This window comes from Chromobacterium sp. LK11, from assembly GCF_001043705.1.
Taxonomy (GTDB): Bacteria; Pseudomonadota; Gammaproteobacteria; order Burkholderiales; family Chromobacteriaceae; genus Chromobacterium; species Chromobacterium alkanivorans.
Genome location: NZ_LDUR01000001.1, coordinates 171,154 through 211,889, shown reverse-complemented (window position 1 = coordinate 211,889; position 40,736 = coordinate 171,154). Strand labels below are relative to the sequence as shown.

The 40,736-nt window shown below is 63.7% G+C and carries 27 protein-coding genes; 23 read left to right on the top strand and 4 right to left on the bottom strand.

All coding sequences use genetic code 11. The features are described 5' to 3' along the window. The 8 genes from VK98_RS00825 to VK98_RS23545 form a co-directional block, all read left to right on the top strand. Positions 1-679: MotA/TolQ/ExbB proton channel family protein (locus tag VK98_RS00825; protein WP_048412208.1), on the top strand; the 679-nt coding region annotated here is incomplete at its 5' end. 10 nt (positions 680-689) lie between these two features. Next, a complete protein-coding gene (locus tag VK98_RS00820; protein WP_048412207.1) occupies positions 690-1,133 on the top strand; it encodes a biopolymer transporter ExbD in 444 nt (147 codons plus the stop codon). A gap of 159 nt (positions 1,134-1,292) precedes the next feature. Further along, on the top strand, positions 1,293-1,712 hold the full coding sequence (locus VK98_RS00815) for a biopolymer transporter ExbD (protein WP_048412206.1): 420 nt from the start codon (positions 1,293-1,295) through the stop codon (positions 1,710-1,712). A gap of 208 nt (positions 1,713-1,920) precedes the next feature. Next, the gene (locus VK98_RS00810; protein WP_048412205.1) at positions 1,921-3,930 is read left to right on the top strand and encodes a M13 family metallopeptidase; all 2,010 of its coding nucleotides are present in this window, start codon (positions 1,921-1,923) and stop codon (positions 3,928-3,930) included. Between the two features lie 250 nt (positions 3,931-4,180). Beyond that, positions 4,181-5,446, top strand: a complete 1,266-nt coding sequence (locus VK98_RS00805) for a nitronate monooxygenase (RefSeq protein ID WP_048412204.1) — start codon at positions 4,181-4,183, stop codon at positions 5,444-5,446. Between the two features lie 155 nt (positions 5,447-5,601). Next, a complete protein-coding gene (locus VK98_RS00800) occupies positions 5,602-7,281 on the top strand; it encodes a ShlB/FhaC/HecB family hemolysin secretion/activation protein (RefSeq protein WP_156187714.1) in 1,680 nt (559 codons plus the stop codon). Between the two features lie 72 nt (positions 7,282-7,353). Beyond that, the gene (locus VK98_RS23550) at positions 7,354-19,587 is read left to right on the top strand and encodes a hemagglutinin repeat-containing protein (RefSeq protein ID WP_048412203.1); all 12,234 of its coding nucleotides are present in this window, start codon (positions 7,354-7,356) and stop codon (positions 19,585-19,587) included. Between the two features lie 9 nt (positions 19,588-19,596). Beyond that, positions 19,597-20,076, top strand: coding sequence for a hypothetical protein (locus VK98_RS23545; RefSeq protein ID WP_156187713.1), 480 nt, complete (start codon positions 19,597-19,599; stop codon positions 20,074-20,076). Positions 20,077-20,146: 70 nt separating this feature from the next. Here VK98_RS23545 and VK98_RS00785 read toward each other — a convergent pair whose 3' ends face one another. The 3 genes from VK98_RS00785 to VK98_RS00775 form a co-directional block, all read right to left on the bottom strand. Continuing rightward, entirely contained in the window at positions 20,147-20,581 is a 435-nt protein-coding gene (locus VK98_RS00785; protein WP_048412201.1) for a hypothetical protein, read from the bottom strand. Between the two features lie 383 nt (positions 20,582-20,964). Then, positions 20,965-21,870, bottom strand: a complete 906-nt coding sequence (locus tag VK98_RS00780; RefSeq protein ID WP_048412200.1) for a hypothetical protein — start codon at positions 21,868-21,870, stop codon at positions 20,965-20,967. Between the two features lie 117 nt (positions 21,871-21,987). Further along, positions 21,988-22,767 carry a helix-turn-helix transcriptional regulator gene (locus tag VK98_RS00775; protein WP_048412199.1) on the bottom strand — a complete coding sequence of 260 codons (780 nt, stop codon included), beginning with the start codon at positions 22,765-22,767 and terminating at the stop codon, positions 21,988-21,990. Between the two features lie 170 nt (positions 22,768-22,937). On the opposite strand from VK98_RS00775, the gene leuC reads away from it, so the two are divergent. The 15 genes from leuC (at position 22,938) to accD (ending at position 39,755) form a co-directional block, all read left to right on the top strand. Then, complete coding sequence (leuC, locus tag VK98_RS00770; RefSeq protein ID WP_048412198.1) at positions 22,938-24,344, top strand: 3-isopropylmalate dehydratase large subunit; 1,407 nt, start codon at positions 22,938-22,940, stop codon at positions 24,342-24,344. A 19-nt stretch (positions 24,345-24,363) separates the two neighbouring features. Further along, complete coding sequence (locus VK98_RS23045) at positions 24,364-24,501, top strand: entericidin A/B family lipoprotein (RefSeq protein WP_081544472.1); 138 nt, start codon at positions 24,364-24,366, stop codon at positions 24,499-24,501. A 95-nt stretch (positions 24,502-24,596) separates the two neighbouring features. Beyond that, complete coding sequence (gene leuD, locus VK98_RS00765) at positions 24,597-25,235, top strand: 3-isopropylmalate dehydratase small subunit (protein ID WP_048412197.1); 639 nt, start codon at positions 24,597-24,599, stop codon at positions 25,233-25,235. Between the two features lie 23 nt (positions 25,236-25,258). Then, positions 25,259-26,038, top strand: a complete 780-nt coding sequence (locus VK98_RS00760; RefSeq protein WP_048412196.1) for a class I SAM-dependent methyltransferase — start codon at positions 25,259-25,261, stop codon at positions 26,036-26,038. After that, on the top strand, positions 26,035-26,346 hold the full coding sequence (locus VK98_RS00755; protein ID WP_043592100.1) for a hypothetical protein: 312 nt from the start codon (positions 26,035-26,037) through the stop codon (positions 26,344-26,346). Before VK98_RS00760 ends, VK98_RS00755 begins: the two co-directional genes overlap by 4 nt. Before the next feature lie 13 nt (positions 26,347-26,359). Further along, positions 26,360-27,424 (top strand): 3-isopropylmalate dehydrogenase, encoded by a 1,065-nt coding sequence (leuB, locus tag VK98_RS00750; protein ID WP_048412195.1) that lies wholly within the window; start codon positions 26,360-26,362, stop codon positions 27,422-27,424. A 181-nt stretch (positions 27,425-27,605) separates the two neighbouring features. Then, the gene (gene asd / locus VK98_RS00745) at positions 27,606-28,718 is read left to right on the top strand and encodes an aspartate-semialdehyde dehydrogenase (protein WP_048412194.1); all 1,113 of its coding nucleotides are present in this window, start codon (positions 27,606-27,608) and stop codon (positions 28,716-28,718) included. A 155-nt stretch (positions 28,719-28,873) separates the two neighbouring features. Beyond that, positions 28,874-29,884: an aspartate-semialdehyde dehydrogenase gene (locus tag VK98_RS00740; protein WP_048412193.1), complete on the top strand. Its 1,011-nt coding sequence runs from the start codon at positions 28,874-28,876 to the stop codon at positions 29,882-29,884. A gap of 220 nt (positions 29,885-30,104) precedes the next feature. Then, a complete protein-coding gene (locus tag VK98_RS00735; protein WP_231589181.1) occupies positions 30,105-32,393 on the top strand; it encodes a FimV/HubP family polar landmark protein in 2,289 nt (762 codons plus the stop codon). Positions 32,394-32,699: 306 nt separating this feature from the next. Then, positions 32,700-35,171: a FimV family protein gene (locus VK98_RS00730; protein WP_053077155.1), complete on the top strand. Its 2,472-nt coding sequence runs from the start codon at positions 32,700-32,702 to the stop codon at positions 35,169-35,171. Between the two features lie 229 nt (positions 35,172-35,400). Beyond that, complete coding sequence (gene truA / locus VK98_RS00725; RefSeq protein ID WP_048412191.1) at positions 35,401-36,192, top strand: tRNA pseudouridine(38-40) synthase TruA; 792 nt, start codon at positions 35,401-35,403, stop codon at positions 36,190-36,192. After that, positions 36,189-36,824: a phosphoribosylanthranilate isomerase gene (locus VK98_RS00720; RefSeq protein WP_369700239.1), complete on the top strand. Its 636-nt coding sequence runs from the start codon at positions 36,189-36,191 to the stop codon at positions 36,822-36,824. The genes truA and VK98_RS00720 overlap by 4 nt, the downstream gene beginning before the upstream one ends. After that, the gene (trpB, locus tag VK98_RS00715; RefSeq protein WP_048412189.1) at positions 36,811-38,013 is read left to right on the top strand and encodes a tryptophan synthase subunit beta; all 1,203 of its coding nucleotides are present in this window, start codon (positions 36,811-36,813) and stop codon (positions 38,011-38,013) included. Before VK98_RS00720 ends, trpB begins: the two co-directional genes overlap by 14 nt. Before the next feature lie 9 nt (positions 38,014-38,022). After that, on the top strand, positions 38,023-38,811 hold the full coding sequence (trpA, locus tag VK98_RS00710) for a tryptophan synthase subunit alpha (protein ID WP_048412188.1): 789 nt from the start codon (positions 38,023-38,025) through the stop codon (positions 38,809-38,811). Between the two features lie 74 nt (positions 38,812-38,885). Continuing rightward, positions 38,886-39,755, top strand: a complete 870-nt coding sequence (gene accD / locus VK98_RS00705; RefSeq protein ID WP_048412187.1) for an acetyl-CoA carboxylase, carboxyltransferase subunit beta — start codon at positions 38,886-38,888, stop codon at positions 39,753-39,755. A gap of 48 nt (positions 39,756-39,803) precedes the next feature. On the opposite strand, the gene VK98_RS00700 is transcribed toward accD, so the two are convergent. Beyond that, the gene (locus VK98_RS00700; protein WP_048412186.1) at positions 39,804-40,562 is read right to left on the bottom strand and encodes an ABC transporter substrate-binding protein; all 759 of its coding nucleotides are present in this window, start codon (positions 40,560-40,562) and stop codon (positions 39,804-39,806) included. Positions 40,563-40,736 lie beyond the last annotated feature (174 nt).

Sequence of the window (40,736 nt, the reverse complement as noted above, 5' to 3'; positions counted from 1 at the left end):
GAACGCCCTGGCCGCCGAAACCGCGCACGTGACCAGCAACCCGTACGGCATCGACGCCCTGTGGGCGCAAGGCGACATCGTCGCGCGCGGCACCCTGATCATCCTGCTGATCATGTCCGCGGCCACCTGGTACGTGGGCATCGTCAAACTGCTGGAACAACGCCGCCTGCTCAAGCAAGGCCGCGAGCTGCTGGAATCGCACGGCGCGGAACTGCAAAAACGCGCCAGCGAACTGGCCGACGAAGGCATGTTCAGCGCGGTGGCGGCGGCCGGCATCGACGCGGCGGCCGAACACAAGGGCGAACTGGCCGGCCGGGTCGACCTCAACACCTGGGTGTCGATGGCGATCTCCGACGCGGTGGACTCCGCCAGTCACCATATGCAGAACGGCCTGTCGGTAGTGGCCACCGTCGGCTCCACCGCGCCGTTTGTCGGCCTGTTCGGCACGGTCTGGGGCATTTACCACGCGCTGACCGCGATCGGCATGTCCGGTCAGGCGTCCATTGACAAAGTGGCGGGCCCGGTGGGCGAAGCGCTGATCATGACCGCGATCGGTCTGGGCGTGGCGGTGCCGGCGGTGCTGGGTTACAACTGGCTGGTGCGCCGCAACAAGCTGGTGCTGGACATGGTGCGGGTGGTGGCCGGCCGCCTGCACGCCAGCCTGCTGAACGCGCGCTGAGGCGGCGACGATGAAAGGGCGCAACGCAAGATTCGGCCAAGGCCACGGCAAGGGCGACGAAGACGCGGTGATGTCCGCGATCAACACCACGCCGCTGGTGGACGTGATGCTGGTGCTGCTGATCATCTTCCTGATCACGGTGCCGGTGGTGACGCAGACGGTGAAGATGGCCTTGCCGAAGGAAAGCAACATCCCGACGCAAACCAAGCCGGAGAACATCGTGCTGGGGGTGGACACCGGCAACACCATCTACTGGAACACCACGCCGGTGAAGACGCAGGAAGAACTGCTGGCGCGGCTGGTGAAGGAGGCGAAGAAGGATCCGCAGCCGGAAGTGCACATCCGGGGGGACCTGGCGGCGAAGTACAGCCCGATAGGCCGGATCGTGCTGGCGGTGCAGCAGGCGGGGATTGTGAAGATCGCCTTTATTACCGAACCGCCGCCGCGCAATTGAACGGTGACCTCGAAAAACCGTAGCGAGCGGCACGAGAGCAAGGCGCACCGCGCACAGCGACCGAGATAGTACAAGTTGTACAGCGAGGGAGCGAGCACGGAGTAACGCAGCTATCGAGCCGCGCAGCAGGTTTGTCGAGGTCACCGAAGGAGAACGAAGATGGGAATGAATGTAGGCTCGTCCGACGACGACCTGATGGTGGAGATGAACACCACGCCGCTGATCGACGTGATGCTGGTGCTGCTGATCATGCTGATCATCACGATTCCGATCCAGACGCACGCGGTGAAGCTGGACATGCCGGTGAGCAGTCCGGCGAAGCCGATGGAGAAGCCGGTGGTGGTGCAGATCGACATTGCGCCGGACAACGGCATCTTGTGGAACGGGGAGCGCTTGGTGAACCGGGAGGCTTTGGAGAAGAAGCTGACGGAAGCGGCGGCGCGGGTGCCGCAGCCGGAGTTTCACATCAAGCCGAACAAGGACGCGGGGTATGAACCGGTGGCGATGGTACTGGCGGAATCGCAGCGTCTGGGGGTGACCAAGTTGGGCATCGTGGGCTCTGAGCAGTTTGTGCAGTGAGCCCGCCGGTCTGGCCAAAGCACTCCTTATATATAGCTTTTATTAATCTATATCTTGTCTTTGTCATGAAATTGACGTTTGACCCCTTGTGAGGAAAAGGCAGCCTTCGGGCTGCCTTTATCTTGCCATTGTGAGCCGGCCCGGCATTTTCACCGGAACCAAAACAAGGAAAACAGGGCCGCAGAGAAATGGAGTGAAAGGAACCCCGATGAAAATGAAGTTAGCCCTGATGGCCGCCAGCTTGCTGTTGGCTTGGCAAGCGCAAGCCAGCGCCGTGTCCGGCATCGACAAACGGCATTTCGACAACGCGGTGCGTCCGCAAGACGACATCTATCACGCGGTCAACGGCGCCTGGGTCAAGCACGCGGTGCTGCCGGCGTCCGAAGACAATGACGGCGCCTTCAAGCAATTGCGCGACCTGAGCCAGGAGCGCAGCCGCAAGCTGATAGAGGAGGCCGCCGCCAAGCCGGGCGCCTCGGCTGAGGCGCAAAAGATCGGCGATCTGTACCACAGCTTCATGGACGAGGCCGCGCTGGACAAGCTGGGCCTGGCGCCGCTGCGCGGAGATCTGGCGGAAATCGCCGCCCTGAAGGACAAGCGCGCGCTGGCGGCATGGATGGGCGCGGCTCAGGGCTTGGGCGTGCAACAGCCTTTGGCTTTTTACGTTGAGGCGGACGCCAAGGACGCGCGTCAATACCTGGCTGGTCTGTATCAAAACGGCCTGAGCCTGCCGGACCGCGACTACTACCTGGGCAAGGACGCGCGTTTCGAGAAGGCGCGCCAGGCCTACCGCGCCTATCTTGCCAAGCTATTCAAGCTGGGCGGCTACAGCGAACCGGAACGGCGAGTCCAGCGGGTGTTCGCACTGGAAACCAAGCTGGCGGAAGCCCAGTGGAGCAAGGTGCAGAACCGCGATCCGCAAAAAACCTACAACAAGATGAGCGTGGCCGAGCTGAAAAAGCTGGCGCCGGGCTTTGACTGGCAACCCTTCCTGGACGCGGCGGAGGCCGGCGGCGTCAGCGCCGTCAACGTCAACCAGCCCAGCTATGCGCAAGCCTGGGCCAAGCTGGCGGCCGAACTGCCGCTGCAAGACTGGCAGGACTATCTGGCGGCGCAGACGCTGGACGCCTACGCGCCCTATCTGGACAGCACCCTGGCGCAGACCCGTTTCGATTTCCACGGCAAGGCGCTGGCCGGCACGCTGGAGCAGCAGCCGCGCTGGAAGCGCGGGGTGAAAGCGGTGGAAGGGAATTTGGGCGAAGCCCTGGGCAAGCTCTACGTGCAGGCTTACTTCCCTCCGGAGTACAAGGCCAAGATGGAAGCGCTGGTGGGCAATCTGATGAAGGCCTACGCCCAGAGCATAGACACGCTCAGCTGGATGAGCCCGGCCACCAAAGAGGCCGCCCAGGACAAGCTGTCCAAATACATGTTGAAGATTGGCTATCCCAACAAGTGGCGAGACTACAGCGGCCTGGAGATCAAGCGCGACGACCTGGTGGGCAATATCAAGCGCGGCACCTTGTTCGAATATCGCCGCATGCTGGCCCGCTTGGGCAAGCCGGTGGACCGCGAGGAGTGGGGGATGACGCCGCAAACCGTCAACGCCTATTACAACCCCTCGCTGAACGAAATCGTGTTTCCGGCCGCCATCCTGCAGCCGCCGTTCTTCGACGCCAAGGCGGACGACGCTGCCAATTACGGCGGCATCGGCGCGGTGATCGGCCATGAAATCAGCCACGGCTTCGACGATCAGGGCAGCCAGTTCGACGGCGACGGCAATATGCGCAATTGGTGGACGGCGGAAGACCGCGCCCGTTTCGATCAGCTGACCGGCAAGCTGGTGGCGCAATACAGCGGCTACGAACCCTTGCCGGGCAAGCACATCAACGGCGAACTGACGCTGGGCGAAAACATCGCCGACAACGCCGGCCTGCAAATCGCCTATAAAGCCTACCAGCTGTCGCTGGGCGGCAAGCCCGCGCCGACGATGGACGGCATGAGCGGCGATCAGCGTTTCTTCTACGGCTTCGCCCAGGTGTGGCGCACCAAGATCCGCGACGAGGCCTTGTTGTCGCGCTTGGTGACCGATCCGCATTCGCCCGGGGAGTTCCGCGCCATAGGCGCGGCGAGCAATAGCGACGCTTTCGCCGAAACCTTCGAAGTCAAACCCGGCGACAAGATGTTCAAACCGAAAGACGAACGCATCCGCATCTGGTAAGCGCCGGTTCAATGTCCGCCGCGCTTCGGCGAGGCGGCGTTGAAAACCGCTTGGATAAGGAAAGGCCGGGACCTCCCGGCTTTTTCCATGGGCCGGGGCGTAGCACGGCTGCAATCTGGCGGGCGCATAGTGGCTTGAGCGTGGAGGCCGAGCAAGTGGGCGGCTCGGAGCAAAAACTCTAAAAAAATGGATTTTCCCATAAGGCCGGGGGATAATGCCGGCCAGCATTCAGGAGAGATAGGCTGATTTAATGAAGTGCGTTGACGATTTCAGACTGCGGCTGGGCAAGCAGGAGCTGGTGCCCATCATGATAGGCGGCATGGGCGTGGACATCTCCACCTCGGCGCTGGCGCTGGAAGCGGCCAGGCTGGGCGGCGTGGGGCATATTTCCGACGCCATGGTGCCTACGGTGACCGACCGTCGCTTCAACACCAAATACGTCAAGGACAAGCTCAAGCAGTACAAATTCAATGTCGAGAACAGCGACAAATCCGTCGTGCAGTTCGACTTGGGTTTGCTGGCCGAAGCCACCCGCATGCATGTGGGCAAGACCATGGAAGCCAAACGCGGCGATGGCCTGGTCTTCATCAACTGCATGGAAAAGCTGACCATGAACGCGCCCAAGGAAACCTTGCGCACGCGCATGCACGCCGCGCTGGACGCCGGCATCGACGGCATCACCCTGGCCGCCGGCCTGCACCTGGGCTCCTTCGCTCTGATGGAAGACCACCCGCGCTTCCGCGACGCCAAGCTCGGCATCATCGTCTCCTCGCTGCGCGCCCTGCAGTTGTTCCTGAAAAAGAGCGCGCGCAGCAATCGTCTGCCGGACTACGTGGTGGTGGAAGGCCCGCTGGCCGGCGGCCACCTCGGCTTCGGCATGGACTGGGCGCAATACGACCTGGCCGCCATCGTCGCAGAAATCCGCGATTGGCTGCGAGCCGAGCAGCTGGACATTCCGCTGATTCCGGCCGGCGGCGTGTTCACCGGCAGCGATGCGACCAACTTCCTGGAAATGGGCGCCGGCGCGGTGCAGGTGGCCACCCGCTTCACCGTGGCGCGCGAATGCGGCCTGCCGGAGAAAGTGCAGCAGGAATACTTCAAGGCCAATGAGGACGACATCGAAGTCAATCAGCTGTCGCCCACCGGCTATCCGATGCGCATGATCAAGCACTGTCCGGCCATCGGCGACGGCATCCGTCCCAATTGCGAAGCCTACGGCTATCTGCTGGACGCCAAGGGCGGCTGTTCCTATATCGAGGCTTACAACCGCGAAGTGGCCGCCCATCCGGGCGAGCGCCGCATCAAGGTATGGGACAAGACCTGTTTGTGCACGCAGATGCGCAATTTCGACTGCTGGACCTGCGGCCACAACGCCTACCGTCTCAAAGACACCACAGTCCGGCGCGAAGACGGCAGCTATCAGCTGCTTAGCGCCGAGCACGTGTTCCACGACTACCAGTACAGCAAGGACCACAAGATCGTCTTGCCGGAGTTGGAGAGCATTGTCTTGGCCTAAGCCGGACAGGGCGCGGCAGGCACGAAAACCGGAAGCGAGGCTTCCGGTTTTTTTATGTATTACGTATTTTCACGTAGTTACCTTGTGATTGTCATTATTTAAAATGCGAACATAAATACCATTTAAATAATTTAAAATAATCACTCTAAGCCTCCGTGAACCATACCTTGATTCAGGCCGCCGTTTTGGGCGGCTTTCTTGTTCCCGCCGCCGGAGCTTCCGCGCTGGACGAGCAAATTCTTCGGCATCAGCAACAGCAGCTGGAGCAGCAGCGGGAAGAGCTGCAACGGCGGCCTGACGTGCTGCAATCCCCATCTCCTCTCAATCCTGTCGCCGCGCCCGCTGTGGCTGAGCCGCATCAAGGGGCGTGCTTCGAGGTGAAGCGGATCGAGCTGGAGGGCATGCCCGCCGCCTGGCGCGGCTGGCTGCCCGCGGCGGCGGCTCGCTGGCAAGGCCGATGCCTGGGCTTGCTTCAGCTGGACCAAGTGGTGGCGGAGCTGAGCAATGCGATGGTGGAGCGCGGCTATGTCACCAGCCGGGTGTATCTGCCGGAGCAGAACCTGGGGCAGGGCCGCTTGCGGCTGGCGGTGGTGCCGGGGCGCATCCATCAAATCCGGCTCAAGGACGGGCCGGGCGACCGCGGCCTGGCTTCCGCCTTTCCGCAGGGCGCCGGCGAGATCCTCAATGTGCGCGCGCTGGAGCAGGGCTTGGAACAACTGGGGCGAGTGCCCACCCAGCAGGCGACGATGGAAATCGTCCCCGGACAACAGCCGGGCGAAAGCGATGTGGCGGTCAGCCGCAGCCGTGCGCGCCAGCTGACCGGGCAACTGAGCCTGGACGACAGCGGCCAGCCCGCCACCGGCAGGCTGCAGAGCAACGCCAGCCTGCTGCTGGGCGGCGCCACCGGCTTCAACGACCTGCTGTCCCTGTCCTGGAGCCAGGACGCCGAGCATATCGCCCATCCGCTGAGCCAGGCGCATACCGTGTCCTGGCTGCTGCCCTGGGGCGGCTGGACCGCGTTCGCCAGCTATAGCGCGTTCGCCTACCGGCAAACGGTGCAGGCGGTTAACCAGTCTTTCTCTTCCAGCGGCCATAGCCGCAATACCCAGCTGTCGCTGGCGCGCTTGCTGCATCGAGACCAGAGCAGCAAGACCGAACTCAAGGCCAGCCTGACCCGCAAGGCCTCGCGCAGTTTTATCGAGGACGCGGAAATCGCGCCGCAACGCCGCGATCTGACCATCGCCGGCCTGGAGCTCAGTCATCGCCGCTACCTGGGCGAAGCGGTGCTGGACGCCTCGCTGGGCTATCAGCGCGGCATCGGCGGCTGGGGCGCGCAAAACGAGGCGCAAACCGCCGCCGCCGGCTTCACCGCCCGCCATGAACTGTTCCAAAGCCGGCTGGCCTTGCAGCTGCCGCTGCGCCTGGGCGGCCAAACCTGGCGCTGGAGCAGCGAGCTGCGCGGCCAGTACAGCGCCGACCCGCTGCTGCCGTCCGAGCAGTTCTCCATCGGCAGCCGTTACACCGTGCGGGGTTTCAACAGCAACAGCCTCAGCGGCCGCGGCGGCCTGTACTGGCGCAATGAGCTGAGCGCGCCGCTGCCGGCCCCGGCCGGCGCGCAACTGGAAGGCTATCTGGGCCTGGACGCCGGCCGGGTATCGCATCCGGCTTACGCCGACGATACCAGTCGCAGCCTTTCCGGCTGGACCGCAGGCCTGCGCGCGCAGTTGGCGGGCAAGCTCAGCGTCGAGCTCAGCCACGAACGCGCGATGCGCCAGCCGCAAGGCTGGAACCGGCCCGCCATCACCCATTTCAATCTGACCCTGCTCTGGCAATAAGCCCGTTTTGCCGAGCCCCGGCCTTGAGCTTGCGTTCAAGGCCGGGTCCTGTCCCGTTTCGACGACGCCATCATGAACAAGACACTCTATCGCATCATCTTCAATCAAGCGCGCGGCCAACTGATGGCGGTGCAGGAAACTGCAAGCGGGCAGGGCAAGGGCGGCGGCCGCGGCCAGACTGCGGCGGGGGCGAGATTCGCCGCCGCGCGCGGCTTCGGCTTCAAACTATGCGCGCTGTGGGTGGGCGTCGGTTTGGGCAGCGTCGCGCTGGCGGCCGACATCGTGGCCGATCCGTCTGCGGCGGCCGGCAAGCGGCCGACGGTGATTCAGGCCAATAGCGGGCTGCCGGTGGTGCAGATCGCCGCGCCCACCGCCGCCGGCGTATCCCACAATCAGTACCAGCAGTTCAACGTCGGCCCCAAAGGGGTGGTGCTCAACAATAGCGCGCAAGTCGTCAATACCCAGTTGGCCGGCTATGTCGGCGGCAATCCCAATCTGGCCGGCGGCAGCGCCCGCATCATCCTCAACGAAGTCACTCACGCCAACCCCTCGCAGCTGAACGGCTATCTGGAAGTGGCCGGCCAGCGCGCGCAAGTGGTGGTGGCCAACCCGTGGGGCATCAGCTGCAGCGGTTGCGGCTTCATCAACACCCAGCAAGCGATGCTGAGCACCGGCGCGCCGCAACTCAACGCCCAGGGCGCGCTGACCGGTTTCCAGGTCAACGGCGGCGCCGTCAGCATCAGCGGCGCCGGCTTGAATGCCGGCAATGTCGATAAATTCGCCATCATCAGCCGCGCGCTGCAAGTCAATGCCGAACTGCACGCCAAGCAACTGGATCTGGTGCTGGGGCGCAACCAGGTGGACGCCGATACCCTGCAGGCGCGGCCATTGGCGGCCGACGGCTCCGCCGCGCCGACCTTCGCGCTGGACGTGGCGCAACTGGGCGGCATGTACGCCAACGCCATCCGCCTGGTGGGCACCGAGGCCGGGGTGGGCGTCAATCAACAAGGCGAGATGGCCGCGCGCGCCGGCGATCTGCAGTTGACCAGTGCCGGCGACTTGTTGCTGAAGGGCAAGACCTTCAGTCAGCAAGACATAAAGCTCAACAGCGGCGGCAAGCTGGAACACGGCGGCCAGACCCGCAGTCAGGGCGCGCTGCAAGTGGCCGCCGTCGGCGCGGCCCAACTGGACGGCAGCCTGACGGCGGGCGGCGCGCTCGACATTGAAGCGGCCGCGGTGGCGGGCAAGGGCAGCGTGGCCGCCGGCGCACAAGCCGACGGCAAATTGGGCGAGACCGGCGCGCTGACGCTGCGCAGCCGCGCGAGCCTGGATTTCCATGGCGAATTGCTGGCCGGCGGCGATGCGAGCATTCAGGCGGGCAAGGCCCAGTTGCAGGGTGCGGTTGTAGGCGCCAGTCACGGCGATTTGCGGGTAACGGCGGACGAGGATTTGAACGCCTCGCAAGCCAAGCTGGGCGCTAAGGGCCTGGCTCGCTTGCAAGCCGGCGAGGGGATCCAGCTGCGGCAAGGCACGTTGAGCGCCGGACAGCTAGAACTGCAGGCGAAGACGCTGGACAACCGCGGGGGCCTGATTGCGCAAAGCGGCGCGGCCGCCGGCTTGGTGGACGTGCAAGGGCTGCTGGACAACCGCGACGGCGTGATCGCCAGCCAGGGCAAAACGCTGACCGTGGACGCGGCGGCCATCGACAATCGACATGGCGAAATCAGCCACGCCGGCGCGGATACGCTGAGAGTGAGCGCGGACAAAATCGACAACCGCGAACAAGGCAAGCTGCACAGCGACGCCAAAGCCGAGATCAAGGCGGCGGAGCTCGACAACGCGCAAGGGCGATTGACCGCCTTGCAAGGCCTGGAGCTGAACGCCAGCGGCGCGCTGCGCAACGACGGCCTGCTCGGCAGCGACGGCCAGCTCAAGCTGACGGCCGGCCAGTTGGACAACGGCGCGGGCCTGATCCAGGCGGGCAAGGACCTGCAACTGACGGCGGCCAGCGTCAACAACGCCGACAAAGGCCAGATTCTGGCCTTGGGTAAGGACGTGGCCAGCAGCCTGGAAATCAGCGGCCAGCTGAACAACCAGGGCAAGATCGCCGGCAATGCCGGGCTGAGCGTCAACGCCGCCGACATCGACAACCACGGCGGCACGCTGCAGTCGGCCGGCCAGTTGAAGCTAGAGAAACAAGTCAGCTTGAACAACGACGGCGGCCACATCGTCGCCAAGGATCTGAACCTGAAGGCGGGCACGCTCAGCAACCAGGGCGGCGAAGTCTTCGCCCAGCAACAGCTGGACGCCAAGCTAGGACAGCTGAACAACGCCAAGGGCAGCCTGATCGGCTCGCAAGGGTTCACTCTCAGCGCCAGCGATGTGCTGCGCAACGACGGCCTGCTGGGCAGCGACGGCACGTTCAAGCTGACGGTTGGGCAGCTAGAGAACGGCGTCGGCCTGATCCAGGCCGGCAAGGAGCTGCAACTGACGGCGGCCAGCGTCAACAACGCCGACAAAGGCCAGATTCTGGCCTTGGGTAAGGACGTGACCAGCAGCCTGGAAATCAGCGGCCAGCTGAACAACCAGGGCAAGATCGCCGGCAATGCACAGGTGGATATTAACGCCGCCGACATCGACAACCACGGCGGCACGCTGCAGTCGGCCGGCGAGTTGAAGCTGGAGAAGCAAAGCAGCTTGAACAACGACGGCGGCCACATCGTCGCCAAGGATCTGAACCTGAAAGCGGCCACGCTCAGCAATCAGGGTGGCGAAGTTTTCGCCCAGCAGCAGCTGGACGCCCAGCTGGGACAGCTGAACAACGCCAAGGGCAGCCTGATCGGCTCGCAAGGGTTCACTCTCAGCGCCAGCGATGTGCTGCGCAACGACGGACTGCTGGGCAGCGATGGCCAGTTTAAGCTGACCGCTGGCCAACTCGAGAATGGCGCGGGTCTGATCCAGGCGGGCAAGGACCTGCAACTGGCTGCGGCCAGCGTCAACAACGCCGACAAGGGACAGATCCTGGCCTTGGGTAAGGACACCGCCAGCAGCTTGGAGATCAGCGGCCAGCTGAACAACCAGGGCAAGATCGCCGGCAATGCCGGGTTGAGCGTCAATGCCGCCGACATCGACAACCACGGCGGCACACTGCAGTCGGCTGGCGAGTTGAAGCTGGAGAAGCAAGCCGGCTTGAACAACGACGGCGGCCATATCGTCGCCAAGGATCTGAACCTGAAGGCGGACACGCTCAGCAACCAGGGTGGCGAAGTCTTCGCCCAGCAGCAGCTGGACGCCCAACTGGGGCAACTGAACAACGCCAAGGGCAGCCTGATCGGCTCGCAAGGGTTTACCCTCAGCTCCAGCGAGGTGCTGCGCAACGACGGGTTGCTGGGCAGCGATGGCACGTTCAAGCTGACGGTCGGCCAGCTGGAGAACGGCGTCGGCCTGATCCAGGCGGGCAAGGACCTGCAACTGACGGCGGCCAGCGTCAACAACGCCGACAAGGGGCAGATCCTGGCCTTGGGCAAGGACACCGCCAGCAGCCTGGAGATCAGCGGCCAGCTGAACAACCAGGGCAAGATCGCCGGCAATGCACAGCTGGATATCAACGCCACCGACATCGACAACCACGGCGGCACGCTGCAGTCGGCTGGAGAGTTGAAGCTGGAGAAGCAAGCCGGCTTGAACAACGACGGCGGCCATATCGTCGCCAAGGATCTGAGCCTGAAGGCGGTCACGCTCAGCAACCAGAGCGGCGAAGTCTTCGCTCAGCAACAGTTGGACGCCAAACTGGGACAGCTGAACAACGCCAAGGGCAGCCTGATCGGCTCGCAAGGGTTCACTCTCAGCGCCAGCGAGGTGCTGCGCAACGATGGCCTGCTGGGCAGCGACGGCACGTTCAAGCTGACGGTCGGCCAACTGGAGAACGGCGTCGGCCTGATCCAGGCGGGCAAGGACCTGCAACTGACGGCGGCCAGCGTCAACAGCGCCGACAAGGGGCAGATCCTGGCCTTGGGCAAGGACGCCGCCAGCAGCCTGGAGATCAGCGGCCAGCTGAACAACCAGGGCAAGATCGCCGGCAATACAGAACTGAAGGTCAACGCCGCCGACATCGACAACCACGGCGGCACGCTGCAGTCGGCCGGAGAGTTGAAGCTGGAGAAGCAAGCCGGCTTGAACAACGACGGCGGCCACATCGTCGCCAAAGACCTGAATCTTAAAGCGGACAGGCTCAGCAACCAGGGCGGCGAAATCCGCCACTTGGGACAGTCCATGGCGCAATGGCAGGTGCGTCAGCGTCTCGACAATCAGCAAGGCACCTTGTTCAGCAACGGCGGCCTGACGCTTGCGGCCCAATCGCTGAACAATCAGCAGGGCTCGTTGAGCAGCCTGGGCGCGCAATCATTGCAGTTGGCCCAAGGCTTGGACAATCAGGGCGGCGCCTTGGTCGGCGGGCAGGGGCTGCAATTGCAGCTGGGCGCGGCCTTGAACAACCAGGGCGGTACGGTGCAGGCCGAATCCCTGCAACTGCACGCGGCCAGCCTGGGCAATCAGGGCGGCAGCATCAAGGCGCTGGGAGCCGGCGACGGCAAGGTCGCCATCGGCGGGACGCTGGACAACTCCGCTCAAGGCCTGTTGGCCGGCAATGGCCGTCTGGAGGTGAGCGCCTTGGCCTTGGACAACCGCCAGGGCGTTTTGCAAAGCGCGGCCAAGCTGGACGTGCAAGTGGCGCAACTGGCTCAGAACCAGGGCGGCAAGATCCAGGCCGGGCAACTGCAGCTGAAAGCCGCCGAGCTGAACAACCAGCAAGGTCTACTCAGCCAGGCCGGTGACAGCGCAGCCAAGCTGGAGTTAAGCGGCCAGCTGGACAATAGCCGGCAGGGCAAAGTGCTGTCCAACGGCCAACTGCAGGTGACGGCGGCGGACTTGCTGAATGCCGGCGGCACGCTCAGCAGCCAGGGCGATTTGCAACTCAGCGCGAGCGGAGCGCTGGACAATCGCCAGGGCGCTTTGGGCAGCAACGGCGCTTTGAAGTTGAACAGCGCCAGCGTGGACAATGCCGGCGGCCTGATCCAGGCCGGCCGCACCTTGAGCTTGGACAGCGGCAGCTTGCTCAACCAGGGGGGCAAGCTGTTGGCGCTGGGCGGCGGCGACAGCCGCGTGACGCTTAGCGGGCAATTGAGCAACGGCGGCCAGATCGCCGGCAACGGCGATTGGCGGATCAAGGCGCAAGGACTGGACAATGCCGGCGGCAGCCTGCTGAGCGTGGGCAGCCTGGGTATAGACACGGTGACCCTGGGCAATTCCGGTTCCTTGCTGGCCGGCAAGGATTTGAGCCTGACCCTGGCCAGCGACTTTATCCATGTCGCGGGCAGCAAGTTGCAGGCCAATGGCAAGCTCAGCATCAGCAGCAGCGGCAATCTGATCAATAGCGGCCAGTTGCAGGCCGGCGGCGATTTGGTCTTGAACGGCGTCAGCTGGACCAATAGCGGCGAGGTCAACGCCGGGGGCAAACTCAGCGCTGCGCTGAGCCAGGCGCTGAGCAATAGCGGCAAGCTCAGCGCCGGCGTCTTGCAACTGAACGCCGCCAGCGTGTTGAACACCCACTCCATCACCGGCGGCGATATCTCCATCCTGGCCGCCAGCCTGGACAACGGCGGCAGTCAGGGTCTGATCGCCTCTGCCGGCAATATGGCGCTGGATATCGGGCAAACCCTGAATAATCACGACGGCAGCTGGTTGTATAGCCAGGGGGATATGCGCATCGGCAAGGCCGGAGCGGCCGCAGGGCAGGTGATTAACCATGTGGCGACTTTGCAGGCGGATGGGGGGCTGTCCGTTGATGCTGATGCTGTACATAACTCTGGTGAAAAACTGAGAGTAGATAGGGTGGTGGAGCAGTCTGTAGTAGAGAGGGAGGTTTATCAATATAAAACGGCAGTTACAGGGGTGGTTGAAGGTAACTGTGGGGGGTCAAGAACTTGTTATTATAGGGTTTCTTATATTGGCTATGTTGTGCCTGGAGTTATTTATCAATATTTTGGGGCGGGGGGGGCGAAAGGTCGTTATGTAAAATATGAAGTTTTGAGTAATGATGTTGAGAGATCAAAGCTGGTGCTTAAAAAAATCCCTTATGTTTATAGTGGGGATTATGTGCCCGATCAGTGGGGGCGCGTGTCGGTTGAAGAGATTAGTTATTTTAAAAAGGATGAAAAAGGGTATTTTTATTTGCCTGGGTATGATCCAGCAAGGTATGTACTCCCAGTTGATGGTTTTAGAGGGGTTGCAATGAACCCGGCTGACTTGAGTTCAAATTTTGATTGGCAAAACTTTTATAACACGAATAGAGGTGTAGGGGTAGCTTTCACAAGTGGTGAGGTTCGTGTTGAAGGTAGGGATGATATTGCAGTCAAAGGTGAAAAGGCTCGTGTGAGCACTACATTGAAAACGTTGGAAAAGTCCGAAGGAGGGAAGGAGGGGGCGCGGTTTTTAATTGGTGGAGATTTGAGGGTTAATGCGGTTGAACTAAAAAATGAATATGCCGATATTTTGGTTTCAGGTAGTGGCAGCGTTGATGTAAAGAAAGGGGTAAGTAATGTCGGGCAAGAGCTGTTTCAGACTGAAACTACTTATAGCGTTAGCAAGTTGTTTACGAATGATCTCTCGAAGTCGATGACCTGTTCTTTGGATTGGAGAAAGTCAGGTTGTTTTTATGAGGTTGCACTTCCTGTAAAAGAAACAAAAAAAGTAACAGCATCGATTGACGCCACCATTAGTACTGGCCAAAAACTCTCACTACAAGCCCCCACCATTTCCAACGGCAAGGCTTCGCAACTCGACATCTCTCTAACTACCGGCAATAGCCAGCCCGCAGCGGCGGCGGTAAATACCGCGGCGGGCAAGGCTTTGACGCAGGTCGATGGCGACGCGGCCAGCGCGGGCAAGAAGCTGGGCGGCAAGCCGCTGGATGCCCTTGCCTCCGCGCAAGCGTTGGCTGGGCCGCTGACTGGCGCGCAAGCGGCGGCGGATCTGCAAAAGTCCGCTGTGACCAGCCAAGCCGGCGCGCAGTGGGACGGGACCAAAACCTCGGTGTTGCCGCAGCAAGTGTTGCTGGAGTCCGCCGGCACCAAGGCGGCCAACCCGGTGGCCGGCGGCTATAGCCTGCCTAATAACGGTCTGTTCCAGACGCGCCCGGCGCCGGCGCAGCCCTATCTGGTGGAGACCGACCCGCGCTTCATCCAGTACAACAATTTCATTTCGTCGGATTACCTGCTCAAACAATTGGGCTACGACCCCAGCCGCGTGGAAAAACGCCTGGGAGACGGTTTCTACGAGCAGCAACTGGTCAGCCGCGCGGTGACGGAACTGACCGGCAAGCGCTTCATCGGCGGCAACGCCAACGCGACGCAGCAATACCAGCAATTGATGAACCAGGGCGCGGAATACGCCAAGCAATTCCAATTGACGCCGGGCGTGGCGCTGTCCGCGGAGCAGATGTCCCGACTCACCGCGGACATGGTGTGGCTGGTGAATCAGAATGTCGACGGCCACGACGTACTGGTGCCGGTGGTGTACTTGGCCAAGGCGCAGGAGCAATCGCTGCGCGGCCAGGGTGCGGTGCTGGCCGGCAGCCATATGGCGTTGCTGGCCGATGGCTCGCTGATCAACAGCGGCACGCTGAAGGCAGACAACAGCCTGTTGGCGCAAGCGGGCGATATCCGCATCGAAGGCGGCAAAGTGCTGGCCGGCGGCGACCTGGGCCTTGGCGCTCGCCACGATCTGCTTGTTGGCGATGACAAGCAACACAGCCAGGCCGGCAGCGTGATCCAGGCAGGCAACCTGCAGCTGCAGGCCGGCAACGATCTGAAGCTGCAAGCCGCGCAGTTGCAGGTCAGCGGCGACGCGCAACTGCAGGCCGGCCGCGATCTGGACATCGCCAGCCGCGAAAACCGTTACAGCCATGCCGGCAACACCGGCCGCAGCCAGTACAGTTATCAGCAAGTCGACCATGTCGGCAGCACGCTGCAAGTGGGCGGCAGCCTGGGTTTCAACGCCGGGCACGACCTCACGCTTAGCGGCGCGGAGGTCAAGGCCGGCGGCAAGCTGCTGGCCGTGGCCGGCAATGAGCTGACCCTGCAATCCACATTGGACAGCAAGCAAGGCCAGGGCAGCTGGAATGGTTGGGGTTGGGGCGCGTACTCGACGCTGGACCAGACTCGCCATGCCACCCAGCTGCAGGCCAGCGGCGATATGCTGTTGCAAGCCGGCGGCAATCTAGCCCTCAACGGCTCTCAGGCCCAGGCCGGCGGCGGCCTGCTGGCGTTGGCCGGCAAGCAGTTGACCGTGCAAAGCGAAGTCAACAGCCGGCAAGATCGTCTCAATGTGCAGATGGGTTCCAAGGGCTATGGTCACAGTTGGCAAACGGACAGCCTTACCGTGGCTGGCCTGACCAGCCAGGGCAATCTGCAGTTGCAAGCCGGCGACGCCGCCGTGTTGAACGGCGCCAGCCTAGGCGGCCATGGCGGTTTGACGCTGAATGTAGGCCAGGATATCCGCCTGGGGGCGGTGGCTACTCAAAGCCGCAGCGACAACTACTACACCAATGGCGATATCCACAACAACTACGACCTTAGCCAGCACGGCAGCGCATTGTCCGGCGCTAGCGGTTTGACCCTTAATGCAGGCCGCGATATCGCAACTCAGGCGGCCAACATTATCAGTGACGGTCAATCGGTTTTGTTGGCTGGGCGTGATATAGCGCTGGGTACTGCGGACAATAGACATAGCGACTACCACAAGACCGTGCGTAGTTCTGGGGGTATGTTCAATAAAAAAACCGTCACCGATATCAGCTCCCACGACAGCACCACGGCGCAACAGACATTGTTATCCGCCGATGCCATCGTAGCTAAAGGCGTGCGCGACATTCGGGCCGTAGGCGCGCAGATTGTCGCTAACAACGATGTGGCTTTGATTGCGGGACGTGATATTACGCTGGACAGCGCCATAGACCGGGCGCGCTCCGAACATATTCATATAGAAAAAACCAGCGGCATGTTCGGCAGCAGCGGGGGTGGTTCGTTTGGTGTAACCGTAGGCAGCCGAACCAAAGGACTTGAAGAACTGCAGACCAATGCCTCCCATGTCCAGGGCGTGGTTGGCAGCAACGCCGGCAGTCTGCTGATTCAGGCCGGAGGCAAAATCGACCTGATAGGCACCCAGTTGCAAGCGGCCAAAGATATTCGGATTGATGGTCGAGATGTCAGCGGAGTCGCGGTGGTGGATGCATTGGACAGCCGCACGCTTAGTTACACCGAATCCAGCGGTTTGCGTATCGGAGCCAAAAGCACGGTCAGCCAGGCTGCGGTCAATCTGATGAGCACCGCGGACCGCGGCTCGCAAGTCAGCGATCCTAGGCTTAAAGCGCTTTATGCCGCCAAAGCGGCTTACGCCGCCAAAGACTTGTCCACCATGATGCAGTCCGTCAGTCAAAGCACGGACAAGGGCGGCGGTTTGAAGGGCAGGGTTTCCATCGGCTATGGCTATAGCCGTGAAGAAAGCGAGAGCGTCTCCCACGTTGATGTGGTGAAGAAAGCGCAAGCTGCGGCTGGTGGCGAAATAGATATTCGGGCGCGGGGCGATGGGAGTGGAGAAAACGGAGACATCACGCTGACCGGGGCGGCTTTGACTGCCAACGCCATTGCTTTGAACGCCGCCCGAGACCTGATCACCCATAGCCAGGAGGCCATCAGCAGCCAGGAAAGCACCTATCGCAAGCTGGACCTGGAAGCAGGGGTTTACATTGGCGGAAGCGTGGGCAAAGGCGGGGGCAAAGGCGGGATTGGAGCTTACGGCTCTGCGGCAATGAATCAGAGCAGCACCAAGATCAGCAGTCTGACGCATGAGGAAACCACGCTGGACGCCACCGGCAAAGTGCAAGTCAAAACCGGCCGCGACGCTAGTCTGACGGGGACGACCGTACGCGGCGACAGCATCCAATTTGAGGTGGGCAGAAATCTCACATTGACCAGCGAGCAAGATCGGGATCAATACCGACAAAAGAGTTGGTCCGGTCAGATTGAAGGCCGCTATGCCTATGGCAACGATAGCGGAGTGGACGGCAGTCTGAGCTTTAGTCAAACCAAGAGCGATTGGCGCAGCGTGCAGGAGCAAACTGGCTTGTTTGCCGGCAAGGGTGGTTTCGATGTCGCCGTGGGCGGGCATTCCCAGTTGAATGGCGCGGTGATCACGAGCACGGCGGACATCGCCAAAAACAAGTTGCTTACTAATAGCCTGGGCTTTGCCGGGCTGGAAAATTCCGCGGAATATTCCGCCGTCAGTTTCAGCGCCAGTTTCAGCTCCGGCGGGGATGGCATGGGCGGCGCGCCAAAGGGCGGCATGGTGATGCCAGGTTTGGGCGTTCCGCAGCAGGAGTCCAAATCCAGTACCACGAACAGCGCGATAGCCGGCGGCAGCATTACCGTCAAGCAAGATCAGAGCAGCGGCCAAGATAGCACTGCGGGTTTAAGTCGCGACACCGCAAGCGCGGGTGGGCAATTGGAGCGTATCTTCGACGCCAAGAAAGTTGCGGAGCAACAAGAGTTCAGCCGCGTCTTGGGCGAGGTAGGTTTCCGCGCCGTGGGCGACTTGTCTAAGGAAATGGGTTGGAAGGACGGTAGTCCGGAAAAGATGGCGCTGCATGCGCTGATGGGGGCGCTGCAGGCTAAGGCGGGCGGGGGTAATATGTTGGCGGGCATGGCGGCGGCCGGCGCCAATGAATGGATAGGCAGCCAAGTGGCTGATTATCTGCAGAGCAATACCCAGTTGGACGAGCCGCAACGCAAAGCCATTCAGCAGTGGGCAGCCGTCGCCACCGGTGCGGTAGTGGGCGGACTGAGCGGCGGCGATACTGGTGCGGCATTGTCGGGAGGCGCGGTGGCGCTGGATGGGGAAAAGTTCAATAGGCAGCTGCACCCCAGTCAGACCAAGCTGGTGAAGGAAAAAGCAAAACAGTTGGCGGGGAAAGAGGGACTAAGCGCCAAACAATGGGAGGCTCGCCTGTTGGAGCAACTGGCCTTCCAAAATAGCGAGATGTACATTAGCTACCGCAATGACCCGCAGGCGGAAGCCATTTTGAAAGACCTGCAAGGGAGTAGCGGTGTTCGTCTGGATTATCGTGGAACCGCGGACTATAAGAACGATGCATTGAATCTACAGTATCTGCCTCAGATGGCGGATGCTTATGCTCAGTTGCCGCGGCTTAATGGCAGGATGAACCAGGAGCAATTTGCTCGCTATGTTGGGTTGGTGACCGGCGATTTTGCTCATGTTTCCAAGGCGGAGCAGAAACAAGTTGTGTTGCAGTTGCAGGAGGAATATACAGCAACGTTCAAGCAACAATTGGACTTGTATAAAAGCGGAAAAACCGCCTCGCCGCAAGTGATTCAGTTGGATAACCGTCTAGATCAGCTGAACAAGTTGTTGGGTACGGCGGAACACGTGGCGGTGACAAGCGGGGCGATTAACGAGTCTCAAACCAGCTTGATGCAAAGGGCAATCGCATCGGGCCTGTTGTTTTCCACCAATGGCGTCGCCCCCAAGCCGCAAGGCAGGCCGGTTGGCGGCGGGACGCTGGTGAAAGCGGGGCCGGCGAAGGAAAAGCCGGACTACCTGTCCGCATCGCCAGTGCCAGCAAAAACGCAAACCAAGCTGAATGCCAACCGAGATGGGGAAAGCTATCATGCGGAAACTTGGTCGTCGTTGAAGGCTGGGGTGGATCAGATCAGAAAACAGTATCCCATAATGAATGAAAAGGGGATGCCAGCTGGAAATGCAGGTGTGGCAGAAATTAATGTTTATGGTAAAGAGAGTGTGGAAGTGAAGGCGCACTCTAGAATAGGAAACAGTCCAGAAGGGCAGCGAGATGGGTTTGTTAGCTTACCTCCTCCGGGCGAAAGAATTCTAACCCCATATGCAGGTCCTTTTAAAGGGGTGCCAAGGGAGTCGGATACTGAGTTTAAAATATTGGAGGCTTTTGCTCAGAAGTACCGAAATGATGTTGGTGTGCGGGGAAATATTAATTTGTTTACGGAAAGGCCTCCTTGTGAAAGCTGTTCTAAAGTTATTAGGGAGCAGTTTGTGGAGTTGTTCCCCAACGTGGAGGTACGGTTGTACCATGGGAATGGTAATGTCGCAGTTTACAAGGATGGTGGGGTGGTGACAGTTACCCCTTCCGGGGCCGAGCGAAATAAGGGGAAGTGGCCAGTTGCGCCAGATTTGTCTTATAATCCTGTAAAGAAAAAATAAGGAGGTAAAGTGTTTCCTGCGTCGAGTTTGAATGATTTGTTGGGTGAAGGCGTCTATGGCTTTTCTGAAAGAGAGGCTGTATATCTTGCGGCAGTTAAATTTTGCGATGATATTTTTGATTCTGAGTGGAGGTTGGCAGAGCGACATAGTTATACGCCAGAGCAGGTTAGTCATATATTTTGGTGGGTAATGAATGAGGCTTGGGATGTCTACTGCCAAGTTAACGCGAATCTTCCGATTGCATGGTTGTCTATCACCAAAAAAGCCTTAGAGTGGGATCACGTGCCGATCAATTTTCATCCTTGGGCCTTGGCGATATTGGAGCATTTTGACTTGGAGCGTTATCATGCGGCCTATCATTTGCCACGGGACGAGTACGAGGCGATTGCCCGTGATTTGCCGATAGTGCTGGAAGGTCTGCGCAATTATCCGGCGGAAAAGCTGACTGCGCCGATAGACGAGGATAATTGGGGCTATATCGATTATTAGAGGCTGAAGCCTGCGGCCTTCTATGGCCATGAAAGCGGCGCGCCAATCCGGCGCGCCGCTTTTTTACGCCTTAGCTATTGCGGCCGGGCGTCTTGCCTTCCAGCTCGGTTTTGGCGACTTGCGCGCGTTGCAGCGCGTGCACGCTGTCCACGTGCTGGAAGACGTCGCAACGCAGCGCGCCCAGCACCATCAACTGCTCCGCGTAGTTGAAGAAACCCACCCAATAGCCGCGGGCATGGTGAGGGTCGCGGAAGTCGATATCGTAGGCGATCTTGCCGAGCAGGCCCTTGTTGTGGCGGTCCAGATTGTCTTTCAGGTATTGGGCCAGGTGGGCGGCGCATTCGCGGCCGTAAGCGCAGGCGTCCACGTAGTCGTCGGCGGGCGGCATCTGCCAATGGTGGGGCTGGCCGCGTTGCGGCAGGTGGCGGACGAAGGGCAGCTGAGTGGCCTGGGTTTCGTGAGGCTTGGGTCGGTAATGACGGCGCGGGGGAAGTGCTTGGGACATTAGGGATACTCCTATGAGAGTGTGCATGATGTCCCCGCTTCTCGGTTCCAGTCGGGAGGCGGGCGCAAGACCACGGGACTGGAACACCGATCACTCTCTACTCGGCGCGGCTGAAGCCGTTCCCGCAGCCTGCGCCCGCCGTATGGGCGTGCTCAGGCGGCGAACAATAAGGGCCGCAAAGCGGCCCGTCCGCTGAGAGTGAAGTTTTTGGGGTTCCAGTCCCAGTGCCGGATGTGGATCGGCACGCAGGCGATTGTGGCGGCGCGGGCGGGGTGGGTCAAGGGCGCGCGGCCGCCGAGTTTTGGGCTTGGGCTTGCGGCCAAGCCCCCCGGTCCCAGCCGCCGGCGATGCGGCGGGCGCTGGGAGGGGGCTTAAGAACGGGCTTAGTTGGCGCGCTTGCCCAGGGTGATCCGGCGCTGGGCGAAGGTTTCCCGGCTCAGGCGGATGGAGTCGTAATGACGGCGGCTGAGGCGGGTGCCGCCGGCGCGGCGCAGAGACAGCCCCAGCGTGTTCTGGTCATTGGCTTCGCGTTCGCCGGCAAAGGTCTGGGCGGCGGCCTGGCAAGCGGCTTGCCGGCGGGTGGCGGCCGGGTGCGCCTGATAGGCGTTGCTGGCCTGTTCCAACGCTTTGCGCAGCAGTTGCGGTTTGGTCTGCTCCAGCGCGTCGGCTATTTGGTCCGCGGTGGCGCGGATCAGCTCGTGCAGCGCCTGCTGTTGCAGTGGGCGTTTATTGCTGCAGTCCAGCCCTGCCTGCTGGCTGAGTTGCTCCAGTTGCTGACTGAGGGTGCTGACGCCGCCCTGGCGGAAGCGCTCGGCTTGTTGCGGGTGGAGCTGGGCGGCGGCGGCGATCATGGCTTCGCGGTAAGCCTGGATCAGGGCTTTGGCGTCCGCACCGGGCGTCCTGGCCAGGTCGCGGCGCACCATGTCTTCGGTGTGGGCGTCGATGAAGGCGTGCACTTCGCGGGCTTGGTGATTGTGCAGCAGTTGTCGCCAGGTATTGAGCGGTTGCTGGTTCAGCCAGTGGGCGAAGCGTTGCTGGGCGGGTTTGAACGCCGGGTCCACGCCGGCCGGCGCGGCAGTGGCGAAGCGGCGTCTGGCCTGGTTCAGCGCGCTGTCGTGGGCGCGGGAGCGGGCGGCGCTTGGGCTGGGCGCGGCGCGCAGCAGGGCGGCGTTGGCGTCGCTGTTCTGCGCGCGTTTGAGTTCGCCGGCCAGCGCAGTTTGCGGCGGGGTGTCCGGGTCCGCGGAACCGCGAGGGTGAATGCAGCTGAGCAATAGGTCGGAAATTTTCATAAGTGCTCCTGAGGCGGTATGGGCGGCGTTTAGCGCCGCCTTTTTGTTGGTGCGGCGCAGTGTGCCCAAACCCGGGAGCGTTCAATATAAAGAAATGGCCATGTCCCCGGCATGCGCTCAGAGCAGCATCACCAGCTTGTACTCCGGCGCCTGGGCCAGTTTGAGGGTGATTTGCTGGTGCTCGATGCGGCCGGCGCTGGGGTGGTGGAACACGCGGCTGCCGCCCTCGCGGCCCTGGACGTCTTGCTGCTGCCAGTATTGGCGGAATTCCGGGCTTTTCGCTTCCAGCTCCGCAATCATCGCGGCCACGGCGGGCTGGTTCAGCCGCGGGCTGAGATCGGCGCGCAGCTCGGCGACGATGCGGCCGGCGCGCTCCGCCCATTGGTCGATGAAGCTGCGCGCTTCCGGGGCCAGGAAGATGAAGTCCAGCAGGCTGCGGCTGGCGTCCGGCCGGCCCAGCCAGTCGCGGAACAGCCTTTGGGCCGGCGGGTTCCAGGCCACGGCGCGCCATTCGGCATCCAGCACGTAGGCCGGGGAGTCGATATGGGCGGTGGCCTGCTTTAACAGCGCCTTAGCCTGTTCGGACGGGCCGCGCCATTCCGGTTCCGGGTCTTTGAGGCCTGCAAGGTTGAACAGGTAGTCGCGCTCGGCGGCGGTCAGGCGCAAGGCCTCGGCCAGCCGGGCCAGGGTGGGGGCGGACACGGATTGGGTGCGGCCTTGTTCTATCCAGGTCAGCCAGGTGGTGCTGATGTCGCACAGCGCGGCCACTTCTTCGCGGCGCAGGCCTTTGGCGCGGCGGCGCTGGCCGGGCGGCAGGCCGGCTTGTTCCGGGCTCAGCCGCTCGCGGTGGGCGCGGATGAATTGGCCCAGCGGCGCGATGTCTTTGCTGGCGGTCATGGGCGTAGGGCTCTGGGTATTAGTATCGCTACTAGTATAAGCAACTGGCTTGTTGCCGGGAAAGTTTGGCTCCAAGATAAGTCCACGGAACAAAGTCCTGTGGCCGATGCGCGGAAACCCGCGGCGTCGGCGGCAGTCTCAAGTTGAATAACCGGATTCGAGCAAACACCATGACCGCACAGACCTTGTACGACAAATTATGGAACAGCCACGTGGTGCGCCAGGAGGCGGACGGCACGGCCTTGCTGTACATCGACCGCCACCTGGTGCACGAGGTGACCAGCCCGCAGGCGTTCGAGGGGCTGAAGCTGGCGGGCCGTCCGCTGTGGCGCGTGGATTCGGTGGTGTCCACCGCGGACCACAACACGCCCACCGATCATTGGGACGAGGGCATCAAGGACCCGATCTCGCGCCAGCAGGTGGAAACGCTGGACGCCAACATCAAGGCCTTCGGCGCGCTGGCGTATTTTCCATTCAAGGACAAGGGCCAGGGCATCGTCCATGTGATGGGGCCGGAGCAAGGCGCCACGCTGCCGGGCATGACGGTGGTGTGCGGCGACAGCCACACTTCCACCCACGGCGCTTTCGCCGCGCTGGCGCACGGCATCGGCACTTCCGAGGTGGAGCATGTGATGGCCACGCAGTGCCTGGTGGCCAAGAAGTCCAAGAATATGTTGGTGCGGGTGGACGGCAAGCTGGGCCGCGGCATCACCGGCAAGGACGTGGCGCTGGCCATCATCGGCAAGATCGGCACCGCCGGCGGCACCGGCTATGCGATCGAGTTCGCCGGCGAGGCCATCGAGAGCCTGTCGATGGAAGGCCGGATGAGCTTGTGCAATATGGCGATCGAGGCCGGCGCGCGCTCGGGCATGGTGGCGGTGGATCAGAAGACCATCGATTATGTGAAGGGCCGGCCGTTCGCGCCCAAGGGCGAGCAGTGGGAGCAGGCGGTGGCGTATTGGCGCACCTTGCGTTCCGATCCGGGCGCGGCTTTCGACGCGGAAGTGGTGTTGCGCGCCGAGGAGATCCTGCCGCAGGTGACCTGGGGCACTTCGCCGGAGATGGTGGTGGATATTGACGGCGCGGTGCCGGACCCGGCGCGGGAAAGCGATCCGGTGAAGAAAAGCGGCATCGAGCGCGCGCTCAGCTATATGGGCTTGCAGGCCAACACCCCCATCCACGACATCGCGGTGGACATCGTCTTCATCGGCTCCTGTACCAATAGCCGCATTGAGGATTTGCGCGAGGCCGCCAGCGTGGCCAAGGGCCGCCACAAGGCCGCCAATGTGAAGCAGGTGCTGGTGGTGCCGGGCTCCGGCCTGGTGAAGGCGCAGGCGGAGGCCGAGGGGCTGGACCAGGTGTTCCTGGCCGCCGGTTTCGAGTGGCGCGAGCCGGGCTGCTCGATGTGCCTGGCGATGAACGCGGACCGCCTGTTGCCGGGCGAGCGCTGCGCGTCCACGTCCAACCGCAATTTCGAGGGCCGCCAGGGTCAGGGCGGCCGCACGCATCTGGTCAGCCCGGCGATGGCGGCGGCCGCCGCCGTCACCGGTCATTTCGTCGATGTGCGTTCGTTGTAACCGTTCCAAGGAGAGAATCATGCAAAAACTGCTGTTGTTGGTACTGGCCGCGCTGACCCTGAGCGCTTGCAATACGGTGAAGGGCGTGGGCCAGGATGTGTCCAAGGGCGGGCAGGCGATTGAAAACGCCGCCAAGGACGTGTCCAACAAAATGTGATGCGGCGGCCCGCTCCCGGCGGACGCCGGGGCGGTTCCTCCGTCACGCACTCTCTAATTGAAGGCGGGCGCTAGCGCCCGGAAACGGCATTGACGATGAAAGCATTTACCACCCTGACCGGTTTGGCCTGTCCCTTGGATCGCGCCAATGTGGATACCGACGCCATCATTCCCAAGCAGTTCTTGAAATCGATCAAGCGCTCCGGTTTCGGTCCCAATCTGTTCGACGAATGGCGTTATCTGGACCACGGCGAACCGGGCATGGACAACAGCAAGCGGCCGCTGAACCCGGACTTCGTGCTCAATCAGCCGCGTTATCAAGGCGCGCAGGTGCTGTTGGCGCGCGAGAACTTCGGCTGCGGCTCCAGCCGCGAGCACGCGCCGTGGGCTTTGGACGACCAGGGCTTCCGCGTGGTGATCGCGCCTAGCTTCGCCGACATCTTCTTCAACAACTGCTACAAGAACGGCCTGCTGCCCATCGTGCTGGCGGCGGACGCGGTGGATCAGCTGTTCCGCGAATGCGCGGCCGCCGAGGGCTATCAGCTGACGGTGGACCTGGCGGCGCAGACGGTGAGCACGCCGGTCGGGCAGCTGTTCTCCTTTGACATCACCGAGCACCGCAAACATTGCCTGCTGGGCGGCCTGGACGAGATCGGTCTGACCTTGCAGCATGCGGACGAGATCAAGGCTTTCGAAGCCAAGCGCCGCGGCGAGCAGCCGTGGTTGTTCGCCTGAACGACGGGAGCGGAGGAGGCGGGATGAGCACGCTACAGCAGGGTGGCCACGGGCATAGACAGCACGTCGAGCAGCAGTTCGGCGGCCAGGCCGCCGCCTATCTGAGCAGCCAGGTGCATGCGGAAGGCGCGGAGTTCGCCGAACTGCGCCAAGCGGCGGCGGAGCATGGCGCGGCGCGGGTGCTGGACCTGGGCTGCGGCGCCGGCCATGTCGGCTTTCAGGTGGCGGAGGCGGCGCGGGAGGTGGTGGCTTACGATTTGTCGGCCGCCATGTTGGAAGTGGTGGCGGCGGAAGCGGCCCGGCGCGGCCTGGACAATCTGAGCACGCGCCAGGGCGCGGCGGAGCGGCTGCCCTTCGCCGACGGCGACTTCGATCTGGTGTTCAGCCGCTATTCCGCCCATCACTGGAGCGACGTTGGCCTGGCGCTGCGCGAGGCGCGGCGGGTGTTGAAGCCGGGCGGCCGGCTGGCGCTGATAGACGTGATGTCGCCGGGGCAGCCCCTGCTGGACACGCATTTGCAGGCGGTGGAAGTGTTGCAGGATTCCAGCCATGTGCGCAATTACAGCGCCGGCGAATGGCTGACGATGCTGGCCGAGGCCGGTTTCGCGGTGGACAGCTTGCGCCGTCAGCGGCTGCGGCTGGCCTTCGACGCCTGGACCGCGCGCATGCGCACGCCGCCGGAGATGGCCGCTGCCGTCCGCTTGCTGCAACAGCGGATGGGCAGCGAGGTGCGCGATTACTTCGCCATCGAGACGGACGGCAGTTTCAGTTCCGACGTGATGGTGCTGTGGGCCGGCAGATGAGCGTCGCCCGCGGCGAGGACCGGCGCGGCGCGATGGCCTGGCTGCATCGCCATCCCTGCTGGGCTTTCGTGCTGCTGGGCTTGAGCTTTCTGGTGTTCGGCGCGGGCACGGTCAACCTGGCCCTGTTGTTGCAATTGAATTTCAAGCTGTGGCTGGACGCCGGCTGGCAGGCGGCGATGGACGGCGCGCTGCGCCAGTTGCTGGAATTGCTGGCGTCCGGTTATGCCGCGATGGCGGCTTATATCGTATTCAAATGTTGCGAGCGGGCGCTGGTTGAGCGGCTGACCCGGCGCGGTCATCAAGACTGAAAAGGAAAACACCATGAAAATCGCCATTCTGCCGGGTGACGGCATCGGTCCGGAAATCATCGCCCAGGCGCAGCGCGTGCTGGAAGTGCTGCGCAAGGACGGCCTGCCGATCGAAACCGAGCAGGCGCCCTTGGGCGGGGCCGGCTACGACGCCTTTGGCCAGCCGTATCCGGAATTCACCCAGAAGCTGTGCCGCGAATCCGACGCGGTGCTGCTGGGCGCGGTGGGCGGCCCGGCCTATGACAAGCTGGAGCGTCCGCTGCGGCCGGAGCGCGGCCTGCTGGCCATCCGCAAGGATTTGAACCTGTTCGCCAATCTGCGGCCAGCCATCCTGTACCCGGAGCTGGCCAACGCCTCCACGCTGAAGCCGGAGGTGGTGTCCGGCCTGGACATCATGATCGTGCGCGAACTGACCGGCGACATTTACTTCGGCCAGCCGCGCGGCATCGCCGTCAACGAGCTGGGCGAGCGCGAGGCCTACAACACCATGCGCTACAGCGAGGGCGAGGTGCGCCGCATCGCCCATGTCGCCTTCGGCATCGCGATGAAGCGCGACAAGCGCTTGTGCTCGGTGGACAAGGCCAATGTGCTGGAAACCACCGAGTTCTGGAAAGAGGTGATGATAGACGTGGCCAAGGAGTATCCGCAGGTGGAGCTGTCCCATATGTACGTGGACAACGCGGCGATGCAGCTGGTGCGCAATCCCAAGCAGTTCGACGTGATGGTGACCGGCAATATCTTCGGCGACATCCTGTCGGACGAGGCCTCGATGCTGACCGGCTCCATCGGCATGCTGCCGTCGGCCTCGCTGGACGAAAACAACAAGGGCCTGTACGAGCCCTCGCACGGCTCGGCGCCGGACATCGCCGGCCAGAACCTGGCCAATCCGCTGGCCACCATCTTGTCCGCGGCGATGATGCTGCGCTACACCTTCGGCCTGGAAGACGCGGCGCTGCGGGTGGAAAACGCGGTGAAGACCGTGCTGGCGCGCGGTCTGCGCACCGCCGACATCCACGAGGCCGGCTGCGAAAAAGTCAGCTGCTCGGCGATGGGGGATGCGGTGGTGTCCGCGCTGTAAGCGGCGGCGCTTCGCCCGGCTTGCGCCGGGCGAACCGTCTGTTCTGATTTGAATACAATAAAAACGAAATACCCCATTGCCTGACGCTTTCCCGCGCTGCACAATGGGGTGACAACATTACAGCAGCCCGCCGCGCAGGCGGGCGCGACGATTTGACAGACAGATACCAGGAGAAACCCCAGTGAGAGTAGGTTTTGTTGGCTGGCGCGGCATGGTGGGTTCCGTGCTGATGCAGCGCATGCGCGAAGAGAACGATTTTGCGGTGATCGCCGAGCCGGTGTTCTTCACCACCTCCAATGTGGGCGGCAAAGCCCCCGACATCGGCCGCGACACCCCGGCGCTGAAAGACGCGAAGGACATCGCCGAACTCAAGTCCATGGACGTGATCGTCACCTGCCAGGGCGGCGATTACACCAATGCCATCTATCCGCAGCTGCGCGCCGCCGGTTGGAACGGTTACTGGGTGGACGCGGCTTCCGCGCTGCGCATGGAAGACAAGGCCATCATCATCCTGGATCCGGTCAACAAGACTGTGATCGAGCAGGGCCTGGCGCGCGGCGTCAAGGACTACGTCGGCGGCAACTGTACCGTGTCGCTGATGCTGATGGCGCTGGGCGGTTTGTTCCAGAACGATCTGGTGGAGTGGGCCACCTCCATGACCTACCAGGCCGCCTCCGGCGCCGGCGCGCAGAATATGCGCGAACTGCTGTCCGGCATGGGCGCGATCAACGCCCAGGTGTCCGGCCTGCTGGCGGACCCGGCTTCCGCCATCCTCGACATCGACCGCAGAGTGTCGGACTTCCTGCGCGCGGACGATTTCCCCAGCCAGAATTTCGGCGTGCCGCTGGCCGGCAGCCTGATTCCGTGGATAGACAAGGACCTGGGCAACGGCCAATCCAAGGAAGAATGGAAGGGCGGCGTGGAAACCAACAAGATCCTGGGCCGCTCCGCCAATCCGGTGCCGGTGGACGGCTTGTGCGTGCGCGTGGGCGCGATGCGCTGCCACAGCCAGGCGCTGACCATCAAGCTCAAGCGCGACGTGCCGCTGGACGAGATCGAAGCCATGCTGGCCGCCGCCAATCCCTGGGCCAAGGTGGTTCCCAACACCCGCGAGGCCTCGATGGCCGAACTGACCCCAGCCGCGGTGACCGGCACGCTGGCCACGCCGGTGGGGCGCCTGCGCAAGATGGCGATGGGCGGCGAATACCTGTCCGCCTTCACCGTGGGCGACCAACTGTTGTGGGGCGCGGCCGAGCCGCTGCGCCGCATGTTGCGTATCCTGATCGAGCGCTGACAGGGTAGAATGGCGGCAGCCTGGGGCCCGCTTTGACGGGTTCCTACTGCCGAGCCGCGCGCCAAGCGCGCGGCGATGCGAACAAGGGCACTGAGACGTGCCCTTTTTTTGCGCGCGGTATTCTGTTTGAAATGATTGATTGAGAAAGTAAAGCGATGTCGAATTCTATTCAGCTTGCCGTTGTCGGCGCCACCGGCCTGGTGGGCCAAGCCGTATTGGAGCTGCTGGCCCAGCGCCAGTTGCCGGTGTCCCGCGTCTTCGCCGTGGACGCGGCGGACAAGGAAGGGGAAACCGCCGCCTACGGCAACCTGGAGCTGGACGTGCATCCCATCGACGGTTTCTCCTTTGAAAACGTGGCGCTGGCCATCTTCGCCGCCGGCAGCGAACTGGCGCGCGAATACGCGCCGCAGGCGCGCGCGGCCGGCGCGGCGGTGGTGGACTTCAGCTCCGCCTTCCGCGAAGACGACAGCGTGCCGCTGGTGATTCCCGCCATCAACGGCGCGCTGCTGGCGGACGCCGGCGAAGCCGCGCTGGCCGCGGTGCCCAATTGCACGGTGACGCCGCTGGCGCTGGCGCTGGCGGCGCTGCGTCCGCTGGGCTTGCAGCGCGTTTCGGTGGCCACCTATCAATCGGTGTCCGGCAGCGGCCAGGCGGCGATGGAGGAACTGGCGGACCAGACCACGGCGCTGTTCTCCCAGCGCGAGGCCGAAAGCCGGGTCTACGACAAGCGCATCGCCTTCAACGTGCTGCCGCAGATCGGCGCGCTGGACGCCGACGGCGTATCCGAAGAGGAGCGCTCGCTGGAGCGAGAACTTACGCGGCTGTTGGCGCTGCCGCAGCTGCAAGTGGAGGCCACTTGCGTGCGGGTGCCGGTGTTCTTCGGCCACGCCTGGGCGGTGAACGCGGCATTCGAACATGAATTTGACATGGAGCAAGCGCGCAAACGCCTGCTTGCGGCAGGCTTGCAAGTGGTGGCCGCGGACAAGCTGGGCGGCTATGTGACGCCGATGGAAGCCACCGGCAACGAGGCGGTGTGGGTCAGCCGCTTGCGCGGCAAGGGCCGGACGCTGAGTTTCTGGCTGGCTGCCGACAATGTGAAAGCGGGCGCGGCGCTCAATTGCGTGAATATCGCCGAAACCCTGTTAAGGCAGAATGGCTTGATCTGATTTCAGCTGTTTGGCTGAAGCCGCGCGCGGCGCGGACAGAGGGCGGCATTCGCGAGAGTGCCGCCCTGTTTCATGGCGGCGGCGGAAATCGAGCGCAAACGGCGTCATTATGAAATCTAGCTAAAAACAGCGGCAGGGCCTAAGATTGCAACAGTTACCGTCTGCGCCCGCTGGGGCCAGCGCAAATAAAATCAAGATAAACCGTGCCGGAAGGTTGACAGTGACACATCAGGCAAAAATCAGAATCGGCGTTCTGGCGGTGGCTTTGGCCTGCTCCGCCAGCGCCTGGGCAGGGCTGGGGAAAATCAACGTCAGGTCCAATCTGGGCGAGCCGTTTCGCGCCGATATCGAATTGACCGGGGTGCGGGCGGCGGAGCTGGAAAGCGCCAGAATAGGGCTGGCCGGGGCGGACACGTTCCAGGATTTGAATGTCGATTACGCCACGGTGTTGTCCTCGCTGCGCTTCAGCGTGGCGCCCAGCTCGCGCGGAGCGATGATACGCATCAGTTCTTCCGGGCCGATCAACGATCCCTATCTGCGCTTCGTGGTGGAGGCCAAGACCTCCTCCGGCCGCGCGGTGCGCGAATACACGGTGCTGCTGGATCCCAGCAACTACTCGATGGCCTCGCCGTCCTCCAATATCGTGCAGGACGTGCCCAGTTACGCCGACAACAATCTGTCCAGCCGCTATCGCGGCAACGCCGCGCCCATCGCGCGGCCGCAGCCCGGCATTCTCAAAGTGAAGTCCGGCTCCACCCTGCGCGGCCTGGCCGGCAAGGTGCGCCCGCGCGGCGCCACGCTGGACCAGACCATGGCCGCTCTGGCCCAGGCCAATCCGGACGCTTTCATCGACGGCGACGTCAGCCGCCTCAAGCTGGGCGCGGTGCTGAAAGTGCCGACCAGCCGCAAGATCAAATCCCTGAGCGCCGCTCAGGTGGCCAGCATCCTGGGCGGCCAGCCCGCGGCGCCGGCGGGCGATGCCAAGGCCGGCTCCGATGTGCTGAAGCTGGTGCCCAGCGAGGCGGGCGGCGGCAAGCTGACCGATCTTGAACAGCAAGTGGCGGCCCGCGAGCAGGCGCTGAAGAACGCGGAAGCGCGCATCAGCGCGCTGGAGGAGCAACTGAAGGCCCTGCAGGCGGGCAAGCCCTTGCCGGCGGCCAGTCCCAGTTCCGCTCCGGCCGCGGCGGCGGCCGAGCCCGCCAGCGCTCCCGCGCACGCCGCCAGCGCGCCGGCCCCGGCGCCCGCGGCCAAGCCCGCTCCGGCGGAACACAAACCCGCGGCCAAGCCGGCGGCGCCGCCTCCGCCGCCTCCCGAGCCTTCGCTGCTGGACAAAATCATCGATCACCTGCCGCTGGTGGGCGGCGGCGTGGCCGGCGTGGGCCTGTTGGGCGCGCTGGGTCTGCTGCTGGCGCGCCGGCGCAAGGGCGGCAAGCCCTTGTCGCTGTCCGCCAACAATACCAGCGCCGCCTTGAGCCGCGGCTCGTCTTCCGGCATGGAACCGCCGTCGGTGGGCGGCGGCCATTCCTTCATGAGCAATTTCACCCAGGCGGCCGGCGCCATCGACGCGGCCGAGGTCGATCCGGTGGCGGAAGCCGAGGTCTACATCGCCTACGGCCGCGACGTTCAGGCCGAGGACATCCTCAAGGACGCGCTGGCCAAAGATCCGTCGCGCCAGGAGGTGAGGCTGAAGCTGATGGAAATCTACGCGGCGCGGCCGGACGTCGCCAGCTTTGAAAAGCTGGCGCGGGAAATGCACGCCACCTTCGACGGCCATGGGCCGATATGGGCCAAGGCCGCGGCGATGGGGCGCTCCATAGACCCGACCAACTCGCTCTATCTGTCGGACGGCGAGGGCGAGGACATCGAGGCCGCGCCCGCGCCGGCGTCCAATCCGGGCGGCATCGATCTGGACAAGGAGCTGTTCGGCGAGTCCGGGCCGGCGGCGGCTCCGGAGTCGGAGCCGGCTCTTCCGTTCGAACCGACCGCCGCGCCGGAAGCGGCCGCGCCGCAGGACGACCCCTTGGCCGCCTTGTTCGACGAGCCCCAGGGCGAGGCGGAGAAGAAGGCGGAAGAAGCCAATCTGCTCAACTTCGATCTGGACGCGGAGATGACGCCGCCGGCGGAGGAAGCCAAGGCGGAGGCCGCGCCAGCGGCGCCGGCGGAAAACAATTTGCTGGACTTCGACTTCAATCTGGAAGGCATGGCGGCGGAAGCGCCGGCGGCCGCCGAAGCGCCGGCCTCGCCGGCTGCCCAGCCGGCAGGGTTCGAGTCCCTGTACGAGGACATGCTGGCGGAGACGCCGGCCGCCGAAGCGGAGGCTCCGGCGGCGCAGGCCGAAGGCATGTCGGTGCTGGACGATCCGCTGGCCACCAAGCTGGATCTGGCCAAGGTCTACCTGGACATGGGGGACCGCGACGGGGCCAAAGAGGTGTTGCAGGACCTGATCGCGGAGGCGCAAGGCCCGCTCAAGGCCGAGGCCGAGGCCTTGCTGGCCACGATCAGCGCCTGAGCGGCAGGCGGAGACGATGCGCGGCGGGATGGGGCGACTCCTCCCGCCGTTTGACGATCCGGCGCCGCCGCGTGGTTTTTTAGGCGAAAAACAGGTCAATGTGTGGCTTTTTTGGCCATCTGTAGGATGCAATGAGGCGCGGATGCTCGATTTATCTTCGCTAAGTGGCTGTTGTGTTGTTTCGTTGCAATAATTAAAACGTTATAAGAGCCTGTTTACGATCCGGTCGCCAGCCCTGGTGAGCGGCGACGCGACGGCTTCGAAGAATGAGGGTGGGGAAATTCGTTCATGTCTTTCAAGACACGCATGAGTCAAATCGCGTCGCTGCTGGCCGGTCTGGGCCTGGCGGCGGCCGCTACGGCCGGCTTGGGGCCGATCCGGGTGTTGTCCGCCGATGGAGAGCCTTTCCTGGCGGAGATCCCTGTGGTGGACGAGGAGCCTTCCGACAATGTGCTGGTGGGGCTGGCCGACCGCAACCGTTATCCGCTGCTGTCCACGTACAGCAATTCCGCCGGCAGCCTGCAGTTTTCCATTGTCCGCAAGCCGGACGGCAATGTTCAGAAAATCCAAGTCAAGGGCGCCGCCAGCTATCCGGAGCCGCTGCTGCGTTTCGCCGTGGATCTGAGCTGGCCGGCGGGCCGGCTGGTGCGCGAGTTCGAGGTGGACTATCGCCGCGACGGGCCGCGCAACAAGCCCGCTCCGGCGCGGGAGGAGGGCAAGAAGCCGCTGGCCGGCGTCGATGTCTCGCCGCGGCTGGATTCGCTGGGGCTGAGCGACGCCCGATTGCGTTCGCGTCTGGGCGAGCCCTTGCTGTTGGAGCTGACCTTGCAGGGCAGCGCCCTGGATCAGGCGGAGCCGCCGCGTCTGGCCTTGTTCGCGGTGGCGGCCCAGGGGGAGCCCAGCGCTCAGCAGATGCGCTTGGTGGCCTCCATCGTGCCTCATGTCGAGAAAGTGGCTAAAGGCCGCTTCAATGTGCAGCTGCGCACGGAGCAGCCGGTGACCGAGCCGATGCTGGCCTTCCGGCTGGAAGTGGCGGCGGGCAAGCTCAAGGCGCAGAAAAACTATTCGGTGTTGTTGGACCCCCATTCGGCGGTCAAACCGGCTTCCGCCGCCAAAACGCAGGGTTTGAAAGTGTATCGGGTGCTGAAAGGCGACACCCTGTCCGGCATCGCCAGCCGCGTGCGCGGTGGCGGCGAGGCGGGCGCGGTGGCGCAGCAGTTGCTCGAGGACAATCCCGAGGCCTTTATCTCCGGCGACGCCAATCGCCTGCGCGCCGGCGTGGCCCTGGAGTACCCGGCGGAATGGCAATTGCGCGGGCAGGGCGTTGTCCGGGCCGCGGAGCCAAAGCGGCCGGCCGCGTCGCCCGAGGCTCACGTGGTTCAGAAGAACGCGCAGCCTGAAAGCAAACCCCAGGCGCGCGCGCCGCAGGAACATCAGCCTCCGGTGCAGAAGCCGCCGGAACGCAAGCCGCCGGAGGCCGCGAGGCCGGAGCACAAACCGCAGGAGCACAAGCAGCCGGAACCCAAAGCGCAGGAGCATAAGCCCATAGAGGCCGCGCCGACGGCCAAACCAGCCGCGCCGCTCCAGCCGGCGCATCCGCCTGTCGCCAAAGAGGCGTCCAAACCGGCTCCGGCCGGAGAAACCACGCGGCCAGCGGCCGCGCCGTCGCAGCAGGAGCGGAATTTGCAGCAGATGCTGCAGCGGCAGGACCAGGCCTTGCAGCAAGCCGAACAGCGAGCCAAGGCGCTGGAACAGAAAATCCAGGATTACCAGCGTCAGGCGGCGGCCAAGGCCGCCGCTCCCGCGCCGGCACCGGCGGAAAGGGAGCCCGGACCCGAGGCCGCGCCGGAGCCCAAAGTCGAGACCAAGCCGGAGCCTAAGCCGGAACCCAAGGTGGCGGCGGTCAGTTCTATGCCGGTCGCGGCGGCCTCTGCGCCGCAGGCGGCGATGCCGGAGCCCGCTGAGAAGCCGCATGCCGAACCCGCCGCGCCGCATGAGCCACCGGCGGTCAAGCCCGCCGAAGGCCATGCCCCGCCGGCCACAACGGCGGCCGATAGCTGGACGGACGAATTGGGCGCGATCTTGTCCGACGAGTCTATGCGCTGGAAGCTGGGCGGCGCGGCGGCGGCGCTGGGCCTGGTGGCCCTGCTGCTGGCGCGGCGCAAGCGCAAGGGCGGCGGCAAGGTCGAGCCCGCCGCGCCGGCCTTGAGCGGCACAGCCACCGGCGCTTCGATGCTGGGACCGTTGACGACCTTGATGAGCTCCTTGAAGAAGGGCGACGGCATCGATTTGTCCTCGGTGGACCGGGTGGCGGAGGCCGATGTCTACCTGGCCTACGGCCGCGACGACCAGGCGCTGGAAATCCTGCGCGAAGGACTGGCTCACGAGCCGATGCGGCAGGATCTGCGCTACAAACTGCTGGAAGTGCTGTCCACTCAGCAGGACAAGCAGATGTTCATCGCCGAGGCCACCACCGCCAAGGGCGTGTTCGGCAAGGACAGCACCTTATGGATGAGGGTGTGCGAGATCGGCCAGACCGTCGCGCCCGGCCACCCGCTGTTCGCCCAGGCCAAGCCCGAACCGGCGGCGGAAGCGCCGGCGCAGCCGCCCGCGGCGGTCGAGCCTGCGGCCGCGCCAGCGCCAGCGCCTGCGCCCGCCGCTCCTGCGCCGGCGGCCGCGGCGAGCCCGGACGAGGAGAAGATGGAGTTGGCCAAGCTGTATCTGGAGATGGGCGACAAGGAAACCGCGGACGCCTTGATGAAGGAGGCGGGCCGCTAAGGCGTCCGTCGCGCACGCGAAAGAGGAAGGGGCCGGCGCGCTTGACGCGAGCCGGCCCCTTTGTTTTGCGTCGAAGGCGTCTTATGCCGTGGTTGGCCGCTTTTCTCGTGCGTTCGCAGCAAACGTCATCGTTTGGTCATGGCGCAAACCGGGCAGGATAAGGTAGAGTGAGTGCTTTATTGCTGAAACGACGCGGCGGGCCGCGTCGGTGTGTGAAGAAGGTGTGGGCATGAGGATAGCGCTCGGCATCGAGTATGACGGTCGGGCGTTCGCCGGCTGGCAGACTCAGCCGCATGGCAATACGGTGCAGGACAGATTGAATCAGGCGATCGTGCAGATCGCCGGCGCGGCCGACATCGGCACCGTGGCCGCGGGCAGGACCGACGCCGGCGTGCACGCGGCGATGCAGGTGGTGCATTTCGACAGCCCGGCGCAGCGGCCGCTGAACGCCTGGGTGCGCGGCGTCAACGCCTTGCTGCCGCCGGAGGTGGCGGTGGTGTGGGCGCGCGAGGTGCCGGAAGATTTCCACGCCCGTTTTTCGGCGTTTTCCCGCAGTTACAGCTATTTCCTGCTGACCAGCCCGGTGCGGCCCTGTCTGCTGGCCGGCAAGATGGGCTGGTTTCATCAAGCGCTGGACGTGGCGGCGATGCGGGAAGCGGCCGCCCATTTGCTGGGGCGGCATGATTTTTCCAGTTTCCGCGCTTCGGAATGCCAGGCCAAATCGCCGCTCAAGGATTTGCAGCGGCTGGACATCAGCGAGCAGGACGGCCTGATCCGCTTCGATCTGCTGGCGGACGCCTTTCTGCACCATATGGTGCGCAATATCGTCGGCGCGCTGGTTTACGTCGGCAAGGGCGCTTTGCGCGCCGAGGACATGGCGGGTTTGCTGGCGGCGCGAGACCGCACCTTCGCGCCGCCCACCTTCATGCCGGACGGCTTGTACCTGACCGGCGTGGGCTACCCGGAAACATACGATTTGCCGTCGCAGGCGGACGCCGCGCGACTGGCTTTGTGGAGATAAGCGTGGGCGGCACGACCCGAATCAAGATTTGCGGCATTACCCGGCCGGAAGACGGCGCCGAGGCCGCGCGGCTGGGCGCCGACGCCATCGGCCTGGTGTTTTACGCCAAAAGCCCGCGCCATGTCGGCATCGAGCAGGCGCGCGCGGTGATCGCGGCGCTGCCGCCCTTCGTCAGCGTGGTGGCCTTGTTCGTCAATCCGGAGCCGGACTACGTGCGCGAAGTGCTGGCGGGATGCGCGATCGACATGCTGCAGTTCCACGGCGAGGAGGACGCGGCCTTTTGCCGCTCTTTCCAGCGGCCTTATCTGAAAGCGGTGCGCGTGAAGCCGGGCGTGGACCTGGCCGAGATCGCCGCGCAATATCCGGACGCGCGCGCGGTGCTGAGCGACGCCTTCGTCGAGGGCGCGCACGGCGGCACTGGCGCCACCTTCGACTGGGGGTTGTTGCCGAAGGCCTTGCCGTTGCCGCTGATTTTGTCCGGCGGCCTGGACGAACACAATGTGGCGGCGGCGGTGGCGCAGGTGCGCCCGGCTGCGGTCGACGTCTCCAGCGGTGTGGAGGCGTCCAAAGGAATCAAAGATGTCGCCAGAATGGCGGCATTCATATCAGGAGTTAGACATGGATCGTTATGACCTGCCGGACGCCCAGGGCCATTTTGGCCCGCATGGCGGCGTCTATGTCGCCGAAACCTTGATGGCGGCGCTGGACGAGCTGAAAAACGAGTACGCTCGCGTCAAGGCCGACCCGTCGTTCTGGGAAGAATTCCGCCACGAGCTCAAGCACTACGTTGGCCGCCCCAGCCCGGTTTACCACGCCAAGCGCTGGTCCGAGCAACTGGGCGGCGCGCAGATTTACTTGAAGCGCGAAGATCTGAACCACACCGGCGCGCACAAGATCAACAACGCCATCGGCCAGGCGCTGCTGGCGCGACGCATGGGCAAGAAGCGGGTGATCGCCGAAACCGGCGCCGGCCAGCACGGCGTGGCCTCCGCCACCGTGGCGGCGCGCTACGGCATGGAGTGCGTGGTGTATATGGGCGCCGAGGACATCAAGCGCCAGTCGCCCAATGTGTTCCGCATGAAGCTGCTGGGCGCCACCGTGGTGCCGGTGGAATCCGGCTCCAAGACGCTGAAGGACGCGCTGAACGAGGCGATGCGCGACTGGGTGACCAATATCGACAGCACCTTCTACATCCTGGGCACCGCGGCCGGTCCGCACCCCTATCCGATGCTGGTGCGCGATTTCGTGTCGGTAATTGGTGAAGAGGCCAAGGTGCAGATGCCGGAAGTCATCGGCCGGCAGCCGGATGTGGTGGTGGCTTGCGTCGGCGGCGGCTCCAACGCCATCGGCATGTTCTATCCGTACATTGGCGTGGACGGCGTGCGCATGGTCGGCGTCGAGGCCGGCGGCCTGGGCCTGGCCTCCGGCAAGCACGCGGCGCCGATTTCCGGCGGCGCGCCGCTGGGCGTGCTGCACGGCGCCAAGAGCTATCTGATGCAGGACGAGAACGGTCAGGTGGTGGAAACCCATTCGGTGTCCGCCGGCCTGGATTATCCGGGCGTGGGGCCTGAGCACAGCTATCTGAAGGACATCGGCCGCGCGGACTACGTGGCGATCAACGACGACGAGGCTTTGCGCGCCTTCCACGACTGCTGTCACTTCGAGGGCATTATCCCGGCGCTGGAGTCCAGCCACGCGCTGGCCTGGGCCATCAAGGAAGCGCCGAAAATGGCCAAGGACCAGGTGATTCTGGTCAATCTGTCCGGCCGCGGCGACAAGGACATCAACACCGTGGCCGGCCTCGCCGGCATCACCCTGTAAGGAGGCGCTATGTCACGTATCGCCCAATGTTTTGAAGCGCTGGCCGGCGGCAAGGCGCTGATTCCCTTCATCACCGCCGGCGATCCGTCGCCGCAGCTGACCGTGTCGCTGATGCACGGCCTGGTGGAGGGCGGCGCCGACATCATCGAGCTGGGGGTGCCGTTTTCCGATCCGATGGCCGACGGCCCGGTGATCCAGCGCGCTTCCGAGCGCGCGCTGGTCCACAAAGTGGGTTTGCGCCAGGTGCTGCAGCTGGTGGCGGAGTTTCGTCGCGACAACGACCGCACCCCGGTGGTGCTGATGGGCTATCTGAACCCGGTGTTCGCCATGGGCTACCAGGACTTCGCCGTCGCGGCCAAGGCCGCCGGCGTCGACGGGGTGCTGACCGTGGACAGCCCGCCGGAGGAATCCGCCGATCTGTCGGCGGCCTTGATCGCCAACGGCCTGGATCCGGTGTTCCTGATCGCGCCCACCACGCCGCCGCAACGTGTGGCGGAAATCGCCAAACTGGCGCGCGGATACGTCTATTATGTGTCTCTGAAGGGGGTGACCGGCGCCGGGCATCTGGACATTGACGACGTAGCGCGTAAAATTGCTGCCCTTAGAGAATATTTGACCGTACCGATCGGCGTCGGCTTTGGCATTCGCGACGGCGCGACCGCCAAGGCTATCTCCGCCGCCGCTGACGCGGTGGTGGTGGGCAGCCGTTTGGTGCAGGAAATTGAGGCGGCGACACCCGAAACCGCCAAAGAGCGGTTAACCCGTCTGGTGGCCGAACTGAAGGCCGCCATCCGATAGAACACTGCGGGGGCTCAGCCCCCGTTTTACTGTGCCCGCCGTTTGGCGGCGGGCCCAAGAATCAAGGAGTCAGCATGAGCTGGTTGAACAAGCTCCTGCCGCCGAAGATCAAGCGCGACAACCGCGCCGACAAACCTTCCGCGGTACCGGAGGGGCTTTGGAGCAAGTGCCCGGAATGCGAAGCCGTGTTGTATTACACCGATCTGGAGAGCAATCTGCAGGTGTGTCCCAAGTGTAATCACCACCATCCGCTGACCGCGCGCGAACGTCTGAACCTGCTGCTGGACGAAGAAGGCCGTCGCGAGCTGGGCGAAGAGGTCAAGCCGGTGGATATCCTGAAGTTCAAGGATAGCAAGAAGTACCCGGACCGCCTGACCGCCGCCAAGGGCGACACCGGCGAGGACGACGCGCTGGTGGTGATGCAGGGCAGCATCGAATCGATGCCGGTGGTGGTGGCCGCGTTTGAATTCAAATTCATCGGCGGCTCCATGGGCTCGGTGGTGGGCGAGCGCTTCGTGCGCGGCGTGCGCGCCGCGGTGGAAGCCAAGGCGCCCTTCGTCTGCGTGGCCGCTTCCGGCGGCGCGCGGATGCAGGAGGGCCTGAACTCGCTGATGCAGATGGCCAAGACCAGCGCCGCCTTGCAGCTGCTGACCGACGCCAAACTGCCGTTCATCTCGGTGTTGACCGATCCGACCATGGGCGGCGTGTCCGCTTCCTTCGCCTTCCTGGGCGACGTGGTGCTGGCCGAGCCCAAGGCGCGCATCGGCTTCGCCGGCGCGCGCGTGATCGAGCAGACTGTGCGCGAAACGCTGCCGGAAGGCTTCCAGCGCGCCGAGTTCCTGCTGAGCAAGGGCGCGGTGGACATGGTGGTGGACCGTCGCGAACTGAAGCGCAAGCTGGCGGAGTTGAGCGCCTTGCTGATGAAGGAGCCGGCGCCGGTCTGATCCGTCAAGACCCGGTGCCAACAAAAGCCGCCATTTCTGGCGGCTTTTTCATTTGGCGCGGCAGGCCTGCACCGCGCGGTTGAATTGCGTCAGGAACTGCGGCGATTCGCGGGCGAGGAAGGCTTTGCCGAAGTAGACGCCGAAGGGCAGGCTTTGCGCCAGCTCGCTGCGCAGCTGTTCCTGCACGCCCATCTTGACGATCAGCGCGTCCACCACGTAGGCGTTGCCGAGAATGGCGTCGACGCGGCGGTTCAGCAGCATTTTCACCAGTTGCTCGCTGTTGGGCGGGGTGGAGGTGAGCTGGTAGCCGTGTTCGCGCAGCCAGTCGTCCATATTGGAGCCGTTGAAGGCGGCGGTGCGGCCCTGGCGCTTGAAGTCGTTGCTGGTGGGGGTCTGCGGATTGTCCTTCAGCAGATACCAGCGTCGCTCGTAGGGCAGGATGGGCGCGGACAACACCGCGTAGCCGTCGCGCTCCGCCGAAGGCGTGGCGGTGAAGAAGGCGTCGGCCTGCTGGTGCTGCACCTGCCACTGCGCGCGCGGCCAGGGCAGGAAGGCGATGGAGTAGGGGCGCTGCAGTTGCTTGAGCGCGCATTGCACCACTTGCACCGCCAGGCCGTCGGCGTCGCCGTCGTCCTTGCGGAAGGACAGCGGCGCTTGCTGGTGGGTGTTGAGCCGGATGGGCGCTTCCGCGGCCGCTGCGCCGGCGAGCAGCAGGCCGGCGAGCAGAACGAGCCGGATGGGCGACAGGCGGGCGTGGCGGCGGGGGAGGCGGAACGCGGTCTTGCTTAAAAAATGGGCGGCAGTCATTTGTGTTTTGCAATCATGGAGTTGCCGGTTTTATCCACATGCTGTCACCAGATTTGCCCATTGGCAAGGTGGGAAAGTTCCCGGGTTTTGCCTTTTTTATAAGCGTAAGAGGCAAGTGGCTAATTGCAAAAGTTTTTTTGGCGTCCAGCCGGGGTTATCCACAAAGTTATCCGG

What these genes read in the sequence shown, in the direction of transcription:
- trpA (WP_048412188.1), top strand. Translation starts at nt 38,023, where the DNA reads ATGTCACGTATCGCCCAATGTTTTGAAGCGCTGGCCGGCGGCAAGGCG.
- leuB (WP_048412195.1), top strand. Translation starts at nt 26,360, where the DNA reads ATGAAAATCGCCATTCTGCCGGGTGACGGCATCGGTCCGGAAATCATC.
- leuC (WP_048412198.1), top strand. Translation starts at nt 22,938, where the DNA reads ATGACCGCACAGACCTTGTACGACAAATTATGGAACAGCCACGTGGTG.
- VK98_RS00760 (WP_048412196.1), top strand. Translation starts at nt 25,259, where the DNA reads ATGAGCACGCTACAGCAGGGTGGCCACGGGCATAGACAGCACGTCGAG.
- VK98_RS00815 (WP_048412206.1), top strand. Translation starts at nt 1,293, where the DNA reads ATGGGAATGAATGTAGGCTCGTCCGACGACGACCTGATGGTGGAGATG.
- VK98_RS00780 (WP_048412200.1), bottom strand. Translation starts at nt 21,870, where the DNA reads ATGAAAATTTCCGACCTATTGCTCAGCTGCATTCACCCTCGCGGTTCC.
- VK98_RS00755 (WP_043592100.1), top strand. Translation starts at nt 26,035, where the DNA reads ATGAGCGTCGCCCGCGGCGAGGACCGGCGCGGCGCGATGGCCTGGCTG.
- VK98_RS23045 (WP_081544472.1), top strand. Translation starts at nt 24,364, where the DNA reads ATGCAAAAACTGCTGTTGTTGGTACTGGCCGCGCTGACCCTGAGCGCT.
- VK98_RS00700 (WP_048412186.1), bottom strand. Translation starts at nt 40,562, where the DNA reads ATGACTGCCGCCCATTTTTTAAGCAAGACCGCGTTCCGCCTCCCCCGC.
- VK98_RS00730 (WP_053077155.1), top strand. Translation starts at nt 32,700, where the DNA reads ATGAGTCAAATCGCGTCGCTGCTGGCCGGTCTGGGCCTGGCGGCGGCC.
- leuD (WP_048412197.1), top strand. Translation starts at nt 24,597, where the DNA reads ATGAAAGCATTTACCACCCTGACCGGTTTGGCCTGTCCCTTGGATCGC.
- VK98_RS00820 (WP_048412207.1), top strand. Translation starts at nt 690, where the DNA reads ATGAAAGGGCGCAACGCAAGATTCGGCCAAGGCCACGGCAAGGGCGAC.
- VK98_RS00785 (WP_048412201.1), bottom strand. Translation starts at nt 20,581, where the DNA reads ATGTCCCAAGCACTTCCCCCGCGCCGTCATTACCGACCCAAGCCTCAC.
- VK98_RS23550 (WP_048412203.1), top strand. Translation starts at nt 7,354, where the DNA reads ATGAACAAGACACTCTATCGCATCATCTTCAATCAAGCGCGCGGCCAA.
- VK98_RS00775 (WP_048412199.1), bottom strand. Translation starts at nt 22,767, where the DNA reads ATGACCGCCAGCAAAGACATCGCGCCGCTGGGCCAATTCATCCGCGCC.
- VK98_RS00805 (WP_048412204.1), top strand. Translation starts at nt 4,181, where the DNA reads ATGAAGTGCGTTGACGATTTCAGACTGCGGCTGGGCAAGCAGGAGCTG.
- VK98_RS00810 (WP_048412205.1), top strand. Translation starts at nt 1,921, where the DNA reads ATGAAAATGAAGTTAGCCCTGATGGCCGCCAGCTTGCTGTTGGCTTGG.
- accD (WP_048412187.1), top strand. Translation starts at nt 38,886, where the DNA reads ATGAGCTGGTTGAACAAGCTCCTGCCGCCGAAGATCAAGCGCGACAAC.
- VK98_RS00740 (WP_048412193.1), top strand. Translation starts at nt 28,874, where the DNA reads ATGTCGAATTCTATTCAGCTTGCCGTTGTCGGCGCCACCGGCCTGGTG.
- truA (WP_048412191.1), top strand. Translation starts at nt 35,401, where the DNA reads ATGAGGATAGCGCTCGGCATCGAGTATGACGGTCGGGCGTTCGCCGGC.
- trpB (WP_048412189.1), top strand. Translation starts at nt 36,811, where the DNA reads ATGGATCGTTATGACCTGCCGGACGCCCAGGGCCATTTTGGCCCGCAT.